At 64.1% G+C, this 57,671-nt stretch carries 50 protein-coding genes (1 of these 50 only partly in view); 36 read left to right on the top strand and 14 right to left on the bottom strand.

The annotated features are described in order from the left end of the window. Positions 1 to 89 precede the first annotated feature (89 nt). Together lepB and tldD are read right to left on the bottom strand one after the other, a co-directional pair. Positions 90 to 878 carry a signal peptidase I gene (gene lepB, locus QXZ85_RS24235; protein WP_315702805.1) on the bottom strand — a complete coding sequence of 263 codons (789 nt, stop codon included), beginning with the start codon at positions 876 to 878 and terminating at the stop codon, positions 90 to 92. Then, positions 875 to 2,302, bottom strand: a complete 1,428-nt coding sequence (gene tldD / locus QXZ85_RS24240) for a metalloprotease TldD (protein ID WP_315702806.1) — start codon at positions 2,300 to 2,302, stop codon at positions 875 to 877. Before tldD ends, lepB begins: the two co-directional genes overlap by 4 nt. An 84-nt stretch (positions 2,303 to 2,386) precedes the next feature. Between tldD and QXZ85_RS24245 the strand changes: the two genes are divergently transcribed. Further along, positions 2,387 to 2,902 carry a GNAT family N-acetyltransferase gene (locus QXZ85_RS24245; protein ID WP_315702807.1) on the top strand — a complete coding sequence of 172 codons (516 nt, stop codon included), beginning with the start codon at positions 2,387 to 2,389 and terminating at the stop codon, positions 2,900 to 2,902. Between the two features lie 33 nt (positions 2,903 to 2,935). On the opposite strand, the gene QXZ85_RS24250 is transcribed toward QXZ85_RS24245, so the two are convergent. Further along, positions 2,936 to 3,529 carry an invasion associated locus B family protein gene (locus QXZ85_RS24250; protein WP_315702808.1) on the bottom strand — a complete coding sequence of 198 codons (594 nt, stop codon included), beginning with the start codon at positions 3,527 to 3,529 and terminating at the stop codon, positions 2,936 to 2,938. 444 nt (positions 3,530 to 3,973) lie between these two features. Here QXZ85_RS24250 and coxB point away from each other — a divergent pair, with 444 nt between their 5' ends. The 8 genes from coxB (at position 3,974) to QXZ85_RS24290 (ending at position 10,736) form a co-directional block, all read left to right on the top strand. Further along, positions 3,974 to 4,804, top strand: coding sequence for a cytochrome c oxidase subunit II (gene coxB / locus QXZ85_RS24255; protein ID WP_315702809.1), 831 nt, complete (start codon positions 3,974 to 3,976; stop codon positions 4,802 to 4,804). A gap of 73 nt (positions 4,805 to 4,877) precedes the next feature. After that, entirely contained in the window at positions 4,878 to 6,491 is a 1,614-nt protein-coding gene (gene ctaD / locus QXZ85_RS24260) for a cytochrome c oxidase subunit I (RefSeq protein ID WP_315702810.1), read from the top strand. A gap of 112 nt (positions 6,492 to 6,603) precedes the next feature. Beyond that, positions 6,604 to 7,539: a heme o synthase gene (locus tag QXZ85_RS24265; protein ID WP_315768953.1), complete on the top strand. Its 936-nt coding sequence runs from the start codon at positions 6,604 to 6,606 to the stop codon at positions 7,537 to 7,539. 21 nt (positions 7,540 to 7,560) lie between these two features. Beyond that, the gene (locus QXZ85_RS24270) at positions 7,561 to 7,725 is read left to right on the top strand and encodes a CoxF protein (RefSeq protein WP_315702812.1); all 165 of its coding nucleotides are present in this window, start codon (positions 7,561 to 7,563) and stop codon (positions 7,723 to 7,725) included. Continuing rightward, a complete protein-coding gene (locus QXZ85_RS24275; protein ID WP_315702813.1) occupies positions 7,725 to 8,372 on the top strand; it encodes a cytochrome c oxidase assembly protein in 648 nt (215 codons plus the stop codon). Before QXZ85_RS24270 ends, QXZ85_RS24275 begins: the two co-directional genes overlap by 1 nt. Positions 8,373 to 8,458: 86 nt before the next feature. Next, on the top strand, positions 8,459 to 9,355 hold the full coding sequence (locus QXZ85_RS24280) for a cytochrome c oxidase subunit 3 (protein ID WP_315702814.1): 897 nt from the start codon (positions 8,459 to 8,461) through the stop codon (positions 9,353 to 9,355). A 127-nt stretch (positions 9,356 to 9,482) separates the two neighbouring features. Further along, complete coding sequence (locus tag QXZ85_RS24285; protein ID WP_315702815.1) at positions 9,483 to 9,869, top strand: DUF983 domain-containing protein; 387 nt, start codon at positions 9,483 to 9,485, stop codon at positions 9,867 to 9,869. A 165-nt stretch (positions 9,870 to 10,034) separates the two neighbouring features. After that, positions 10,035 to 10,736, top strand: a complete 702-nt coding sequence (locus tag QXZ85_RS24290; protein ID WP_315745214.1) for an SURF1 family protein — start codon at positions 10,035 to 10,037, stop codon at positions 10,734 to 10,736. A 23-nt stretch (positions 10,737 to 10,759) separates the two neighbouring features. Here the strand turns inward: QXZ85_RS24290 and QXZ85_RS24295 are convergent, their stop codons facing one another. Further along, positions 10,760 to 11,392 (bottom strand): MarR family transcriptional regulator, encoded by a 633-nt coding sequence (locus QXZ85_RS24295; RefSeq protein ID WP_315768955.1) that lies wholly within the window; start codon positions 11,390 to 11,392, stop codon positions 10,760 to 10,762. Between the two features lie 165 nt (positions 11,393 to 11,557). Here QXZ85_RS24295 and QXZ85_RS24300 point away from each other — a divergent pair, with 165 nt between their 5' ends. The 9 genes from QXZ85_RS24300 to QXZ85_RS24340 all read left to right on the top strand — a co-directional run bounded on the left by QXZ85_RS24300 (position 11,558) and on the right by QXZ85_RS24340 (position 21,111). Further along, complete coding sequence (locus tag QXZ85_RS24300) at positions 11,558 to 12,790, top strand: dienelactone hydrolase family protein (protein ID WP_315768956.1); 1,233 nt, start codon at positions 11,558 to 11,560, stop codon at positions 12,788 to 12,790. Positions 12,791 to 12,850: 60 nt separating this feature from the next. Further along, positions 12,851 to 14,392: an ABC transporter substrate-binding protein gene (locus QXZ85_RS24305; RefSeq protein WP_315768957.1), complete on the top strand. Its 1,542-nt coding sequence runs from the start codon at positions 12,851 to 12,853 to the stop codon at positions 14,390 to 14,392. Between the two features lie 19 nt (positions 14,393 to 14,411). Further along, positions 14,412 to 15,419, top strand: coding sequence for an ABC transporter permease (locus QXZ85_RS24310; protein WP_315702819.1), 1,008 nt, complete (start codon positions 14,412 to 14,414; stop codon positions 15,417 to 15,419). A gap of 5 nt (positions 15,420 to 15,424) precedes the next feature. After that, a complete protein-coding gene (locus tag QXZ85_RS24315; protein WP_315768958.1) occupies positions 15,425 to 16,315 on the top strand; it encodes an ABC transporter permease in 891 nt (296 codons plus the stop codon). Beyond that, positions 16,312 to 17,187, top strand: a complete 876-nt coding sequence (locus tag QXZ85_RS24320) for an ABC transporter ATP-binding protein (RefSeq protein WP_315702821.1) — start codon at positions 16,312 to 16,314, stop codon at positions 17,185 to 17,187. The genes QXZ85_RS24315 and QXZ85_RS24320 overlap by 4 nt, the downstream gene beginning before the upstream one ends. Then, on the top strand, positions 17,184 to 18,044 hold the full coding sequence (locus tag QXZ85_RS24325) for an ATP-binding cassette domain-containing protein (protein ID WP_315762559.1): 861 nt from the start codon (positions 17,184 to 17,186) through the stop codon (positions 18,042 to 18,044). Before QXZ85_RS24320 ends, QXZ85_RS24325 begins: the two co-directional genes overlap by 4 nt. Further along, positions 18,041 to 18,760, top strand: a complete 720-nt coding sequence (locus QXZ85_RS24330; protein ID WP_315768959.1) for an SDR family oxidoreductase — start codon at positions 18,041 to 18,043, stop codon at positions 18,758 to 18,760. Before QXZ85_RS24325 ends, QXZ85_RS24330 begins: the two co-directional genes overlap by 4 nt. A 38-nt stretch (positions 18,761 to 18,798) precedes the next feature. Continuing rightward, positions 18,799 to 19,398, top strand: coding sequence for a VOC family protein (locus QXZ85_RS24335; protein ID WP_315702824.1), 600 nt, complete (start codon positions 18,799 to 18,801; stop codon positions 19,396 to 19,398). Between the two features lie 456 nt (positions 19,399 to 19,854). Continuing rightward, a complete protein-coding gene (locus QXZ85_RS24340) occupies positions 19,855 to 21,111 on the top strand; it encodes an aminopeptidase (RefSeq protein WP_315702825.1) in 1,257 nt (418 codons plus the stop codon). Positions 21,112 to 21,197: 86 nt separating this feature from the next. On the opposite strand, the gene QXZ85_RS24345 is transcribed toward QXZ85_RS24340, so the two are convergent. Then, the gene (locus tag QXZ85_RS24345) at positions 21,198 to 21,674 is read right to left on the bottom strand and encodes a DUF4399 domain-containing protein (RefSeq protein ID WP_315702826.1); all 477 of its coding nucleotides are present in this window, start codon (positions 21,672 to 21,674) and stop codon (positions 21,198 to 21,200) included. A gap of 315 nt (positions 21,675 to 21,989) precedes the next feature. Here QXZ85_RS24345 and QXZ85_RS24350 point away from each other — a divergent pair, with 315 nt between their 5' ends. Next, a complete protein-coding gene (locus QXZ85_RS24350) occupies positions 21,990 to 22,439 on the top strand; it encodes a cupin domain-containing protein (protein ID WP_315702827.1) in 450 nt (149 codons plus the stop codon). Between the two features lie 28 nt (positions 22,440 to 22,467). On the opposite strand, the gene QXZ85_RS24355 is transcribed toward QXZ85_RS24350, so the two are convergent. Beyond that, positions 22,468 to 23,280, bottom strand: a complete 813-nt coding sequence (locus QXZ85_RS24355; RefSeq protein WP_315703183.1) for an MBL fold metallo-hydrolase — start codon at positions 23,278 to 23,280, stop codon at positions 22,468 to 22,470. 113 nt (positions 23,281 to 23,393) lie between these two features. Between QXZ85_RS24355 and QXZ85_RS24360 the strand changes: the two genes are divergently transcribed. Further along, complete coding sequence (locus tag QXZ85_RS24360) at positions 23,394 to 24,332, top strand: alpha/beta hydrolase (protein WP_316175029.1); 939 nt, start codon at positions 23,394 to 23,396, stop codon at positions 24,330 to 24,332. Positions 24,333 to 24,376: 44 nt separating this feature from the next. On the opposite strand, the gene QXZ85_RS24365 is transcribed toward QXZ85_RS24360, so the two are convergent. The 3 genes from QXZ85_RS24365 to QXZ85_RS24375 form a co-directional block, all read right to left on the bottom strand. Next, positions 24,377 to 25,903, bottom strand: coding sequence for a permease (locus tag QXZ85_RS24365; RefSeq protein WP_315745169.1), 1,527 nt, complete (start codon positions 25,901 to 25,903; stop codon positions 24,377 to 24,379). Next, the gene (locus tag QXZ85_RS24370) at positions 25,900 to 26,649 is read right to left on the bottom strand and encodes an ABC transporter ATP-binding protein (RefSeq protein ID WP_315745168.1); all 750 of its coding nucleotides are present in this window, start codon (positions 26,647 to 26,649) and stop codon (positions 25,900 to 25,902) included. The genes QXZ85_RS24365 and QXZ85_RS24370 overlap by 4 nt, the downstream gene beginning before the upstream one ends. Positions 26,650 to 26,776: 127 nt before the next feature. Next, a complete protein-coding gene (locus tag QXZ85_RS24375; protein ID WP_315745166.1) occupies positions 26,777 to 27,559 on the bottom strand; it encodes a transglutaminase-like cysteine peptidase in 783 nt (260 codons plus the stop codon). Positions 27,560 to 28,175: 616 nt separating this feature from the next. On the opposite strand from QXZ85_RS24375, the gene QXZ85_RS24380 reads away from it, so the two are divergent. The 3 genes from QXZ85_RS24380 to QXZ85_RS24390 all read left to right on the top strand — a co-directional run bounded on the left by QXZ85_RS24380 (position 28,176) and on the right by QXZ85_RS24390 (position 38,041). Next, positions 28,176 to 34,085, top strand: coding sequence for a VCBS domain-containing protein (locus QXZ85_RS24380; RefSeq protein WP_316175026.1), 5,910 nt, complete (start codon positions 28,176 to 28,178; stop codon positions 34,083 to 34,085). A 123-nt stretch (positions 34,086 to 34,208) separates the two neighbouring features. After that, a complete protein-coding gene (locus QXZ85_RS24385) occupies positions 34,209 to 36,443 on the top strand; it encodes an adenylate/guanylate cyclase domain-containing protein (protein ID WP_315768968.1) in 2,235 nt (744 codons plus the stop codon). A gap of 596 nt (positions 36,444 to 37,039) precedes the next feature. Then, on the top strand, positions 37,040 to 38,041 hold the full coding sequence (locus QXZ85_RS24390) for a hypothetical protein (protein ID WP_315702834.1): 1,002 nt from the start codon (positions 37,040 to 37,042) through the stop codon (positions 38,039 to 38,041). Between the two features lie 78 nt (positions 38,042 to 38,119). Here the strand turns inward: QXZ85_RS24390 and QXZ85_RS24395 are convergent, their stop codons facing one another. Further along, on the bottom strand, positions 38,120 to 39,715 hold the full coding sequence (locus QXZ85_RS24395; RefSeq protein WP_315702835.1) for an ABC transporter substrate-binding protein: 1,596 nt from the start codon (positions 39,713 to 39,715) through the stop codon (positions 38,120 to 38,122). A gap of 267 nt (positions 39,716 to 39,982) precedes the next feature. Between QXZ85_RS24395 and QXZ85_RS24400 the strand changes: the two genes are divergently transcribed. The 10 genes from QXZ85_RS24400 (at position 39,983) to QXZ85_RS24445 (ending at position 51,223) form a co-directional block, all read left to right on the top strand. Continuing rightward, positions 39,983 to 41,599: an ABC transporter substrate-binding protein gene (locus QXZ85_RS24400; protein ID WP_315768976.1), complete on the top strand. Its 1,617-nt coding sequence runs from the start codon at positions 39,983 to 39,985 to the stop codon at positions 41,597 to 41,599. Between the two features lie 186 nt (positions 41,600 to 41,785). Then, a complete protein-coding gene (locus QXZ85_RS24405) occupies positions 41,786 to 42,739 on the top strand; it encodes an ABC transporter permease (RefSeq protein ID WP_315702836.1) in 954 nt (317 codons plus the stop codon). Between the two features lie 2 nt (positions 42,740 to 42,741). Beyond that, positions 42,742 to 43,644: an ABC transporter permease gene (locus QXZ85_RS24410; protein WP_315702837.1), complete on the top strand. Its 903-nt coding sequence runs from the start codon at positions 42,742 to 42,744 to the stop codon at positions 43,642 to 43,644. A gap of 4 nt (positions 43,645 to 43,648) precedes the next feature. After that, positions 43,649 to 44,695, top strand: a complete 1,047-nt coding sequence (locus tag QXZ85_RS24415) for an oligopeptide/dipeptide ABC transporter ATP-binding protein (RefSeq protein ID WP_315702838.1) — start codon at positions 43,649 to 43,651, stop codon at positions 44,693 to 44,695. Positions 44,696 to 44,719: 24 nt separating this feature from the next. Continuing rightward, positions 44,720 to 44,917, top strand: coding sequence for a hypothetical protein (locus QXZ85_RS24420; protein WP_315702839.1), 198 nt, complete (start codon positions 44,720 to 44,722; stop codon positions 44,915 to 44,917). Beyond that, on the top strand, positions 44,914 to 46,326 hold the full coding sequence (locus QXZ85_RS24425) for an amidase (protein ID WP_315702840.1): 1,413 nt from the start codon (positions 44,914 to 44,916) through the stop codon (positions 46,324 to 46,326). The genes QXZ85_RS24420 and QXZ85_RS24425 overlap by 4 nt, the downstream gene beginning before the upstream one ends. Before the next feature lie 253 nt (positions 46,327 to 46,579). Then, positions 46,580 to 47,563 (top strand): ABC transporter ATP-binding protein, encoded by a 984-nt coding sequence (locus tag QXZ85_RS24430; protein WP_315747589.1) that lies wholly within the window; start codon positions 46,580 to 46,582, stop codon positions 47,561 to 47,563. A gap of 119 nt (positions 47,564 to 47,682) precedes the next feature. Further along, the gene (locus QXZ85_RS24435) at positions 47,683 to 47,952 is read left to right on the top strand and encodes a GlsB/YeaQ/YmgE family stress response membrane protein (protein WP_315702842.1); all 270 of its coding nucleotides are present in this window, start codon (positions 47,683 to 47,685) and stop codon (positions 47,950 to 47,952) included. 180 nt (positions 47,953 to 48,132) lie between these two features. After that, on the top strand, positions 48,133 to 49,863 hold the full coding sequence (locus tag QXZ85_RS24440; protein ID WP_316175023.1) for a type I secretion system permease/ATPase: 1,731 nt from the start codon (positions 48,133 to 48,135) through the stop codon (positions 49,861 to 49,863). Between the two features lie 22 nt (positions 49,864 to 49,885). Continuing rightward, the gene (locus QXZ85_RS24445; protein ID WP_315745332.1) at positions 49,886 to 51,223 is read left to right on the top strand and encodes an HlyD family type I secretion periplasmic adaptor subunit; all 1,338 of its coding nucleotides are present in this window, start codon (positions 49,886 to 49,888) and stop codon (positions 51,221 to 51,223) included. 19 nt (positions 51,224 to 51,242) lie between these two features. Here the strand turns inward: QXZ85_RS24445 and QXZ85_RS24450 are convergent, their stop codons facing one another. From QXZ85_RS24450 to QXZ85_RS24460, 3 genes are all read right to left on the bottom strand, one after another. Next, entirely contained in the window at positions 51,243 to 51,725 is a 483-nt protein-coding gene (locus tag QXZ85_RS24450) for a CinA family protein (RefSeq protein WP_315703186.1), read from the bottom strand. 70 nt (positions 51,726 to 51,795) lie between these two features. Next, complete coding sequence (locus QXZ85_RS24455; RefSeq protein ID WP_315702844.1) at positions 51,796 to 53,109, bottom strand: MFS transporter; 1,314 nt, start codon at positions 53,107 to 53,109, stop codon at positions 51,796 to 51,798. A 147-nt stretch (positions 53,110 to 53,256) separates the two neighbouring features. Then, entirely contained in the window at positions 53,257 to 54,168 is a 912-nt protein-coding gene (locus QXZ85_RS24460; RefSeq protein ID WP_315702845.1) for a transcriptional regulator GcvA, read from the bottom strand. 117 nt (positions 54,169 to 54,285) lie between these two features. On the opposite strand from QXZ85_RS24460, the gene QXZ85_RS24465 reads away from it, so the two are divergent. Together QXZ85_RS24465 and QXZ85_RS24470 are read left to right on the top strand one after the other, a co-directional pair. Next, positions 54,286 to 54,465, top strand: coding sequence for a DUF1127 domain-containing protein (locus QXZ85_RS24465; protein WP_409977457.1), 180 nt, complete (start codon positions 54,286 to 54,288; stop codon positions 54,463 to 54,465). Between the two features lie 25 nt (positions 54,466 to 54,490). Then, entirely contained in the window at positions 54,491 to 55,114 is a 624-nt protein-coding gene (locus QXZ85_RS24470) for a GNAT family N-acetyltransferase (RefSeq protein WP_315702847.1), read from the top strand. 99 nt (positions 55,115 to 55,213) lie between these two features. On the opposite strand, the gene QXZ85_RS24475 is transcribed toward QXZ85_RS24470, so the two are convergent. Continuing rightward, positions 55,214 to 55,915, bottom strand: coding sequence for an SDR family NAD(P)-dependent oxidoreductase (locus QXZ85_RS24475; RefSeq protein ID WP_315702848.1), 702 nt, complete (start codon positions 55,913 to 55,915; stop codon positions 55,214 to 55,216). Positions 55,916 to 56,151: 236 nt separating this feature from the next. Here QXZ85_RS24475 and QXZ85_RS24480 point away from each other — a divergent pair, with 236 nt between their 5' ends. Further along, positions 56,152 to 57,671, top strand: the 5' portion of a protein-coding gene (locus tag QXZ85_RS24480) for an acyl-CoA dehydrogenase family protein (protein WP_316175022.1). The gene runs 265 nt beyond the window's last position; the window shows 1,520 of its 1,785 coding nt (coding positions 1-1,520); it begins with the start codon at positions 56,152 to 56,154; its stop codon lies beyond the right edge, outside the window.

Below are 57,671 nucleotides of genomic sequence, written 5' to 3' on the forward strand. Positions count from 1 at the left end.
AGGGCGTCATTCCGGGTTCGCCCTGCGGACGCCCCGGAATGACCGCGGGGAGTTGATGGTTCTTGACGGCGACGATGAGCGCTTGTGGCTCACCGCACCGCGGTGAAGAAGCGGTCGAGCCGGAAGCCGGAGAGCCAAGCCCACACCGGCTGGCGACGGACGCCGAGATCCCAGGAGCCGACCACGGCGTCGGCACGGCCGACCAGATTGTCGATCGGCAGCAGGCCGACGCCGCCGTCGCGGAGCGATACGCGGCTGTCGGCGGAATTGTCCCTGTTGTCTCCGAGCACGAACAGCTTGCCAGGCGGCACGGTGACCTCCGGCGTATTGTCGAGCCGGCCGTTGTCGCGCAGCTTGAAGATCAGGTGCGAAACACCGTTCGGGAGCGTCTCGACATAACGGTAGGCCGACTCGGTGCGGCCGCTGTCGTCCTCGGCCTCGCCGATGCCGTCGGGTTTCAAGTTCGCCGGCTGGTCGTTGATGAAGAGCTGTCCTTGCCGCATCTGGATGCGGTCACCGGGCAGGCCGACGACGCGCTTGACCCAGGCCTGCGAGGTGTCGCCCGGCCAACGGAACACGACGACGTCGCCACGCTTCGGCGTCTCGCCGAACAGGCGGCCGGTTTCCGGCAGGGTGATCTGCATCGGCAGCGACGAGGTGCCATAGCCGTAGGGGAATTTCGAAGCGAGCAGCGCGTCGCCGATCATCAAGGTCGGCTCCATTGAGCCCGACGGCACGTAGAACGGCTCGGCGATCGCACCCTTGGCGACGAACACGGCCAGTACGACCGCGGCAAGCTGCGCCATCTGGCCGCGCCAGGTGGTGCCGCTCGCTTCCGCCTTGCCGTCCTTGACTGTTGAAACCTTCTCGACGCTCATCGACCCGTACCTCCGACCGTGATGCGGTCCATACGCAGGGTCGGCTGGCCGACGCCGACCGGTACGCCCTGCCCGTTCTTGCCACAGGTACCGATCCCGGTGTCGAGCGACAGATCGTTGCCGATCATGCTGATCCGGTTCAGATCGGTCGGGCCGTTGCCGATCAGCATCGCGCCCTTGACCGGTGCGCCGACTTTGCCGTTCTCGATCCTGTAGGCCTCGGTGCACTGGAACACATATTTGCCCGAGGTGATGTCGACCTGGCCGCCGCCGAAATTCACGGCATAGATGCCGTTCTTCACGGAGGCGATGATCTCGGCGGGGTCGTGCGCGCCCGCCAGCATGTAGGTATTGGTCATGCGCGGCATCGGCACGTGCGAATAGCTCTGCCGGCGGCCGTTGCCGGTCGGCTTCATGTTCATCAGCCGTGCGTTCTGCCGATCCTGCATATAGCCGACCAGGATGCCGTCCTCGATCAGCAAGGTGCGGCTGGTCGGCGTGCCCTCGTCGTCGATCGACAGCGAGCCGCGGCGCGAGGCCATCGTGCCGTCGTCGACCACAGTGACCCCCTTGGCTGCCACCTGCTGGCCCATCAGTCCGGCGAAGGCCGAGGTCTTCTTGCGGTTGAAATCACCTTCGAGCCCGTGGCCGACCGCCTCATGCAGCATCACGCCGGGCCAGCCAGCCCCGAGCACGACGTCCATCTCGCCAGCCGGCGCCGGTACCGATTCCAGATTGACCAGCGCTTCGCGCAGCGCGTCATCGGCGGCCTCGCGCCAGGCCTTGGTTTCGATGAAGCGCGAATAGGCCTCGCGCCCGCCATAGCCCTTGCTTCCGCTCTCCTGCCGGTCGCCTTGGCCCGCAACCACGGAGACGTTGACGCGCACCAGCGGGCGGATGTCGCGATAGCTTTCGCCGTCGGGCCGCAGGATTTCCACGACCTGCCAGGTCGCACCCAGGCTCACGGTGACTTGCCGTACACGCGGGTCCTTGTCGCGCAGATAGGCATCGATCTCGCCGAGCAGCTTCACCTTGCTTTCGAAGCCGGGGGCATCGAGCGGATTGTCGTCGCCGTAAAGCCGCACATTGGTGTGCGGCGGCGGGCTCGCGAAGTTGCCAGAATAACCGCCCCGCACGGCGCTCACCGTGTCGGCCGCGCGCATCAAGGCCGGCAGGGAGACGTCGGAGGAGTGAGCGTAGCCGACCGCATCGTCTTTCACGGCGCGCAGGCCGAAGCCCTGGCTCGTGTCATAGGTCGCTTGTTTGAGCCGGCCGTTGTCGAAGGTCAGCGCTTCGCTCTGGCTATATTCCAGAAACAATTCGCCGTCGTCCGCACCGGCAAGCCCGCGCGCGATCTCGTGACGGACGGCGTCACGGTCGAGCTGGGCGCGGTCGAGCAGGGAGGAGGTTGATGGATTTGTCATCGGCTGGTCCGTTGTCGGGAGATACGATCCAAGATAGTTCTTTCCGGGTCGGGGTGCGAGGGGCAGGATGATTACCGAACTGACATGGTTGAGATCGTTCCCATCGCCGCAGGGCACATCGAGAGCTTTCACCGCACGCTAGATCTGGTCGCGCGGGAGCGGCGCTATCTGTCCTTCGTGGCAGCGCCGCCGCTGGACTCCACCCGCGCCTTCATTCTGAACAGTATCGCCCAGGGCTATCCGCAGTTCGTGGCCCTTTCGGCCGGCGAGGTGGTCGGCTGGTGTGATGTAACCCCGAAATCGGGGCCGATCGATGCCCGAATCGGCGTGCTCGGCATGGGCCTTTTGCCGCAGTTCCGGCGCCAGGGCATCGGAACCCGGCTAATCGCGCGGGTGCTCGGCGCCGCGCGCGCTTACGGCTACTCCCGGGTGGAGCTGACCGTCTACCGCAGCAACACCAATGCGATCCGGCTGTACGAAAAGACGGGGTTCGTGATCAAGGCGGTCGAGCCGCCCGAGACCTGCACTGAGGAAATCGACAAGACACGCTTGGTCATGGCGCTCTCGTTGGAGGGGCCGGGCACCACTCCAGCAAACTGAGCGATCACGGCAATGTGTCTGATGATCGGGCCTTCACGGCAGCTTGTCGAACCCCTCGGCGAGCCCGTTGAGGCTCAACGGGAAGCCGATGCCTTCCTCCGGCGTTTCGAAGATGATGAAGGTTGCGGTCTTGGCGGTCTTGAGCTGGTTGAGCAGCTTGTCGTCCATCACCACCTCGGCGACGCAGCCGTTCGGCAGACAGCGCACGAAGCCGGCGCGGCCGACATCCTGGTTATCGAGCTTCAGTCCGAGACCGGAGGGCAATAGGACACCGAGCGGCGCCACCACCCGCATCAGCCGGCTCTTCTGGTCGGCGGTCTTGAGCACGATGACCGTGAGCCCGGCATTGGAGCGGTCCTCTGCCACCACGCTCTGAATCAGGGCGCATTGCTCGCTCTGGGCACCCGGCGGAGTGTCGCAGCGGATCTGCCAGTCGCCATGCACCGAACGCACCGCGCCCTGCGCGCGGAGTGCTGCCGGCATGCTGATCGCGGCCATCGCGGTCGCAAGCGCGAGCGCGGCGATGCCACCGCGCACGCGGCGGGATCGCCATCGCGACTCATTCGCATCTCGGAGAGGCTTGAGCGCTGTGCTCTCCGTTGAAGGCCCTATCCGGGTCGATCCCATGACACTTTCCTGTGGGTGGTCTGTCGGCACCACGGCATCAGCCGGCAATCATGGCGTCTTCACGGCGTGTCTCCGGCAAGACGACTGTGCGACCGATGCCGCCGAATCAGCTGCAAAATACGGCCTGCGATCGTTGCGTACATCGCACGGGACGCCTGTCAAGCGGCCGTGGCCCGCGAAACCTCGTCGCATGGCAATTTCCCGGGCAAATTCCGCCAAATTGGAACGATGCGACGGCAGTTCGGAGCCGGCTTAAGAGCTGCATTGCGATAGATCAAGAATTGTGGTTTGAGAAGAAAGATTTCGTCATTCCAGTGAACTGGCCCAGGTGCTTTCCTATGAGTCCGCCATGGCCGTTTGTCCGGGGAGCGGATCATAACAGCGCACCGTGAGACAAGCGGCGGTTCGCTGAGGGGGAAAAGTTCTGAAGGGAGCGCGAACGGCATGAAGATGTCGAAGGGCCAATTGGGCGCCTGCCTGCTGGGGATGGCGGTGGCGCTGGTGTCGGGTGGATCGGCGTTTGCGGAGCTCGGCCAGCCCGCGCCGTGGGAATACAAGCTGCAGGAATCCGGCTCGCCGGTGATGGACAACATCACCTGGTTTCATGGCCTCCTGCTTACCATTATCACTTGCATCACGCTGTTCGTGCTGGCGCTGCTCGTGACCGTTGTGGTCAAGTTCAACGCTCGCGCCAATCCGGTGCCCTCGCGCACCACCCACAACACTCTGCTCGAAGTGGCCTGGACGCTGATCCCGGTGCTGATCTTGGTCACCATCGCGGTGCCCTCGTTCCGGCTGCTCTTCCTCGAACTCGATGTGCCGAAGGCTGATCTTACCGTCAAGGCGACCGGTAAGCAGTGGTATTGGAGCTACGCCTATCCCGATAACGGCAAGTTCGAATTCGATTCGTTGCTCGCGCAGGACAAGCAGCCGCGTCTGCTCGGCGTCGACAATGAGATGGTGGTGCCGGTCAACAAGGTGATCCGGGTCCAGACCACCGGTGCCGACGTGATCCACTCGTGGGCGATCCCGTCGTTCGGCGTCAAGATCGACGCCATCCCCGGCCGTTTGAACGAAACCTGGTTCAAGGCCACCAAGGTCGGCATGTATTACGGCCAGTGCTCCGAGCTCTGCGGCAAGGACCACGCCTATATGCCGATCGCGGTGCGCGTCGTGAGCGAGCAGGATTTCGCAGCCTGGGTCGAGGACGCCAAGAAGAAATTCGCGAGCGCACCGGGCAACACCTACGCCTCCGCGGCGGGCGTGTCGCAGTAAGGCGCAAGCGACGACTTTTTCATGGACCCGTTCGCGGTCCTAAGGGGACATCTAGGGCACACGAGGATTGACAATGGCGACGAGCGCAACGGCCCACATCGGCCATGACGATCACGCCCACGACCATCCGACCGGATGGCGGCGCTGGGTCTATTCGACCAATCACAAAGACATCGGCACGATGTATCTGATCTTCGCGGTCTGCGCCGGCCTCATCGGTGCGGCGATGTCGATCGCGATCCGGATCGAGCTGATGTATCCGGGCGTGCAGCTCTTTCACGAGAACCACACCTACAATGTGTTCGTCACCTCTCACGGCCTGATCATGATCTTCTTCATGGTCATGCCGGCGATGATCGGCGGCTTCGGCAACTGGATGGTGCCGCTCATGATCGGCGCGCCCGACATGGCGTTCCCGCGCATGAACAACATCTCGTTCTGGCTGCTGCCGGCGTCCTTCGCGCTGCTGCTGCTCTCGACGTTCGTCGAGGGCGAGCCGGGCTCCAACGGCGTCGGTGCCGGCTGGACCATGTATGCGCCGCTCTCGACGTCGGGACATCCTGGTCCCGCGGTCGATTTCGCGATCCTGTCGCTCCATATCGCCGGCGCGTCGTCGATCCTCGGCTCGATCAACTTCATCACCACGATCTTCAACATGCGCGCACCGGGCATGACCCTGCACAAGATGCCGCTGTTCGTGTGGTCGATCCTGGTGACGGTGTTCCTGCTCTTGCTGTCGCTTCCGGTGCTTGCGGGCGCGATCACCATGTTGCTCACGGATCGCAATTTCGGCACGACCTTCTTCGCGGCCGAGGGCGGCGGTGACCCGGTGCTGTTCCAGCACCTGTTCTGGTTCTTCGGTCACCCGGAAGTGTACATTCTGATCCTGCCGGGCTTCGGTATGATCAGCCAGATCGTCTCGACCTTCTCGCGTAGGCCCGTGTTCGGTTATCTCGGGATGGCCTATGCGATGGTCGCGATCGGCGGCATCGGCTTCGTCGTGTGGGCCCACCACATGTACACGGTCGGCATGTCCTCGGCGACGCAGGCCTATTTCGTCGCCGCCACCATGGTGATCGCGGTGCCGACCGGCGTGAAGATCTTCTCCTGGATTGCCACGATGTGGGGCGGCTCGATCGAGTTCCGGGCGCCGATGCTGTGGGCCGTCGGCTTCATCTTCCTGTTCACGGTCGGTGGCGTCACCGGTGTGGTGCTGGCCAATGCCGGCGTCGACCGCGTGCTGCAGGACACCTATTACGTCGTGGCGCACTTCCACTACGTGCTGTCGCTCGGCGCCGTGTTCGCGATCTTCGCGGGCTGGTACTACTGGTTCCCGAAGATGTTCGGCTACATGTATTCGGAGACCATCGCGAAGGCCCACTTCTGGGTGATGTTCATCGGCGTGAACCTCGTGTTCTTCCCGCAGCATTTCCTGGGCCTGTCCGGCATGCCGCGCCGCTACATCGACTATCCGGATGCGTTTGCCGGTTGGAACCTCGTGTCCTCGATCGGTTCCTACATCTCCGGCGTCGGCGTCCTGATCTTCGTCTATGGCGTGGTGGACGCCTTCGTGCGCAAGCAGCAGGCCGCGGACAATCCGTGGGGGCCGGGTGCGACGACGCTGGAATGGACCTTGTCCTCGCCGCCGCCGTTCCATCAATTCGAAGTGCTGCCGCGGGTGCAGTAACTCTCGAACCAACGATGCGTGGCACCGCTTCAGGCGCCGCGCTGACGTCCAGCCGCATCGCCCGCCACCTGGCCGGCGATGCGGCAAATGAAGCGGAAGGCCTGGATCAGTCGTGTCGGTCATCGATCAGAACGCTCTTGCCGTCGGTCCCCGGATCTCCGAGGCCGACGTCGCCGATTATCTCGCGCTGCTGAAACCGCGGGTGATGTCGCTCGTGATCTTCACCGCGCTGGTCGGGCTTTTGATCGCGCCGGGACATTTCCACCCGGTGCTCGCGATCACCGCGCTGCTCTGCATCGCGGTCGGCGCCGGCGCCTCCGGTGCGCTCAACATGGCGCTGGAAGGCGACATCGACGCCAAGATGTCGCGCACCGCCAACCGTCCGATCCCGCGCGGCCGCGTCACCCGTGCCGAAGCGCTGGCCTTCGGCAGCACGCTTGCTTTCTTTGCAGTGCTGACGCTCGGCATCCTCGTCAACTGGTATGCTGGCGCGTTGCTGGCGTTCACGATCTTCTTCTATGTCGTGATCTACACGCTGTGGCTGAAGCGCTGGACCGCGCAGAATATCGTGATCGGCGGCGCCGCCGGCGCGCTGCCGCCGGTGGTGGCCTGGGTCGCGGCCACCGGCACCATCGCGCCGGAGCCGCTATGGCTGTTCCTGATCATCTTCTTCTGGACCCCGCCGCATTTCTGGGCGCTCGCCCTGTTCCGCAGCGACGATTACGCTCGCGCCGGCATTCCGATGCTGCCGGTCGTCGCCGGTCCCGATGCGACGCGGCTGCAGATCCTGCTCTACACGATCGTCCTGGTCGCTATCGCGGTCGTCCCCTGGGCGCTCGGCTATTTCGACGCCGTCTATGGCCTGATCTCGCTCGTGCTCGGCGCCGGCATGCTCTGGTTGGCGATCGAGATCTACCGCAAGCGTGAGCGCAGCGCGTCCTTGCGCGCCACCCGCAAAATGTTCGCCTTCTCGATCCTTTATCTGTTCGCGCTTTTTCTGACCTTGGGGGTCGAGGCGGTCGTGCGCATGATCGGATTGGGCACCTGACAGGGGGCGGATGACGCTGACATGGCCGAGCCGAACGAGCCAGAGGGGATCGTGCTGACCGAGGCGCAGCTGCGCGCGCGGCGCCGGCGCTCGATCGCCATTGCGCTGGCGCTCGGCGTGCTGGTGGTGCTGTTCTTCGCGGTCACCCTGGTCAAAGGGCCCGCAGTGTTGAGGCGGCCGATCTGATGGAAAGCTTCGATCATAGCGCTCCGCGCGAACCGGCCGTTCCGGCCGCAGCCGCCAAACGTCGAGGTCTTAGCCGCGACGCCTTGGTGGGGACCATTTGCGGCGCCGTAGTGGTGCTGATGGTCGGCGCGTCCTATGCGGCCGTGCCGTTCTACAACTGGTTCTGCCGGGCCACCGGTTTCAACGGCACCACGCAAGTGGCGACCGCAGGCCCCACGACCGGGCCGCTCGCCCGCAAGATCGCGGTCCGCTTCGATTCCAATGTGGCCGGCGGGCTGCCCTGGAAGTTCGAGCCTGAGAAGACGGAAATCGAGGTCGCGATCGGCCAGGTCGTCACCGTCTACTACACCGTCACGAACCAGTCCGCGCGGACCACCACCGGCCAGGCCGCCTACAATGTCGCGCCGCTGACGGTCGGGGCCTACTTCAACAAGATCAACTGCTTCTGCTTCACCGAGCAGACGATGGCGCCGGGCGAAAAGCGCGAGATGCCGGTGGTGTTCTATGTCGATCCGGCGCTCGTTGGCGATCACGACAACGACAGTCTCAACACGATCACCTTGTCCTACACCTTCTATCCCGTGCGCGATCCGGCTCCCAAGCCGGTGGCCGCGGGCGAGCCGGACAAACCGCGGGGCAATCTCTAATGGCGGACGTCCGACAATCCGGGGAAATGAACTTCTGAACGAACAGGTGCCGATCTGATCGGCATAGAGCTGGGGAGAGACTCGAAATGGCAACCGCCCACGCAAAGCATCACGACTACCACTTGGTCGATCCGAGTCCGTGGCCGTTCGTCGGCTCGGTGTCGGCCTTCATCATGGCGGTCGGCGCGGTCACCTGGATGCACCACCTGTTTTCGGCCGCGCCGATCATTTTCGGCGTCGGCGCCATCGGCGTGCTCTATACGATGGCGAGCTGGTGGGGCGATGTCATCCGTGAGGCCCAGTACCGGGGCGACCACACCCGCGTCGTGCAGATCAGCCACCGCTACGGCATGATCCTGTTCATCGCCTCCGAGGTGATGTTCTTCGTCGCCTGGTTCTGGGCGTATTTCAACGCGGCGCTGTTCCCGGCCGATGCCGTGCAGGCGACCCGCGATGCCGTGTTCGGCTGCGGCCCGGGCACCCAGATGGGCGCCTGTGCGGTCCCCGGCGTCTGGCCGCCCAAGGGCATCGAGACGTTCGATCCCTGGCACCTGCCGCTCCTCAACACGCTGATCCTCTTGACCTCCGGCACCACCGTGACCTGGGCGCACCATGCGTTGTTGGAGGGCAATCGCCAGGGTCTGAAGTATGGCCTGATCCTCACGGTTCTCCTGGGCGCGACCTTCACCTGCGTGCAGGGCTATGAGTACAGCCATGCCGCCTTCTCCTTCGGCGGCCACGTCTACGGCTCGACCTTCTTCATGGCGACCGGCTTCCACGGCTTCCACGTGCTGGTCGGCACTATCTTCCTGATCGTCTGCCTGATTCGCGCCTATGCAGGCCACTTCACGCCGAAACAGCACCTCGGCTTCGAATTCGCCGCCTGGTACTGGCACTTCGTCGACGTGGTCTGGTTGTTCCTGTTCGTCTGCATCTATGTCTGGGGTCACGGCGCCGAAGCCATGGCTCACGGCGCGCATTGAGGTGCATATTCACGCCCTGTCGCTCGTGCATTGATTGTACCGGTGCTAAAAAGGGCGGCCGCAGGGCCGCCCTTTTCCGTTTGACTGGTCCGCCCTGTGTCCCGGCAGCACGGGCAAGGAGGTTAGATTGAACGCTCAACCCGTCTCCCTCTCCCAAACCGTCCTGCGCGGGCTCGCTTGCCGGTGTCCGCGCTGCGGCCGGGGCAAGCTGTTTTCCGGTTTCCTCAACCTTCGCGGGCGCTGCGAAGTGTGCGAGCTCGATTACGCCTTCATCGACACCGGCGACGGGCCGGCGATCTTCATCATGATGATCGCCGGCGCGATCGTGGTCGGCGCCGCGTTGATCGTCGAGGTGAAATACCAGCCGCCGTTCTGGGTCCACGCGGCGCTGTGGCTGCCATTGATCCTGGTGGTGACGCTGTTGCCGCTGCGGGCGATGAAGTCGCTTCTGATCGCGCTGCAATTCCACCACAAGGCTGCGCCGGGCAAGCTGGTCGATCGCACGCCGCGATGATCGCTCCCGGCGGCCGTGAGTGGGTGTCGGAAGTTCCCACCATGCCGCAACGGCACCGGGACTTCCGCCTCCTGTCAGCGGAGGTGAAGACAAGCCGCATGAGCGTCGCCCGTGACCCATAGCTTTGACGCCCGCATCCGCGCCTTCGCGATCTTCACGATCGTGATGGTCGCGCTGTTCGCCGGCCTCGGTGTCTGGCAACTGCAGCGCAGGGCCGAGAAGCATGCGCTGATCGCGGCACTCACCGAGCGCGTCGCGGCGGCGCCGATCGCGTTGCCGCCATCTTCGGCGTGGCGTGCGCTCAGCGCCGCGAACGACGAATTCCGCCGGGTCACCTTCACTGCGACTTATGCGAAACTGCCGGATGCGATGGTCTATAGCGCGGGCTCGGCCGTGCGCGAGGATGTCTCCGGCTCCGGGACCTGGGCGCTCTTGCCGGCCCGCCTGCCCTCAGGCGAAACGGTGGTGATCGATGCCGGCTTCGTCGCCAACACCATGCAGGAGCGTGGCGTGGAGGATCGCGCGGTGGGGAAGCTCATCACCGGCGAGCCCGTCACCCTCACCGGATATCTGCGTTTCCCGGAAAGCGCCGGCTGGCTGACGCCGGCGGAGAATCGTGAGAAGCGATTGTGGTTCACCCGCGATCATCTGGCGATGGCAAGGACGCTCGGCTGGGGTGAGGTCGCGCCGTTCTATGTCGATCTGGAAGCGCCTGTCCCTGCGAACGGCATCCCCAAACCCGGGCCGCTCACGCCGCATCTGCGCGACGAGCACATGCAATATGCGATCACCTGGTTCGCGCTGGCTGCCGCGCTGGTGATCGCGTTCGTCGTGTGGGTGCGAGGACGACGCTCGCGCGCGAGCTGACGCGCGGCGGCGACACGACGCGGTTAGGATTGATGTCGCCGGGTGATCGCGACCCGCGTGGCCTGGGCGTAAAGCCCCGACATCTGGTCGAGCTGTGCCGTCACGGCAGCGCAGCTCTCGACCCAGCCGGCGAGACCCTCGAACATCGGCGGCAAGGTCTCGGCGCGCAGCTTCGCATAGTCTTCCGTCACTGCGCGGCCCTTCGCGGTGGCGCGGTAGCGCGTCTCCTTGCGCGACGAGCCACCCTCGGTCTCGATCAATCCGGCGCGCGTGAGCTTGCGCGTGGCATATTGCAGATTCGGCACGTCGACCCGGTTGAGCAGCTGTCCGACCTCGGCCAGACGCTTCGGCTCATCGCCCATCCGCACCACGTTGAGAACCGCGACGTCGTCTCCGGTCAGCGGCACTTCGCAGACCGCGGCAAGGCATGAGGCCTTCCAGCGGTAGTAGGACTGCGCCAGCCGCTCCAATGCGAACTCGAAATCCGAGACCCGCCGTTCGGCGTCGGTGCGCGCCAGATGCCAGGTGCCGGCTTCAGCAGCCGACCGCCCCTGCGCCTGCTCAGTCCTCGACTGTGCCGTGGAGCGCACTCCGCGCGATTTCGTCTTTGCCGCGGCTGCGGCGCGCTTGGCCGCCGAGTTCGTCGCCCGTTTCAAAACCTGTCTCCCGCATGCCGCTTCGCACAATGGATGTGCAGCGCATGCTCAATCTCTGCTGTTTACATCCGATATTTTTACATTAAAAATTCAATGAAGAAAATACGAAGCGCGACATCACTGTGGACGTCTGCGCTGGACACATTGCAGCAGGGGAGCAGGACCGTGGCCGGACAATGGATCGAGATCGCCGCGCAGGACGGCGGTACGTTCAAGGGTTATCTCGCCGTTCCGGCTTCCGGCTCGGGTCCGGGCATCGTGCTCCTGCAGGAGATCTTCGGCGTCAACGCCTCGATGCGCGCGGTCGCCGACTACTACGCCGAGGAAGGCTACGTGGTGCTGGCGCCCGATCTGTTCTGGCGCTTCGAGCCCGGCATCGAGCTCGGCTATGGCGAAGCGGATTTCGCCAAGGCGTTCGGCTACTATCAGCGCTTCGATGCCAATCTGGCGATCAAGGACACGGCCGACGCGTTGAAGGTGCTGCGCGCGCGTCCCGAGTGCAAAGGCAAGGTCGGTGCGCTCGGCTTCTGCCTCGGTGGCAAGCTCGCTTATCTCACGGCCGCGCGCACCGACATTGATTGTGCAGTCTCCTATTACGGCGTCGGCATCGATGCCGACATCGGCGAAGCCAAGGCCATCAAATGCCCGATGGTGTTTCACTTTGCCGAGCTCGACAAATTTGCCAATGCCGAGGCGCGCGAGATCATCAAGGTCGGATTCGCCGGGCGCAACGACGTCGAGTTCTATCTCTATCCCGGCTGCGACCACGCCTTCGCCGCGCCGGAGCGCCCCAGCTTCGACAAGCCGGCGACGCTGATGGCGCATTCGCGGTCGATCGCGCTGTTCCGCAAGGTGCTCGGGCCGCATTACGACTTGTCGTCGCTGTGGGATCGCCATACCGAGCTCGAGTTCGCGACCCGCTCGGCGGAGGAGACCATGAAGACGATGGTCGCCGAGCCCTATGTCAACCACATCCCGACCATGACCGGCGGCGTCGGCTACGCGAATCTCCTGCGCTTCTACGCCAACCATTTCATCCCGAAGACGCCCGTCGACACCAAGCTGGTGCCGATCTCGCGCACCATCGGCGCCGACCGTGTCGTCGACGAGATGCTGTTCTGTTTCACCCATGACATCGAGATCGACTGGATGCTGCCCGGCATCCCGCCCACCGGCAAATATGTCGAGATCCCGCTGGTGGCGATCGTGCGCTTCCGCGGCGACAAGCTCTATAACGAGCACATCTATTGGGATCAGGCCTCGGTGCTGGTGCAGATCGGGCTGCTCGACCCATCGAAGCTTCCCGTAGCCGGAATAGAGACGGCCAAGAAGCTGGTCGACGAAGCCCTGCCGTCGAACACCCTGATGGCGCGCTGGTCCGAAAGCGCACCGAAATAGTCGTCCTTCATCGGTGGCGCCCGCAAGGGGCGCCATTCTTTTATCTGGAGCTGCATCACCATGCGTGACACTTCGATCTCCCGTCGGACGTTGCTGCAGCTTGCGGGCGCAGCGGCTATGCCGCTCGCCTCCACGCTCTCGCTTCAATCGGCGCAAGCGGCCGCGAGCACGTTGACGATCGCCTATAATGTCAATCTGCCCTCCTTCGATCCGACCGTCGGAGCGTCGGCGGTCAATCCGACGATCCAGTCGATCTACCAGGCGATCTTCGATCCCTATATCGGCCAGGCGCCGGATCTTTCCTTCAAGCCCGGCCTGCTCACCAAATGGGGCTGGAACGAGGATCGCACCAAGGTCACGATGGAGCTGCGTCAGGGCGCGACCTGGCATGACGGCTCGCCGGTGACGCCGGAGGATGTCGTGTGGTCGCTCACCCGCGCGGCCGATCCGAAGGGCGGCAACCCGATCCAGTTCGTGTGGTCCAAGATCAACAATTTCAAGGTCGATGGTCACACCATCACGGCCGACGTCGTCGAGTTCGAGCCGGTGCTGTTCAAATGGATGGCGTTCCTGACCGGCTATGTCTTGCCGAAGGCCTACTATGAAAAGGTCGGCGCGGAAGGTTTCGAGAAGGCGCCGATCGGCTCGGGGCCGTACAAGGTCGATGCGTTCGAGCGCAACGCGTTCCTGCGGTTGAAGGCGCATCCCACCTATTGGGGACCGAAGCCGGCGTTCGAAACCGTGGTGTTCAAGTTCGTCACCGATCCGACCAGCCGTGTTGCCGAACTCGAATCCGGCGGCTCCGACATCACCTTCGAGATTCCGTATGAGGAGTTCGACCGGCTGAAGGGCAAGCCGAATCTGGTGGGTCTCACCCAGCCGGTCTCCGATATCGGCATGATCTTCCTGACCGACATCGATCCGATGCTCGACCGCAATGTGCGTCTCGCCGCCAATCACGCCATCGACAAGAAGGCGATCGTCGACAAGCTGCTGCGCGGCTATGGCGTGCCGATCGACACGCTGGAAGCCCCGGGCTATGCCGCCTTCGATCCCACGATCAAGACCGCCTACGATCCGGAGCTGGCCAAGAGCCTGCTCGCCAAGAGCGGCTACTCGCCGCAGAAACCGGTCAAGTTCACCATCCAGACCACGCGCGGCTTCAAGCCGAAAGACTACGAGATGGTCCAGGCGATCGCCGGCATGTGGCGCAAGGTTGGCATCGAAGCCAACATCGAGATCTATGAGATCGCCCAGCATTATGAGCTGCGCGCGCGTCACGCGCTGGCACCGGCGGCATTCTACAATTGGGGTAATGCGATCGGCGATCCCACCACCTCGACCGGCTTTGCCATGTTCGGCCCGTCGCCGCATTCGGCCTGGAAAGGCAAGGACCTGATCGAGCGTATCGGTCCGCTCTGGGGCGAGAAGGACGAGACCAAGCGCATCGCCGGCTGGAAGGCGGTCGACAAATATATTGCGGAGGAGGGCGAGGTGATTCCGCTGCTGCAATATGTGCAGCCGATCATCCACAAGAAGGGACTCAAGGTCGTGGCCCAGGCGAACGGCATGATCCTGCCGCAACTGGTCAGCCAGGGCTGACCGAGAATTGGGGGCGGCGATGCGTTGGAGCACTGTTCTCAAGCGTGCCGCCCTCGTTCCGCCGACGCTGCTCGGCGTCGGCATCATCGTCTTCGTGCTGTTGCGCGTGGTCCCGGGCGATCCCATCGCCATGATGATTCCGCCGGGCGCATCGAGTGCGGACATCGCGAGGCTCCGTGCGCTGTATGGGCTCGACCAGCCGATCGTGACGCAGTTCATCACCTGGTTCGGCCAGGTGCTGTCGGGCGATTTCGGCCGCTCGATCAGCCTGCATCAGCGCGTGTTCGAGCTGGTGATCGCGCGGTTGCCGGCGACGCTCGAACTGTGTTCGCTCGCCGTCGTCATGGCGCTGCTGCTCGGCGGCATCGTTGCGCTCCTCGGTGTAACTTTCCGCGGCCGCGCCGCCGAATGGCTGGTCGACAGCGGCATCGGATTCTTCCTTGCCATCCCGGATTTCCTCTGGGCCTTGATCCTGTTGCTCGTGTTCGGCGTGCTGGTGCCGCTGCTGCCGATCTCCGGTCGGCTCGATCCGCAGCGCGAAATCGATTTCTCCACCCATTTCTATCTGCTCGAAAGCCTTGCGACCTTTCGCTTCGATATCGCCGCCGATCTGCTGCGGCATATGCTGCTGCCGGCGCTCGCGCTCGCGCTGCCGTTCGCGGCTTTGGTGGCGCGGCTGTTGAAGGCGCAGCTTGCCGAGGCTGAGGACCAGGACTACGCACAGATCGCGCGAACCCGCGGCTTCTCGCGTGGCACGATCCTGCGCAGCGAGGTGCTGCCGAACGCGCTGATCCCGACCGTGGCGTTCTCGGGCGTGCAGGTCACCTTGCTGCTCGGCGGCACTGTGCTGGTCGAGCGGATCTTCTCGTACGAAGGGATCGGCAACATGGCGATCGACGCCGTTGTCAACCGCGACTTTCCGCTGATCCAGGGGCTGATCCTGACCTTCGCCGTGCTGTTCATCGCGCTCAATCTCGCGGTCGATCTTGTGGTCGCGCTGCTTGATCCGAGGCTGCGCCATGGATGATTGCAATGGCTGATTTCGCAATCGGCGGTCCAATGACGGCGCCAACCGCACGCTGGCGCGGTGCGTTCGTGCGAGGCGGGGCGCGGCTCCGGTGCGGCGGCGCGATCATTGCGTTGTTGGTGCTGATCGCATTGTTGGCGCCGCTGCTCGCGCCGCACGATCCGATCGAGCAGGACTTGTTGTCGGCCCAGCTGCCGCCTGCTTTCATGCACGGAGGCGACGCGTCCTATCCGCTCGGCACCGACAGTCTCGGTCGCTGCGTGTTGTCCCGGCTGATATTCTCAGCCCGCACGGCGCTCGTGGTGGCGCTCGTCGCGGCCCTGCTTGCGGCCATCATCGGCATCGTTCTGGGGCTTGTTGCCGGCGCCTTCGGTGGGGTGCTCGATCAGCTCGTCTCGCGGCTGGTCGATGTCTGGATGGCATTTCCGCCGGTGCTGCTGTCGATCGTGCTTGCCGCCGTGATCGGCGCCGGTCTCACCTCGGTGATTGCAGCCATCGTCGTGGTCGACTGGACGCGCTTTGCCCGGGTCGTTCGCGCCGAGACGATGGCACAGCTGCGGCGCGACTATGCCGCGGCCGCGCGGGTGCTCGGTCTTTCCCGCGGTCAACTGTTGCTGCTGGAGATCCTACCCAATCTCGTGCCGCTGATCGTGACCCTGCTGTCGGTGGAAATGGGGATCGCGATCCTGGTCGAAGTCATTCTTTCCTTCGTCGGCATCTCCGTCGCCGGTGATACCCCGAGCTGGGGTGGCATGATCACGGAGGGCCGGCAGATCATTTATCAGGCGCCTTGGATCATGATGTTTCCAATCGCCTGCGTCATCGCCAGCGTAATCGGCTTCAACCTCCTCGGGGACGGCCTGCGCGCTGCGCTCGATCCGGTGCAGCGCCGATGACCGCCATTCTCACCATCGACAATCTTCATGTCGCGATCGGCAGCAGCAATGTCCTGCGCGGCGTCAGTTTGAGCGTCGAAGCCGGCGAGGTGAGGGGACTGGTTGGCGAGTCCGGTGCCGGTAAATCGATGGTCGGCCGCAGCATCTTCGGTCTGTTGCCGGCGAAGGCCGCGGTTGCGGCGGGCGGCATCACCTTCGAAGGCCGTGATCTCCTTACCATGCCGGAGCGGGAGCGCCGCAGCCTGCTCGGTCGCCGCATCGCGCTGATCCCGCAGGATCCGATGACCTCGCTCAATCCGGTCAAGCGGATCGGTGCACAAATGGGCGCGATCCTGCAGCATCACCTCAATCTGTCCAAGCGCGCCGCGCACGATCGCGCCGCTGCGTTGCTGGCCGAAGTCGCGATCCGCGATCCCTCCCGGGTGCTCGAGCTCTATCCGCATGAGCTGTCGGGCGGCATGCGCCAGCGCGTCCTGATTGCGATGGCGTTCGCCTGCGATCCCGCGCTGGTGATTGCCGATGAGCCGACCACCGCACTCGACGTTACGGTGCAGCGCCAGGTGCTGCAGCTCGTCGAGAGGCTGCGGCTGCGCCATGGCGCTGCGATCCTGTTCGTGACCCATGATCTCGGCGTCGTCGCGAAGATCTGCCGCAGCATGACCGTGCTGCATGCGGGCCGCGTGCTCGAAGACGGCGCGACTGCCGATGTGCTGGCCAGGCCTCGCCATGCCTATACCCGGGCGCTGCTGGCAGCGACGCCGCGGGCCGACCGGCCCGCTGAGGCGTTGAAGCCGGTGCCGCCGTCCTTGATCGAGAGCCTGTGGGCCGAGGCTTATAGGCTCGACCAGCAGATGGCGGCGAGGCCGGCATGAGCGACGTCCTGCTCCGCACCGGCCAGCTCGGCTTCGCCTATCCGGAGCGGGGCGCGTCGCTGTTTCGCAAGGCGCCCATGCGTGAGGTGATCAGGCGCGTCGATCTGGCAGTGCCACGCGGCACGGTGCTCGGGCTCGTGGGCGAATCCGGCTCGGGCAAGACCACGCTAGGCCGGCTTTTGGTGCGGCTGCTGGAGCCGACCTCCGGCGGCATCCAGTTCGACGGCATCGAACTCAGCCATCTCACGGAAGCAGCGTTGCGGCCGCTGCGGATGCGGATCCAGATGATCTTTCAGGATCCTCAGTCCTCGCTCAATCCACGGCTGCCGCTCGCGGTGACCCTGACCCGGCAGCTCGAAATCTATGGCCGGCTGAAGCGACGGCGTGCCAGGCGTGATCGTGCTGCCGCGTTGCTCGATCTGGTGGGCTTGCCGACCTCCTTCGTCGACCGTTATCCGCACGAATTGTCCGGCGGCCAGCGCCAGCGCGCTGGTATCGCGCGGGCGCTGGCGCTCGAGCCCGATTTCATCGTCGCCGACGAGATCGTCTCCGGGCTCGACGTCTCGACCCAGGCCCATATCCTGCTGCTGTTGAAGGAGCTCCGTGCCAAGCTCGGGCTGACCGTCGTCTTCATCAGCCACGATCTCTCCGTCATCCGCGTGCTCTGCGACGATGTCGCGATCCTGCAGGCAGGCGAAGTGGTCGAGCAGGGACCTGTGGCGCGCATCTTCAGCCATCCGCAGCACGCCTACACGCGTCAGCTGCTCGCAGCCATTCCCTTGCCGGATGTCGAGCCCGGCTGGCTCGATGATCCGACCTCCACCGCGCTCCTCCAGCAGCAAGGATCAGCCGCATGACAGCGACCATCAAGGATTCTGTCGTCTTCATCACCGGCGCCACCGGCGCGATCGCGCAGGCCCTCATCGCCGGCTTGCTCGCGCGCGGCGCCGCCAAGGTCTACGCGGCCGCACGCGACGTCACGCGCGTTACGGCGTCCGAGCGGGTCGTGCCCGTTAAGCTCGACGTCGCCAGCGACACGGATGTCACTGCCGCCGCAGCGCTCGCGACCGACGTGACCTTGCTGATCAACAATGCCGGCGTCAACCACAACACGGCGTTGCTGCTCGCGCCGGATCTTGCGATTGCGCGCGAGGAGATCGAGATCAACTATCTCGCACCGCTGCGCCTTGCCCGCGCCTTTGCACCGGCACTGATCAAGAACAGCGGCGCCATGCTCAACATCCTCACCATCCTGGCGCGGGTCAATCTGCCCTTCATGGGCTCCTATTGCGCTTCGAAAGCGGCGGCGCTCAGCCTGACGCAGGGCTTGCGCGGCGAGCTTGCGCCCAAGGGCGTCCGCGTCGTCGCCGCGCTGCCCGGCGCGGTCGATACGCGCATGACCGCGGGCCTGCCCATTCCAAAGATGACGACCGAGGAAGCCGCGCGCGAGATCCTCGACGGTTTCGAAGCCGGTGAGGAGGACATCTATGTCGGCGAGATGGCGAAAGGCCTCGCCGCCGGCCTCGCGCAGGATCACAAAGCGGTCGAGCGGCAATTGGCATCTCCGGCTTAGGCAGCGAGTACCGGATCTCATTGGGGTAGGAGTCGATCATGAAGACATTCGGAATTGTACGAACCGCTCTCGTTGCTCTCGCGCTCTCATCCACCTCCGCCTTCGCTGACTCGATCCCCGGGCTCCGCGGCCATGACCACACCGGCATCACGGTGCCCGACGTGAAGGCAGCCACGGCCTTCTTCACCGACGTGATCGGCTGCAAGCACGCGATGTCCTTCGGGCCGTTCTCGGACGACAAGGGCACGTTCATGCAGGACGTCGTCAACGTGCATCCGCGCGCCAAGATCGACGAGATCAGCATGGTCCGCTGTGGCTATGGTTCGAACATCGAGCTGTTCCAGTACGAGGCACCCGACCAGGCCAAGGTGCTTCCCAAGAACAGCGACATCGGCGGCCATCACATCGCGCTCTATGTCGACGACATCGGCGCTGCTGCCACCTATCTGAAGTCCAAGGGCGTGAGGACGCTGCAGGGGCCGATTCCGATCAGCGAGGGACCGGCGGCCGGCCAATCGATCCTGTATTTCTTCACGCCGTGGGGCCTGCAGATGGAGCTGATCAGCTATCCCAAGGGCATGGCCTACGAGAAGAGCGCAACCACGCTGTTGTGGTCGACGACGGAGCCGCAAAAATAAGCCGCTCTCACCCGGTGAGAAATTTCGCCATTGTCCGAGGTCGGCGAACTAAGTTCAATCGTCATCCCCGCGCAAGCGGGGATCCATAAGCACAGGCCGTTGTTGTCACGCAAGCTGGTGCGACGGTATCGTCGATGATCGGCGTCTCTGGAATATGGGTCCCGGCTCAAGGGCCGGGACGACATTGATGCATGTGGCGAGCCTGACCGCTCGAACGAGCGGACGCGCTGATTGCCCTCGCGGGGGCCTGCCCGCAACTCGGCGATTATTTCCGCACAAGTGTGGATCCATAACTCAGGCGTTGCTGCGCGATTTGCGCGGCGGTTCGCCGGTGACCGGCGTCCTGGCATATGGGGTGCGGCAGGTAGGGGGCCATGCCGTCATGCCTTCGGCATTGACCGCCACCGCAATTGGCCTATCTCTGTGGCATCGCACCACCCACTGATCGGACCTCTCATGACCGCACACCAGCGCAACCTTGAAGCCGCCATCGATCCCGTCAAGCTCGACCGCCTCGCGGAGGTGGCGGTGAAGGTTGGCCTGCGGCTGCAGCCGGGGCAGGATCTGTTGCTGACGGCGCCCTCGGTCGCGCTGCCGCTGGTGCGCAAAGTCGCGGAACATGCCTACAAGGCCGGTGCCGGCATCGTGACCTCGTTTTTCTCCGACGAGGAGCTGACGTTGGCGCGCTATCGCTTCGGCCAGGACGCCAGTTTCGATCGTGCCGCCGACTGGCTCTATCAGGGCATGGCCAAAGCATTCTCGGAAAACACCGCGCGACTGGCGATCGTCGGCGACAATCCGATGCTGCTGTCCGGTCAGGATCCGGCCAAGGTGGCGCGCGCCAGCAAAGCCAATTCCAAGGCGTACCAGCCCGCGTTGGAGAAGATCACCAATTTCGAGACCAACTGGAACATCATCGCCTATCCGAGTGCCTCCTGGGCCAAGCTGGTGTTCCCTGATGTGCCGGAGGAGGTCGCGGTGGCAAAGCTTGCCGATGCGATCTTCTCAGCCTCCCGCGTCGATCACGACGGCGCGGTTGTCGCCTGGGAGCGGCACAATGCGGTGCTGCGCGAGCGCACCGACTGGCTGAACGGGCAGCGCTTCCACGCCTTGCATTATACCGGTCCCGGCATGGATCTGACGATCGGACTGGCCGACGGTCATGAATGGGAAGGCGGGGCCTCGACGGCGAAGAACGGCATTACCTGCAACGCCAACATTCCGACGGAAGAGGTGTTCACGACGCCGCATTGCCGCCGCGTCTCAGGCCATGTCGTCAGCTCCAAGCCGCTGTCCTATCAGGGCACGCTGATCGACAATATCCAGGTCAAGTTCGAGGACGGCCGCATCGTCGAAGCCAAGGCGTCGCGGGGCGAAGAGGTGCTGAACAAGGTGCTCGACACCGACGAGGGCGCGCGCCGGCTCGGCGAAGTGGCTCTGGTGCCGCATTCCTCGCCGATCTCGAAGAGCGGGCTTCTGTTCTACAACACGCTGTTCGACGAGAACGCTGCTTCGCACATTGCGCTTGGCCAGTGCTACTCGAAGTGTTTCATCGACGGCACTAAGCTCAGCCAACAGCAGATCGCAGCGCAAGGCGGCAATCAGAGCCTGATCCATATCGACTGGATGATCGGCTCGGCCGACACCGACATCGACGGCATCCGTGCCGATGGCAGTCGGGTGCCGGTGTTCCGTAAAGGCGAGTGGGCCTGACGGTGATCAGGGCCGGATTGAACCTCAGTCCGGCCCTGCACTGCGGCTGAAATGGTTCCGCACAAGCAGGATCGCGCGACGCGGCCTTATTGCTTGGTGCTCGCCGCTTCGGTCGGCTTGGCGCTGGCAGCCTCGGTGCCTTCGACCGTGACTGTGATCCGCTCGGACATCACCGGCGTCTTGTGCGCAATGTGGCTCCAGTCGCCGAGCACGAGCTGCAAAGTATGCTTGCCCGGTGACAGCTTGACCGAGGCTTCGGTCTGGCCTTTGCCGAAGTGCACATGATGCTCGTCCATCGGAATGGCTTCATTGAGCGCGTCGCCTTCGAGCGGCGGCGCATCGATGAAGAGGTGATGGTGGCCCGTATTCGGCGCCTCGGTGCCGGCCGGCGCGATGCCCATCGCCGACAGGCCGAACCGGATCAGGACCGGCGAGGTCACCGTGTCGCCGTCCTTCAGATTGATGAAATAAGCCTTGGCTCCCTCGGGCGCCGGCGTCTCACCGGCACTGGCAATCGTGGCGGTCGAGAGCACCATGGCGAGCGCGAGTGTCATTCGTCGCATTGCGCGAGTCCTTCATTGGCGAATGGAAAGCAAATCATTAAGCGAGATCCGTGACGCGGCCATGATCCCGTGCCGACCATCGCTCGCGCCGCAGCATGGAGTAGGACGGCTTGGTGCGGCGTAGTCACGGATAAATTGTGGCGGCTGCGCGGCCGTGTCGAAATTGAGATTGCGTGATGCGGCGGCTGGTCGCGGCCAATGCGCCGCATTTTAGCCGATGACGTAAGCCGGCCTTAATCGCATGTGCCTAATTGTTGCTGATCCGGCCGCATTCTCCGGCCGGTCATTTCATTCCCATTGTCCTTTGAGGTCTTGATGCGCCCTTTCATTGAAACCGCCAATCTGAATGTCGATCTGAAGCCTGCGCCGATCGAGCCCTCCTGGATCATCGAAGGCAACCCGCAGGCGACCTCCTGCACGGTGGCATACAGCTCTGATGGCATCGGCTGCGCCATCGTCTGGCACTGCACCGAGGGCAAGTTCAATTGGCATTATGATTTCGACGAGACCATCCTGATCCTGGAAGGCTCGATCGTGCTGGAGAGTGCGGATATGGCGCCGAAGCGCTATGGCCCGGGCGATGTGATCTTCTTCAGGGACGGCGCACATGCCAGATGGCATGTCGAAGGCCATGTCAAGAAGCTCGCCTACTGCCAGAAGACGCAGCCTTATCTGGTGGGCCTCGCCGGGCGCGCGATCAACAAGCTGAAGCGCATGCTCACCGCGCCGAACGGCCGCCGCGGCTCGAGCCTGGCCGAAGCCTAGGCCTGCAGGCAGCGGACGGCGCGCCGGTTCACACCCCGTCGAGGATGATCACGGTCGGCGTTGCGGGCAGCGACTCGCGGGAGATCTTCAACGTCCGCTCGCTGCGGCGGTCGATCTCGAACTCCTGGCCGATCCTGCGCATGAAGTCGTCGAGCGGTGTCGCGAACCGGTGCATCGGCAGCACGACGGAGGCGCGCAGCCGCTTGGTGATCTCCGAGATGCCGTCGAGCGACATCGTATAGGTGCCGTCGATCGGCACCATCACGATGTCGAGGCGGCCGATCGCAGCGAAATGCGTCTCGTCGAGCTTGACGTGGAGGTGGCCGAGATGGCCGATGCAGAGGCCGGCAACCTCGAAGATGAAGATCGAGTTGCCGTCCTTGATCATGTCGAGACCGCTCGTGTCGCCATAATAGCGGCGGATGTCCGTCGTGACGTTGCGGATCAGGACGTCACCGATGCGCTCGAAGATCTCCGCCTTCTTGCCGTCTTCGCCCCAGCCGTGCAGCACATGCGGGATGCGCGGATCCGGTGCTAGCGTATAGTGTGTGGAGTGCGCCCGATTCATCGTGACGACGTCGGGCAGGCGGCCGACCTGATAGGCACCGCTATAATCGGTCGCGATGCGGACGCCGCCGGGCGTGTCGATGAAATAGGTCGAGTGGCCGGCATAGGTGATCGTCACCTCGCCCGTGTCCGCCGCCGCGCGCCGCAGGCTGACGGGCACCGCGCGCGGTCCGCCCGCCATCGCCAGACACTCGCTGCTGCGCGGCGCCTGCTGGGCGAAGGCGGCAGCACCCATCATGAGCAGTGAAAGCAGGGCCGACAGCGCGCGCAGCATAGCGATCCTCTCGGACGAACGATGCACTGTAGCGCTCCTTGCAGGAACGCACTACGCTGATGACATCAAGAGCTTGTCAGAGGCGTAGGCAACGAAGGCAATAGGAGCATCGGATGAGCGGTCAGCCGGGGATGGGGCGGGCGTCGTCGTCTACGCGATTGGGGCCGATCCGGCAGATCGACGCCGGTGTGCTCAGCGTTGCGTATCATGAGGCTGGCCCTGCTGACGGTCCCGCCGTGCTGCTGCTGCACGGCTTCCCCTATGACATCCACGCCTATGTCGATGTCGCGCCCCTGTTGGCTGCTGAGGGATGCCGCGTCGTCGTGCCCTATCTCCGCGGCTACGGTCCGACCCGCTTCCGGGAGGCGGCTGCGCCCCGCTCCGGCGAACAGGCGGCCATCGGTGCCGACCTGATCGCGCTGATGGATGCGCTGGCGATTCCGCGCGCGGTGTTTGCGGGCTACGATTGGGGCGGCCGCGCGGCCTGCGTGGGCGCTGCGCTGTGGCCGGAGCGCTGCACCGGGCTGGTCTCGGTCAACGGCTATTTGATCCAGGATATCGCAAGAGCGATGCGCCCCGCGCCCGTCGCGCGCGAGGTCGGGTATTGGTACCAATGGTACTTCCAGATCGAACGCGGCCGCGCCGGGCTTGCGGCCAATCGGCGCGAGATCGCGCGCACCCTGTGGGCGCTGTGGTCGCCCAACTGGGCCTTCGACGACGAGACCTTCGATCGCACGGCGGCGGCGTTCGACAATCCCGACTACGTCGATATCGTGATCCACAGCTATCGCCATCGCTACGGCTTGGCTGCAGGCGATCCGCGTTATGCCGAGATCGAGCGCAGACTGGCGGCACAACCGGTCATCGAAGTACCGACGATCACGCTCGATCCCGCCGGCGACGGCGTGTCTCCGGCAACGGATGGAACGGCGCAGGCGGCGCGCTTTGCCGACCGCCGCGCCCATCGCGTGATCCCGCGCGCCGGTCATAATCTTCCGCAGGAGGAGCCTGAGGCGTTTGCGGCAGCCGTGCTCGAACTGGCCAAGGGATGATCTGGTCGCCTCGATCAATCTCGCCTTGATCAGTCTCGTTCTGGTCAGGTCGGCTTTGGGCTGAGCTTCCAGGTCGCTCCCAGCAACCCTGCGGTCATCGCGCCGCAAATCAGCCCGGCTCCGGGGAGAATCAGTATCAACGCTGCGGTAGCGGCCCAGCCGATCGAGGAAAAGGCTTCGGCGAAGGTGGCGAGACGCGACGAGGTCTGGCGGCGGCGGAATTGGCTGCGCCGTGCCTGCACCCTGAACCAGAGCTGGATTGCGGTCGAGGAGATGGTTGCAGCAAGCACGCCGCAGCCGGTCACGGTCGCCTGCCAGGGCGCGAGCCAGGCCAAGGCCGCCAGCAACGGGGCAAAGATGACGGCGATCGCGATCAGCACCACCTCGATCTTGGCGCGAACGACGCGCGCGGCTGCTAACGGGGCGGTGGCGACGAACTCCGGCGCGTCCTCGCCGGAGATGGTCAGCCAGGCAAGGCCGCCGGCGAGCTGGCCTGCCGCCATCACGATGACGGGCGTGATCAGAACGATCGCGGTGGAGCTGTCGGAATAGCTGCGCCACAATAGCAGTGCCGGCGGCACGAGATAGAGCAGCTGCATCAATGTCTGCGAGATCAGCCAGGGGTCGCGCTTGAGCAGCATGAATTCCTTGCGACGCAGCGCCTGCTGACGCGAGCCGCCGCGAAAGGTCCGGACCCGCGCGCCCGCCCGGCTCGCGACCCCTTGCGCAGCGGCGCTGATCGCAGTGTCGGCAAAGCGCGGCGAGAAGATCGCCATCACGATGCCGAGCAGAAGCAGGCTCGCCGCGAGCAGCCACAGAAGGGCGCCGACGTCGCCGGCCACCGCGCGCGCCGGCAGCCAGATGAAGCTGCCGGGATCCGGAGCGATCGCCGCTGCAGTGTCGGAGGTCAGGATGGCAAAGCGGGACAGTGTGCCATAGGAGACGATGGCGGCGATCTGCAGCAGGATGACGAAGCCCGCGCCGATCACGGCAGCCAGAATCTGCGCCACCAGGCGTGTGCGCGCCGGGCCGATCAGGCGGAACAGCAGGATCGTGATCGCGATCGCCAGTGCGGCGGCAGAGAGGCCGACCGCGGCCACGACGACGAAGGCAGAAAGCCAGCGCATGCCGCCCTCGAGCAGCAGCACATCGACGAACGGAGTCGCCAGCAACAGGGCCATGCTGGTGACTGATAGAGCGATCGCGGCGATCCGCACCGAAAATATCTCGGGCAGGCGAACCGGCGAGGACATGATGAGATCGAGGTCCGCGCGGGCGTAAAACACGCGGGTGACGGACTCGATCGCCTGCGAGAGCATCAAGGCCCAGGACAGCAGCACGGTGGCCGTGATCACGATCAGTGCGGTCTTGTCGAGCGGCGGCTTCAGATCCGCATAGCGGCCGACCACGGCCCAGGCCGGCAGGTGCAGGATGATGCCGAAGAACAGCAGGGCGATCAGGGCAACACGCGTCCGCCGCTGGCGGCCAGCTGTGATCATGGCGAGCCATTCGCGCCAGGCCAGCCGTAGCTCGTGGCGGGCGAACCAGGCGAGCGTTGTCGCCCGTGTCATGCAGCCGCCTCGACGTCGACCAGGGCGATGAACAGCTCTTCGAGGCTGGTATCGGTGCGGCCGTTCTGCTGACGCAACTCGGTCAGCGTCCCTTCGGCAACCAGGCGTCCGGCCGCGATCACCCCAATCCGGTCGGCCATCCGCTCGGCGACCTCGAGGATATGCGTGGTCATGATCACGGTCCCGCCCCGGCGCACGCGCTCGGCCAGCAGCCCCTTCACATGACGGGCGGACACGGCGTCCAGTCCGGTGAGCGGCTCGTCCAGAATAATCAGGCGGGGATCGTGGACCAGGGCGCCGGCAAGCGCCACCTTCTGGCGCATGCCCTTTGAAAAGCCTTCGCAACGCTCGTGCAGGTGCCGTTCCAGGCCCAGCGAGACCAGAAGCTCATGCGCCCTCGGGCCCGCGGTCGTGGGGTCGATGCCCCAGAGTCCGGCGACGAATTCGAGATATTCCAGCGGCGTCAGCTTGTCGTAGATCATCGGCTCGTCGGAGACCCACGCCATCACCTGCTTGGCCGCGATGGGATCGCGGAGCGCGTCGATGCCGAAGATCTCGACCGCGCCGGAATCGGGCCGCAGCAGCCCGGCCACCATGCGCAAGGTGGTGGTCTTGCCGGCGCCGTTCGGGCCGACGAGCGCATAGAACTCGCCACCTCGTACCGAAAGATCGAGCCCGTCCACTGCCGGGCGGTCAAAGCATTTGGTCAATCCTCGCACCGCGAGGGCTGCGGAGTCCGATGTCATGATGGCAGGCGATCCCATTGAGTTCGCATCGGTAGGCTCGGACCGAAGACGTTTCGGCGGATATCCTCGCGTCCAAGTCAGGCTGCGAGAAGGCCGGTACCCCGGCCTCCCGCGGAAACACGTCGGACTAATCCAGCACGGCCAGTCTGAGGGGTAGGGCGATCGATGCTGCGCCATCGGGCAATTCGGCCTGTGCGACCAGCGGCATGTCTGTGTATTTCGCAATGCCGCCATCGTCGATCACGAACAGCGGACGGACATTCCTGGCATCGGCGTCCTCGACCATCGCCATGCGCTGGTTGTCGAGCATCAGCCAGTGGCCGTCCAACCGTGCCGCGGCGATCGCATGATCTTCGCCGCTGAGGGTGTCCCGCATGATGACGATCCGGAGGTCATCCGACTCTATCCCAGCCAAGTGCAGAGCGGCATATTTGGCGATCGCATAGTCTTCGCAATCGCCGGCACCGTGAACGAAAGTCTCGATCGGAGGGCTCCAGACGTCCTCTTCGCCATATTCGGCCAAGTCGCTCGCCGGCTTGATCGCGAGATTGATAGCACGGTTGATTTCGCCGAAGCGGGCGCGCCCTTCGCGGATGCGGCCCTGGTCGACAATGGCAAGGAAGCGCAGGGCGGCAGGCGAGACGCAGCGATCGCGGTCGCCGTCGCAAAGTGCAAGCTGCACCTGTTCGTCGGCAAGCTGACGCATCAGTTTCAGCCATTTGTCCTGCAGCGGTCCGTCGAGGATTTCAGTCTTGTCGAGGCCGAAGGGCTCCAATGGAAAAGGAGCGACATCGGCGAGCCCACCCGGTCGTCCGATCGGGCCGGCGAACAGGTTCGCCGTTCCGCAGGCCCACAACACGACGCCCACAAGCACCGCGATCGGCGCGCGGACGCGAGCCAGAACAGTCATCCGACACCCCCATATCCGGCCGCGGTGCGCGCTCGGTTGCGCGGGACCTGACCGGTTCATTTCGGGGAGCGATGATGACGGGCGGCAATTTTGGCCCGCTTAAAGGCTGGCCTTTCGAAGACGGAAAGCTGCGATCAAGCTGAATCGCCGGTTGCCACAGTCCACAGAATGCGGTGGATCAGCAATGAGCCACCTCCTTATACCGACGCATGCGGGCTGCTGCTCGTCTGGTGGTTGTAACGGCGCGGCATTTTGCAGAAATAGCTAACTTGATCAGTTTTATTAACTGTAAGCCAGTTCACAGTTTTGCGGCGGAAAATCACGCATAAGAATGCAGAAAATTCGCAAGATGAAGTCGTTTCCAGTATTTTGATCGGTCAAAATATTGGCGAGTGCTGGTCGATTTCAAATCGTTACCTGAAAATATTCAGCGCCAACGTCGCGTAATTGGAAGAAATAGTGAGTTACTCTAGCGAAATACGGACAAAGTACGGCTATGGCAGCGTTGCTGGTCCGATGCGGCACAAGCTGAAGATGGTTCCGCGAGCCAAACGCTGGTGATATGCAGCTTTGAGCTTTGATTGTCATGTAATTATTAACCATTTCTGGTGGCCCCGTGAATTACGCCGGCACGTCCGACGCCACGCATTTTTCCAAAGGCCTTGGCGAACACACCAGGGAAAGCGTGCGTCTCGATGCACCGCCCGCGCACGCCCCGTCCGATGCGATCGTCGTTCCTGACGCCCACTTCCTGTTCAATGCTGATTTCAAGCGTTCGGGCGCCGACCTGATCCTTTCCGGCGACGGGCGGGAGCTGGTGCTGCATGACTATTTCAAGGGAGAAAAGCGCGCACCCCTGGCCTCGCCCGACGGTGCCCACCTCAGCGGTGATCTCGTCAGCACGTTGACCGGCTCGGTCCAGGTGAGTCAGGCCGGCGGCACGCCGGCAGCCGGCCAAGTGACCGGTCAAGTGATCGGTCATGTCACCAAATTGCAGGGCACTGCTACAGCCATCCGCAACGGCGTCTCCATCATCCTGCACCAGGGCGATAACGTCGAAAAAGGCGACGTCGTCCAATCGGGCTCGGATTCTACCCTCGGCATCACCTTCATCGATGGCACCGTGTTCGGCCTCGCGTCCAACGCGCGCATGGTGCTCAACGAGATGGTCTACGACCCAAACGGGTCGAACAATTCCTCGCTGATGAGTCTGGTCGCGGGGACGATTTCCTTCGTCGCGGGCGCCACTGCGAAGCACGGCGACATGAAGGTCGATACGCCCGTCGCCACCATGGGCATTCGCGGCACGGCCGTCCTGGTCCAGATCGATTTCACGGTGCCCGGTCAGAGCGGAACGCCGGACGCCAAGTTCCAGGTGCTTGTCGAGCCGGACGGCACGACCGGCTCGTACGTTCTGTTCGACAAGGTCACGCTGCAGCCGATTGCGGTGGTCAATCAGGCCGGACATCAAATCAATATCAGCAACGGTATCGTCACGCAGACAGATTCGGGGCTGCCGCCGGACGTCCAGAAGCTGATCACGGACGTCTTCTCGCTGAAGTTCTCCGATAACAGCAATCCGAAATCGACTACGCATTTCACTGACGTCGGCGTGTTGGAGAGCACGACCCCGCTGAAGTTGGCTGACGGATCAACGGCGGTCCCGACCTACTACGTTACGAATGCCGGCAGCAGCACGTCGCAATTCGAAACGTTCTCCAACTTTAACCCCCCGTCTCACATGCCGGGCAAGCCGAACGCGGTGGTGCTCGACGACGCGGGGAGGCCAGCCGCCACCTTCGCGCTGACCGAACGTCCGGGGAAGACGTCAGACGGCGCCGAATTCGACACCGTCAAGGGTGCGGTCAACTATGCCGACGTCAACGCGGGCGACCGGCCGTCCGTCTCGGTGAGCTTCAAGTCTTTCAGCTATCAGAATGCGCAGCACGCCAATCTCTCCCTGAATGCGTTGCAGCTTCGGGACATTGCCGCGACTGCGATCGACATCACCGTCGCGCAGGATCCCAATCACAAGAATTATGGGACCGCCACGTGGACTTACAGCGTTGCCGACAACGCGTTCGACTTCCTCGCGGCCGGAGAGACCCTGACGCTCACTTACATGGTGCGCGTCGACAACAATTTCGCGCCAAGCAACGAATATGCCGAGATCCCCATCACCATCACGGTGACCGGGACCAACGACAAGCCCGTCATTACCACCGGTGCGCAGAGCATTGCGTTTTCCGGCGGGACCAGCGTGCCCGGTGGTCCGCTGACCTCGAGCGATCCGACATCGGGAGTTCTCAGCTTCACGGATGTGGATCTCACCGATACCCACACCGTTTCCGTCGCGCTGACGTCTCCGCAACAGGGCAGTATTCCGCAAGCGCTCTGGGACCTGTTCAACAAAGCGCTCACGGCGTCGGTTGCGACCGACAGCACGGGGACCAGCAGCGGAACCGTGAACTGGAGTCTGGCGAATCTCCCTGCCTACGCCGCCGATTTCATCCCGGCCGGCCAGAAGGTGACGCTGACTTACACCGTGGCGATCACGGATTCGCAGGGTGCGACCACACAGCAGGCTGTGACGGTGACTATCACCGGCACCGACGAGCCGGCCGTGGTCTGGATCGCAACGACGAGCGGAGGCAACGGGGAGAGCAGAGCGGCGCCGCTTTTGTTGTGGCGCGACGGTGCAAACTGGGAGACCGGGCACGCGCCGACTGCCAACGATGACGTTGTTATCGTGACCGATCAGCTGCGTGGCCTCACTCCGGCCTTCCCGGTCACCATCGACACGGCAGCTTTTGCCAAGTCGGTGACGATGAACGATTACGGCGGCGGCAGCACGCCGGAGCTCGTTAATCTCAGCACGCTCACGATCGGCGGGACCCTCACCGTCAAGGCTGATGCACGCGTCACCAACTTCCTGGGCGCCACGATCAGCGTCGGCGGCCAAGCCGAATTTTCGGACCAGAGCGTGCTGAACAATGCAGGCATCTTACGGCTCGCCGACGGCGGTGCATTCGGCGCCGATGCCAGCATCGCCAATACCGGCACGATCGAACTGGTCTCCGGCGCTCTGACGGTTCTGGGCGATCTCGTGAACGCGAACGAGACTGGCGCCGGGCTGATCCAGGTCGATCTCGGCGGCATGCTTGCGCTCAACGGTGGAAGTATTGCGGGTGGCACCATCGCGATCGATGGCGTCGGCGCGGTCCGAAACTTCGGCGTTGCATCGTCAGATCCGCCCAGTGACGGCGTGCTGAAGTTGCAAGACGGCGCGGTCCTGTCTGATGGTGAGCTGGATAGCTCGGGCAGCATTGTGGTCTCCGGCTTCGGCAATATGCTCCATGGCGAAGTCGTCACGAGCAGCGGCAAGCTCGAGCTCTTGATCGGCGGTGGACTGATCCTCGATCAGGGCACGTCGATCGACAATCGCGGCGGAGCCATCGCGGTCGATCAATCGGCAAAGCTCGCGCTGAACCATGCCGGTATCACCGGCGGCCAACTTACGAACGCCGGGACCGTCGCTCTCACCGGCTACGCCGCCCTGATCGGCGGTACATTAGAAAATCATGGCGCGGTGACCGTCGCCGGTTGGGGCAATCTGTTGGCGGGTGAGACCGTCAGCAACGATGAAGCTGCGAGCCTCACCATCGCTGTTTTTGGCGCGCTGGCGCTTGCCGATACGGCGATCGCCGGAGGCATAGTGCACAATAACGGCGTCATTTCCGTCACTGGCGACAGCACGATCGATGGCGCTACACTCGACGGTGGCGACCTGCTGGTCGGTATGGCGGCCACGTCCTATGGCCAGTCTGGCCAGACCGAACTCGTCAGTCAGGCGCAACAAAGCTCGTCCGAGGGGCCGTGGTCGCCCGTCACCCTGACGCTTCAGGGCGGTGCGATCGTCGCCGGCACTGACATCGCGATCGGTCATGGCGACGTGCTCGATATTGCCGCTGCCGGCGCCACGCTCTCGCACGTCGGGGTCGACAATGCCGGCGCTGTAAGAGTCGAACATGCCGCACTGCTGGTGCTGGAGCACAGCACCGTTGCGGGTGGACACCTTGTCAATGCGGGCACGGTCCATATCGAGACCGATGCCGCCACGACCTTCGACAATGTCAGCCTCGACAACAGCCAAGGCACGATCATCGTCGACGACGAGGGTAATGCGCCGGTACCATCGACTCTCGTTCTTGATGGCAATACGACCATCACGGGCGGACTCGTTACCGTCGGCATCGTGGGCACGCTCGAGATCGCGGGAGCCGGAGCGACCCTCGCAGGCGTTCATGTGGGCAATTTCGGCGCTCTCACGGTCGACGAGGGAGCAACCTTCAAACTGATCGGCACAGACATCACCGGCGACGGCATCTTCCAGGTGTCGGGGACCGTGGATGTGAGCGGGCACAGCAGCTTCAGCGGCACGGTCGTCAACTATGGCACGATCGAGATCACGGGCGGCACGTTCGAGGTTACCGGCTCGATCTCGGGAACGGGTCACGTCATCGTCGACGCCGGAGCGACGCTCGCGCTCGACGGTTCGAGCACGCAGGCGATCACGTTCGGTGAGCCGGGCGGCATGCTCGTGCTCGGCGGCACCAGCTTCGACGGCAAGATCGAAAGTCTCGCCGTATCCGACAAGATCGATCTCACGGGCATCGAGTTCGATGACAATCCCACGGCGACCTATGATTCAAAGACCGGCATCCTCACCGTCAGTGACAGTGACGGCCATAAGGCAAGCCTGACGCTGAGCGGTGGAGACTATAGCGACGTCCACTTCGCGATCTCCAACGATGGTGATAATGGCACGCTGATCACGCTGGACCATGTGCCGGTGATCACCAGCGATGCACAGCTCGGCAGCATCACCGAACGCGCCTGTACAACCGGGTCTGATCTGCCGGATACGGCGAGCGGGGTCATCACCTTCACCGATGCCGATGTGAGCGATACGCATGTCGCGAAGGTGACTGGCATCAGCGTTTCCGGTGACAAGAGCGGACTGCCGGACCAGCTTGCTCTGACGAGCTGGCTGTCGCTCGGCACTCTGATCGATTCAAAGGACGGTGCGCCGGGATCGCAGGCCTGGAGCTTCTCGGCCCAGGACAAGGCGTTCGACTATCTGAGTGCCGGTCAATCGGTGACGCTGACCTATACCGTCGAGATCGCTGACGGGCATGGCGGTGTCGTCGACACGCCGGTGACGATCACGATCACCGGCTCCGAGGATGCGCCTCAGCTCGTCGGCGAAACCAATCCGCCGGTTCAGACCGTCGTTCTTACCAACTCGCCGGTCGTGCTTGCCACTGGTACGACGACCAATACAGATGGGTTGCGAACCGAGACGTTCGATCATGTTTGGGCCGGCTCGCCGAGCAACAACGGGCATGGTCATGGCAATTTCTACAGCGAGGCGCTGCATGCATGGTTCTCGGCCTATGGCGATGCCGGAGTGGTTCATGGCGGCTCGTCCGGCTCGGTGCCGCCTTATCTCGGCGATGGCCATCAGGACGGCACGAACTATCTGAGCGTTGGCGCTCACGCCGCCGAAACCATCACTTTCGACAGCCCGAAGAACACGTTCGGCCTGTATTGGGGCTCGGTCGATAGCTACAACAGCATTTCGTTCTATGACGGCAACAAGCTGGTCGCCTCCTATTCCGGCGACGACATCAGCCCGCTGCTTGCCAATGGCAACCAGGGTTCTTTGACGTCGAACGGCTATGTCGAGTTCCACGATCTTGCGACCTTCGACAAGGTGGTGCTGACCAGCAGCAGCGACGCGTTCGAGCTCGACAATGTATCGGCCGGTTATGTCCACGATGCACATGTCAAGCTCGCCGGCGCGATCACCGGGACGCTCACCGTGATCGACAAGGATGTCGGCGACACCTTGACGGCCTCCGTGATCGGAGATGCCGTCGTGAAGTATAATGGTTCGTGCCACCTGCCGGACGATTTCGATATCGACGCGCTGACCGATTCCCACGCTGTCAGCTTCGACAGTGCCGTGTCCGACGGCAAATCGGACGTGCTGCATTGGAGCTACCATCCGAGTGGCGCCAATCTCGACTTCCTGAAGCCAGGCGATACGCTGACGCTGACTTACCTCGCGAAAATCAGCGATGGGCACGGTACCTTCGGCTTGCAGCCGTTGACGGTGACCATCAGCGGCAATGGGTCGTCGACGGTCTACGGCACGGCGCAGAACGACACGTTCCAAGACGTCGGCGGCGGGGTCACGATCTTCGGCAAAGGCGGTAACGATAGTTTCGTGTTCAATTCACATTTCGGCAGCGCGACCATCGCCGACTTCGACATCCGGAACGACACCATCGAGTTCGATCACTCGGTATTCAACTCCGTTCAGGCCATTCTGAACGGCGCCCATTCCGCCAATTCCGGCCATGATACCGTCATCACCGATGCGGCCCATGATACGATCACGCTGAAGGGCGTGACGCTGGCGCAGCTACAGGCGCATCAGAACGATTTCCACATCGTCTAGCGGAGCTAGAGCGTTCCGCGGGCCTGCGTAGCCGGAGACGTTGCCAAGTGCGATCGGCTTCGGGATAAAGAGCCGGTCGTTTTGCGATCGCACGGCCGCCTCGCGGCGTAGCAGCGGAGTCCCATGAAGCGGTTGAAAGCAGTGCCACGCTGGTTCGCGCGCAGGTTCGGTTATGCGCGGCTGGTCTGCCTCGTGCTGCTGACGGGGTGTGCGGCCCTGCGGCTCGCCGATCCTGCGCCGGTCCAGGAAGTGCGCGTGCGCACCTTTGACAATTTCCAGGCGCTCCGGCCGCGTGTGAAGACGATAAGGCCGGTCACGATCGTCGATATCGATGAGGCCAGCCTTGCCAGCCCGAAGCTTGGGCAGTGGCCGTGGCCGCGAACGCGGCTTGCGGAGATCGTTACCGATCTGACGCGGCTGGGTGCCGTCGTGATCGCCTTCGACGCTGTATTCGCCGAGCCGGACCGGCTCAACCCCGATATCGCCGCCGATACCTTTCCGGATCTCGATGAAGCGACGCGCGACAAGCTGCGAGCCTTGCCGTCGAATGACCAGGTGTTCGCGGATGCCTTGCGCAAGTCGCTCGTCGTGCTCGGCGAATCCGGCGGTCCCATAGTGCAGAGCAATCTCGACAAGACCCTGCCGGTCACCGGTCTTGCGGTCCGCGGCGCGGAGCCGCAGTCGTTCATGTGGAATTTTCCCGGGCTGTTGCGCAACCTGCCGGTGATCGAGCACGCGGCTGCCGGCCGCGGCCTGTTTACCATCAAGCCGGAGCGCGACGGCATCATCCGCAGGGTGCCGATGATCATGGTGGCCCAAGGCGTGGTCATGCTGTCCTTGAGCTTCGAGATGCTGCGGGTCGCGGGCCGTTCCGATACGATCCTGACCAAGGCGGATGAGGGTGGCATTATCAGCCTGTCGTTCCCGGGCCTGGTGATCCCAACCGACGCCAATGGCCAGCTCTGGCTGCATTATGCGCCGCACGATCCCTCGATCTATGTGTCGGCGATCGATGTGCTGGAAGGCCGCGTCCCACCGGAGAAGATCCAGGGCAAGCTGGTCTTGATCGGCACCTCCGCCACCGGCCTCAACGACATCAAGACCACGCCGGTGTCGCCCGCCATGCCCGGAGTGGAGGTGCATGCGCAAGTCCTGGAAAGCGCATTGACCGGCGGCATCGTCCGGCAGCCGAACTGGGGCTTCGCGGCGGAGTTCTTCGTTGCGGTGACGTTGGGGCTGCTGGTCATCGGCTTCGCGCCGCAGCTCGGGGCGGTCACGCTGGTCGTCGCGGGCGGCGTGTTCGCGACATTGCTGATCGGCATCTCCTGGTACTGCTACACGCAGTATCGGCTCTTGATCGATTTCACCTATCCGATGTTCTCGACCACGGCGATCTACCTGACGCTGATCTTCGCGAGCTTCGTGCGCGAGCAGAGCCAGCGGCGGCAGATCCGTTCGGCGTTCGGGCAATATCTGTCGCCGGCATTGGTCGAGCAGCTCGCGCATTCGCCGGAGAAGCTCGTGCTCGGCGGGGAGGAGCGCGAGATGACCATCATGTTCTCCGACGTGCGTGGCTTCACCACGATCTCGGAGAGCTACAAGCACGATCCGCAAGGATTGACGCGGCTGATGAACCGCTTCCTGACACCGCTCACCAATGCGATCCTGCTCCGCAAGGGCACGATCGACAAATATATGGGCGATGCCATCATGGCGTTCTGGAACGCGCCGCTCGATGATCCCCAGCATCAGCTGAATGCCTGCGAAGCGGCGCTCGACATGCTGGAGCGGGTCGATGCGCTGAACAAGGAGCGTGAAAGCGAGGCCGAGCATGGCGGCCACGTCTACATCCCACTCAATGTCGGCGTCGGCCTGAATACCGGCACCTGCGTGGTCGGCAATCTCGGCTCCGACCTCCGCTTCGACTATTCAGTGCTGGGCGACAGCGTCAACCTGGCGTCGCGCCTCGAAGGCCAGTCGAAGGAATACGGCTTTCCGATCATCGTCGGCTCGAAGACCGCACTCGCGGTCAAGGACAGGCTCGCGATCCTCGAACTCGACTTCATCATGGTCAAGGGCAAGAAGGAGCCGGAGGTGATCTACGCCATCACCGGCCGCGAGGATGTGATGTATTCCGAACGTTTCCAGCAGCTGCGCAATCTCACCATCGAGACGCTGGCAGCCTATCGCAGCCGCGATTGGGAGGAGGCGCTGGCGGCGATCGCGCGCGGTCGCAAGACCAGCCATGGCGACGAACTGGCGAAGCTTTACGACCTTTACGAAGTGCGAATCCGCAACTACCAGATCAATCCGCCGCCGGAAGATTGGAACGGCGCCTACGCATTGCTGACGAAATAACAGGTGCTCCGATTCCGATGTCGCAGCGGTCGCGGCGGATCTCGTTGGCGATTTTCGGTATCAATGCGCAGCCGAACTTCGAAAGCCGGACCTAGCGGCGCTTGTTAGCTGCCGCGCGATGACAATCATTTGCAGACAACGTAAGCCGAGTAGGGTGGGCAGCGCGTGCTGCGCCCTTCTGCCGGGGCGTGGCGAGTGGAGTGCGGCGGCGGGAGGCTTCGCTTGGCGCGCGGCAGCTTGCCCGGATCGTGTTTCGATGACGATGGGGCGATCACACCTGCAGGTCCGTTGGATGATGTCTGGGCGTCCACGGCCACGAGCTTGCTGATGAGCGCGAGCACGACGACCGTGAGCTTGACGGCACGATAATGCGTGCTGCGCTGCAGGATCGGTACAGGGATAACGCGATCGAACAGATGTCTAGCACTTCGCGTTTGTTGCCTGGCTGCAACAGCGGGACAAGAAGCATCTTGCATCATGTGAGGTCGGGTTGTGCGAATCCGGGCGAATTCATAGCATAACTCTACTCATGATAGAAATTGCTGCAGATGGGGGCATCGATGCAGTGTTCCGAGGACAAGAGTGCGGCTGCTCTGATGCAAAGAAGGTCGGCATGGGGGTCGATCAAGCATTTCTCTCTACCGGTCACGAGCGGCCTCATCGCGGCTGCGGCCTCTGTGCTCGGGGTCGGCGCGGTCTCGGCCGCGGATCTTCCGGTCAAGGCGCCGCCTCCGCCGGTTTCGCTGTGGGAGTTCGAGGTCGGTGCTCGCTATTTCTACAGCTCGGGCCGCACCCGCTACACGCTGGGCGATCCTTTCGTCGCTGGTCAGATCAATTCCCAGCTGACCTACAAGAATCTCAACAGCCATGCCGGTGAGGGCTTCGCCAGGGTCGATCACAATATCGGCTTCTTCGCTAAGGGCTTTGCAGGCGGCGGAAACATCTTCAACGGTACGCTCAACGACGAAGACTATCCGCCGGCGGTCATTCCATACTCGAACACTGTCAGCGACGTGAACAGCGGCAGGCTTTGGTACGGCACGATCGACGCCGGTTATAACTTCTGGAGAGGGCCGGCGTTCAAGGTCGGCGGCTTCGTCGGCTACAACCATTTCTACGAAACTGTCAACGCATACGGATGCGTTCAGGTTGCGACCAATCCGTTCATCTGCGGTTTCGATCCTGTTGCCGGAGGCGTGCTGGTGCTCAGCAAGACCGAGCACTGGGACTCGCTTCGCGTGGGGTTGAACGGCGTCTTCAAGCTCGGCCAGAACTGGAACGTCACTCTCGATGGCGCTGTTCTGCCCTACGTCCGTCTGACCGGCTTCGATAATCACTGGCTGCGGCCCGACATCAACCCGCTTCCGCAGTCCGGAAATGGCTGGGGCTATCAGCTCGAGGGCATCGTGTCATACGACGTGACGCGAAATTTCAGCGTCGGCGTCGGTGGCCGCTATTGGTACGCCCGGACGACCAGCGGGACCACGCAATTCCCAGGAGTCCCGGGATCGCCCACGACATTCAGCTACGAGCGGTACGGCGGCTTTCTCCAAGCGTCGTACAAGTTCGACTCGGGCGCGTTGGTCGCCGGCAAATGAAATATTGGCTGTCGTGCTGAAGAAGCCCGGCAGATGGCCGGGCTTCTTTGCGCGTGCGACGGCCGTCGGCGCGGACAGTTACTCCACGCCGATCGTCGTCAGGTCCTGGAACCAGTGCTGCGCCTGCACGAACTTCTTGATCTTCGGCGACAGCGCATGCGGGTTGGTGTCGTGCACGACCCACACCAGAACGGCATCGTCCACGACCAGCGCATGCGCCTGGGCGATCAGCTCGTCCTGCTTGGTCGGATCGAAGGTCTGCTTGGCCTCGTTGATCAGCGCATCCACTTTGGGATTCTTGTAGCCGCCCCAGTTGACGCCGACCGGCGCGATCTGGTCCGAGGCGAAGAAGCGCACGATCGCGTAGAGCGGATCAGAGGTGACGTAGGCAATGTTGTTGGCAGTGATGCCGGCGTTCATCTCGTCGGCCGCACCCTTGCGCCAATGCGTATAGAGGGTTTCGAGCTCGACCACCTTGAAGTCGATGTCGATGCCGATCTCCTTGAAGCTCTGCTGCAGGAATTCGTTCATCGGCAGTGACAGCATCTGTCCGGTGCCGCCCTGTGCGATGATGAAAGTCGTCTTCAGCGGCTTGTTCTTGGAGTAGCCGGCTTCCTCGACCAGCTTCTTCGCTGCGGCAAGATCATATTTGAGGTCGAAGGTTGGCTTTCCGAACCACGGGCTCGACGGGTCGACCTGGCCCTTGGCGGGCTTGGCGAGGCCGTTCATCAGCCCGACCACCGCGTCGCGGTCGATCGCGAGATTGAGCGCCTTGCGCAGCCGGATGTCGGTCCAGGGCGAACCCGGCAGCACACTCAGGTGATAGTTCCAGACGTGCGGCGTGATGTTGTCGACGATCTTCATGCCGGCGGCCTTGAGCTGCGGCACGGCATCCGGTGCCGGCGTCTCGATCAGGTCGACCTGACCGGCGAGCAGCGCGTTGGTGCGGGTCAGCGCTTCCGGCATCGGCACCAGCACCAGCTTGTCGACTTTCGGAATCCTGTTCTTGTCCCAATAGTCGGGGTTTTTGCTGAGCTCGGCGAGCTCGCGCGGCACCAGCTTGGTCAGCTTGAACGGGCCGGTACCGGAGGGCTGGCTGGCGAACTTGTCCCAATCCTTGCCGAGTTTCTCGTATTGCGCCGGGCTCGAAATCAGGAACCAGAGCATCTGGTAGGGGAAGAAGGAGTCGACCGTCTTGGTCGTGATCTCCACCGTATAATCATCGACCTTGGCGTAGCTGGCGACTGAAGGCAGGCGGGTCTTCACCTGGGCGCTCTGCCGCTTGTCGAACTGCGGTGCCTTATCATTGAGCACCTTGTCCAGATTCCAGATTACGGCGTCGGCATTGAAGTCGCTCCCATCATGGAACTTGACGCCCTTGCGCAACGTGAAGCGCCATTTGGTCTTATCGGCATCGCTGACCTTCCACTCCGTGGCGAGTCCGGGAATCAGCTTGCCGGGCTTGTCGCCGGTGCTCATGTCCCACGCCACCAGCGGATCGTAGATCGTATAGCCGGTAAACTGATAGGCCCCGGCGCCACGGTCGGGCTGGCCGGTGGTCAGGGGAATGTCGGCCATCGACATGCCGTAGCGCACGACGGTCTCGGCGCTTGCTGAAAGCGGGGATAGGCTGATCGCCAATGCGGCGGCAAGCAGCGAGAGTCGGTGACGCATGCAGGAAACTCCGATCGGAATGGGGTGATATCAGCGAGAATCGCTCGAATTTGACCGGCCCAAAGCTGCAAGCCCGATGCCAAGCGGTGGCCGAATTCGTTTGAGTACAAACGAGTGTGATCAATCGCCGCAGCTGCCCCGAAAATGTCCTCCTTGGCACAGGCGTTGCATACAGTGCTCAACAATTAGCCAGCCAAATTGGAGATTGATATCGTGCTGTTGCGCTTAGTGAATTCCCCGAACGGTCGTGCAGCCTTTGCGGCCGCGATGCTGGCGACGGTTTCGCTTGCCATGTTGCCGGCGCGGGCTGGCGCGGAATCCGTTCTGCGCATCGGCATGACCGCGGCCGATATTCCGCGCACGCTTGGCCAGCCGGACCAGGGATTCGAAGGCAATCGCTTCACCGGCGTCACCATGTTCGACAGCCTGACGATGTGGGACCTGTCGTCGGCGGAGAAGCCCAGCGTGGTGATCCCGGGCCTCGCCACCGAGTGGAAGATCGATGATGCCGACAAGACCAAGTGGATCTTCAAGCTGCGTCCTGCCGTCACATTCCACGATGGCTCGCCGTTCAATGCCGATGCGGTGGTGTGGAACGTCGAGAAGGTCCTGAAGCAGGACGCGCCGCAATTCGATGCGAGCCAGGTCGGTGTCACGGCCTCGCGCATGCCGACGCTGGTCTCGGCGCGCAAGATCGACGATATGACCGTGGAGCTGACGACGAAGGAGCCGGACAGCTTCCTGCCGATCAATCTCACCAACCTCTTCATGGCGAGCCCTACGAAGTGGCGGAAGTTCTATGATGCCGCGAGTGGAGATGCGAAGGCCAAGTCGCAGGCAGCTTGGGATGCGTTCTCGAAGGATGCCTCGGGCACGGGGCCTTGGATGATGGCGAAATTCACGCCACGCGAGCGGCTCGAGTTGGTCAAGAACCCGAACTACTGGGACAAGGGGCGCATCCCGCGTGTCGACAAGATGGTGCTGCTGCCGATGCCGGAAGCCAATGCGCGCACGGCGGCGCTGCTGTCGGGGCAGGTGGATTGGATCGAGGCGCCGGCACCCGATGCCTTGCCCGAGATCAAGCAGCGCGGATTCAAGCTCTACGCCAATGAGCAGCCGCATGTCTGGCCCTGGCAGTTCTCCCGCGTCGAAGGTTCGCCCTGGAACGACATCCGCGTCCGCAAGGCGGCCAATCTCTGCATCGACCGCGAAGGCCTGAGGGACGGTTTGCTGGCCGGCCTCATGGTGCCGGCGACCGGCACGTTCGAGCCGGGGCATCCCTGGCGCGGCAACGTGACCTTCCAGATCAAGTACGACAAGGCCGCGGCGCAGAAGCTGATGCAGGAGGCCGGCTACGGCCCGAACAAGCATCTGGAGGTGAAGGTGCAGACCTCGGCCTCCGGCTCCGGCCAGATGCAGCCGCTGCCGATGAACGAGTATCTGCAGCAGGCGCTCGCCGAGTGCTATTTCGACGTCAAGCTCGACGTGATCGAGTGGAACACGCTGTTCACCAATTGGCGGCGCGGCGCCAAGGATCCGTCGGCGAACGGTGCTAATGCCACCAACGTGACCTATGCCGCGATGGATCCGTTCTTCGCGCTGGTGCGCTTCCTGCAGTCCTCGATGGCGCCGCCGGTCTCGAACAATTGGGGCTACATCAACAATCCGAAGTTCGACGAGCTCGTGAAGAAGGCGCGCCAGACCTTCGATCCGGCCGAGCGCGACAAGGCGCTGGCCGAGCTGCACGCGGCCTCGGTCGACGATGCGGCGTTCCTCTATGTCGCGCACGACGTCGGACCGCGCGCCATGAGTCCAAAGGTGAAGGGCGTGATCCAGCCGAAGAGCTGGTTCATCGACTTCTCGCCGATCTCCGTGGAGCCATAGGTCTCATGTGCTGCTAACCCGCTCCTCTTGCGCCGCTGCGCTCCCTCCTCCCTTGCGGGGGAGGGTTGGGGAGGGGGGGACTCCGGCGGCAGTCTTTTGTGGACCCCACCCCCGCCCCCTCCCCGCAAGGGGGAGGGGAGCTGAAGCAACGTCTCCCAAGGGAGATGAGAAGAACTCAGGTGATACGTGCTTACTTACGTTGCCAGGCGGAGCGTCTATGCGATCCCGATCGTTCTCGGAGTCGCGCTGGTCTGCTTCATGCTCGTCCACATCACGCCCGGTGACCCGCTGGTTGCGGTGCTGCCGGCCGACGCATCGCAGGAGCTCGCGCAGCAATTGCGTGCGGCTTATGGCTTCGATCGTCCGCTGCCGGTGCAGTTCGGGCTGTGGCTGTGGCGTGCCCTCCATGGCGATCTCGGCAATTCGATCGCGACCGGGCGTCCAGTGCTCGCGGAGGTGCTGCGCGCGGTCTCAAACACCGTGACGCTCGCGATCGCAGCTGCGATCATCGGCTTTTCGCTCGGCCTGTTCTTCGGCCTGGTCGCCGGCTACTTCCGTGACACCTGGATCGACAAGGTCGCGACCTCGATCGCGATCGCCGGCGTGTCGCTGCCGCATTATTGGCTCGGCATGGTGCTGGTCATCATCTTCTCGGTCGAGCTGAACTGGCTGCCTGCGGTCGGCGCCGGTCCGTCCGGCTCAGGCGCATGGTCATGGGACTGGGCGCATCTGCGCTATCTGGTGCTGCCGGCAATCACGACCTCCGTGATCCCGATGGGCATCATCACGCGCACGGTGCGCGCACTCACCGGCGACATCCTCAGCCAGGATTTCGTCGAGGCCTTGCGCGCCAAGGGCCTGCGCGAAACCCAGGTGTTCCGTCACGTGCTGAAGAATGCCGCGCCCACCGCGCTTGCGGTGATGGGGCTGCAGCTGGGATACATGCTCGGCGGTTCGATCCTGATCGAGACCGTGTTTTCCTGGCCGGGCTCGGGGCTGCTGCTCAATTCCGCGATCTTCCAGCGCGACCTGCCGCTGTTGCAGGGCACGATCCTGGTGCTCGCGATGTTCTTCGTGATCCTCAACCTGCTGGTCGATATCGCGCAAGCCGCGATCGATCCGCGCATCAAGCGGGGATAGCGATGAGCGTCACTCCGTCGAGCACAATGCCCGATGCGGTCGTCCAGGCCGCGCCCGTTGCCAAAGGGCGCGGCTATTGGGCCACGGTCGGCCGCCGTATCGTCCGGGACAAGGTCAGCATGATCTGCGTCGCGGTCCTGCTGCTGATCTTCGTCTCCGCGCTGGTCGCGCCATGGCTCGGGCTGGCCGATCCTTATCAGGGTTCGATGATCCGCCGCCTCCGCCACATCGGCACGCCGGGCTATCTGCTCGGAACCGATGAGTTGGGCCGCGATATGCTGGCACGGCTGATCTATGGCGGACGGCTGTCGCTGCTGATCGGCATTTCGCCGGTGATCTTCGCCTTCGGCATCGGCACCGGCCTCGGTCTCGTCGCCGGCTATGTCGGCGGCTGGGTCAACACCGCGATCATGCGCACGATCGACGTCTTCTATGCCTTCCCGTCTGTGCTGCTGGCGATCGCGATCTCCGGCGCGCTCGGCGCCGGCATCGTCAATTCGATCGTCTCGCTGACCATCGTGTTCGTGCCGCAGATCACGCGGGTGGCCGAAAGCGTCACCACCGGCGTTCGCAATCGCGATTTCGTCGAGGCGGCGCGCGCCTCCGGCGCCGGCCCCTTCACGATCATGCGCGCGCACATGCTGGGCAATGTGCTCGGGCCGATCTTCGTCTACGCGACCGGGCTGATCTCGGTGTCGATGATCCTGGCCGCGGGCCTGTCCTTCCTCGGCCTCGGCACCAAGCCGCCGGAGCCGGAATGGGGATTGATGCTGAACACGCTGCGCACTGCGATCTACGTCAACCCCTGGGTGGCGGCGCTGCCGGGCGTCATGATCTTTGCGGTCTCGATCTGCTTCAATCTGCTCAGCGATGGCCTGCGCAGCGCCATGGACATCCGGAGCTGATGAGATGAGCGAGAGTGCTTCCATCGCCCACAGGCTGGAGCCGATCGAGGATCGCGGCGGCGCGGCGCAGCCGCTGCTGCAGGTCAATGGCCTCACCAAGCATTTCCCGGTGCGCGGCGGTCTGTTCGGCGCGCGCAAGACGGTGCGCGCGGTCGACGATGTGTCCTTCGCGATCCGCAAGGGCGAGACGGTCGGCATCGTCGGCGAGTCCGGCTGCGGCAAGTCGACCACCGCGCGGCTTCTGATGCAGCTGATGGACCGCGATGCCGGCGAGATCATCTATGACGGCATGCAGGTCGGGCACGAGCTCTCGTTGCGCGAGCTGCGGCGCGGCATGCAGATGGTGTTCCAGGACTCCTATGCCTCGCTCAATCCCCGCCTGACCATCGAGGAATCGATCGCGTTCGGTCCGAAGGTGCATGGCATGGCGGACCGACCGGCGCGTGCACTGGCCCGCGAGTTGCTGGGCAAGGTCGGCTTGCGCCCGGAGACCTTTGCGAACCGTTATCCGCATGAGATTTCCGGCGGCCAGCGCCAGCGCGTCAACATCGCGCGGGCCTTGGCATTATCGCCCCGCCTGGTCATTCTCGATGAGGCGGTGTCCGCGCTGGACAAATCGGTCGAAGCGCAGGTGCTCAACCTGCTGATGGACCTGAAGCGCGAATTCGGTCTGACGTATCTCTTCATCAGCCACGATCTCAACGTCGTGCACTACATCTCGGATCGCGTGCTGGTGATGTATCTCGGCGAGGTGGTCGAGCTCGGTCCGGTCGAACAGGTGTGGGCACGGCCTGCGCATCCCTATACGCGCGCGCTGCTCGCGGCGATGCCGTCGTCCGATCCGGACAAGCGCACCGAGGTGCCGCCGATCTCAGGCGATCCACCGAACCCGATCGATCCGCCGCCCGGCTGCCGGTTTCACACCCGCTGCCCGTTCGCGGAGCCGCTCTGCGCAAATGCCGCACCAAAATTGACCGAGCTCGATAGAATGGGGCATCAGGCCGCCTGTCACATGGCGGTCCCGGGATCAGGCCATAGCCGTGCGCCCTGAGAGACGAAGAGAACGAGAGAGCGAATGACCAAACCCACCCCACAAGCTGTGAGCGCGATCGCGGAGGTCGTAGGCCTTCCTGTCGACAAGGACGTCGCGACGCGAATCGCCAATTCGGTCGGGCCGGCCTTCGAAGGCTTCGCTCCGATTGCCGGCACCTTGCCGATGGATCTGGAGCCCGAAAGCTTTGTCGTGGCGCAAGCGATCAAGGTGGCGCGATGAGCACCGAGCCGGCCTTGATGACGCTCACCGAGGTTGCGAAAGCGATCGCCGCCAAGCAGCTCTCGTCCTATGAGGCGACGCGCTCCTGTCTGCACCGCATCGCGCAGTGGCAGCCGCATCTCAACGCCTTCATGGCGATCGAGTCGGAGCCCGCGCTGAAGGCGGCGGCCGAGGCCGATGCGGAGCTGGCCAAAGGTCATATCAAGGGCCCGCTGCATGGCGTGCCGCTCGCGCATAAGGACATGTACTACGACGCCGGTCACATCGCGACCTGCGGCTCCTTGATCCGGCGCGATTTCGTCGCCACCACGACCTCGACCGCGCTGCAGCGGCTGAAGGATGCCGGCGCCATCAGGCTCGGCACCCTGCAGATGGCGGAGTTTGCCTATGGCCCGACCGGCCATAACGCGCATTACGGAGCGGTGCAGAACCCCTGGAAGCTCGGCCACGTCACCGGTGGCTCGTCCTCCGGCTCCGGCTCCGCGGTGGCCGCACGCCTGACCTTCGCGGCGCTCGGCTCCGACACCGGCGGCTCGATCCGCATGCCCGCGCATTTCTGCGGCGTCACCGGGCTCAAGGTCACCTGGGGCCGCGTCAGCCGCGCCGGTGCGATGCCGCTGTCGCAATCGCTCGACACGGTCGGCCCGCTGGCGCAGACGGCGGAGGATTGCGCGCTGCTGCTCGGCTTGATGGCGGGGCCTGATCCGGAGGATCCGACTGCGAGCGCGGCTCCGGTCCAGGATTACGTCGCGGCCACGGCGGCCTCGATCAAGGGTCTCAGGATCGGCGTGCCGAAATCGTTCTATGTCGATGACCTCGATGCCGAGGTGGCGCGGGCGCTCGATGCGACGATTGCGCTGCTGAAGACCGAAGGCGCCGACGTCGTGCAGGTCGAACTGCCGGACCAGCGGCAGCTGTCTTCCGCGTGCCAGCTGGTGCTGGCGGTCGAGGCGGCCGCCTTCCACAAGCGCTGGATGATCGAACGTCCGCAGGATTACAGCGCGCAGGTGCTGATGCGGTTGCAGAACGCGCTCGCGATCCCGGGCGTCACCTATCTGGAGGCGCTGCGCTGGCGCGGCGCCGCCCTTGCCGCGCATGTCGCGGCGACGGCAAGCCTCGATGCCGTGATCGCACCGGTGGCGCCGGTCATCGCGCCTTCGATCGTCGAGAGCGACGTCGGCGGCGCGCCCGGCGCGGAAGCGGTGATCCAGCGGCTGACGCGCTTCACCCGTCCGGTCAACTATCTCGGCCTGCCGTCGCTGGCGATCCCGACGGGCTTCACGCCGTCGGGCCTGCCGGTCGGCATGCAGCTGATCGGACGTTCCTTCGACGAAGCGACGTTGCTCACGATCGGCGCCGCGTTCCAACGCGCCACCGACTTCCACGCCAGGGTGCCGAGCCTGCCATGAGTAGGACTGGTATATGCTGCCGCGTCGCTTCACCCTCCCCTGGAGGGGGAGGGTCGATTGCGAATGTAATGAGCAATCGGGGTGGGGTGACGGCCTCTCCTCTAGCTCGCAAGTCAATGGGGGCCTCACCCCACCCCGTCTCGCATTCCGCTGCGCTTCATGCGAGCCGACCCTCCCCCTCCAGGGGGAGGGTGGCAGTTCGCCTGAGCAACGTTGCCAAGCCGCTCCGATCACCAGTTGACATAGCCCTCTCATGACCCCTCTCGTCGAGATCAAGAACCTCAGCATCCGCTTCACCGGCGAGCGCACGGTTCACGCCGTGAACGATGTCAGCCTCACGCTCGGGGATGGCGAGGTGCTTGGGCTGCTCGGCGAATCCGGTTCCGGCAAGAGCGTGACCTTGCGGGCGCTGATGCGGCTCTTGCCGAAGAAGCGCACCCAGATCACGGGCAGCGTCAACGTCATGGGACGCGACGTGCTCGCGCTCGACGACGAGGAGCTGTCGCAGTTCCGTGGCCGTACGGTCTCGATGATCTTTCAGGAGCCGGGGCTTGCGCTCGATCCGGTCTATCCCATCGGCCGGCAGATCGCCGAAACAGTGATGCGCCATGAGGGCAAGAGCTATGCGGACGGGCGCGCCCGTGCGCTGGAAATGCTCGATGTGGTCCGCATTCCCTCCGCCAAGCGACGGCTCGATTCCTATCCGCACGAGATGTCCGGCGGCATGCGCCAGCGGGCGATGATCGCGCTGGCGCTGGCGTGCCGCCCGAAGGTGCTGCTGGCGGACGAGCCGACCACGGCGCTCGATGCCACCGTCCAGATCCAGATCCTGCTCCTGTTGCGGGAACTGCAGCGCGAGTTCGGCATGTCCGTCATCTTCGTCACCCACGATATCGGGGTGGCGATCGAGATCTGCGATCGCGTCGCAGTCATGTATGCCGGCCAGATCGTGGAACAGGGCGGCCTGCGCGACATCGTCCGTACGCCCGTGCATCCTTACGCCCGTGGGCTGCTCGCCTCCACGATCCACGGTGCGAAGCGCGGGGAGCGGCTGCAGACCATCCCGGGCACACCGCCCTCGCTGGACCAGGCGCCGCGCAGCTGTTCCTTCGCCCCGCGCTGCAGCCTGGCCGAGGCGCGCTGCACCGAGGCGCTGCCGCCGAACGTTCCGATCGCATCGGATCATCTGGCGCGCTGCGTTCTGGCGGCGCAGGCGCCGACTGTTGCTGCGACGTAACGGTCGGCAACAAAGCCGTGCTGTAACACGTTACAAGCATTCACCGGAGTCGTCGGTTGGCCCGCGCCAGTTTATGGTCGCGCAGCCGAGCAGTCTGCGATGCGATGTGAGGACGTGCCATGTACGTGTCCAATGAAGGTATTTTGGTCATTCTGTTCGTCGGCCTGGTGGCAGGCTGGCTGGCCGGCAAGATCGTGCGCGGGACCGGCTTCGGTATTATCGGTGACATCGTCGTCGGTATTTGCGGCGCGCTGATCGCGAGCCTCCTGTTCCCCCGCCTTGGCATTCGTCTCGGGGTCGGTCTGGTCTCGGAAATCGTCTATTCGGCGCTTGGCGCCGTCATCCTGCTGCTGGTCGTTCGCCTGGTCCGGACCGGCGGCCGGCTCTAATTATGCGTATCTTTGCATGGTGCTGAACATTTCATCCGATCGCGCGACAGAGTGCTAACGCACGTTTACGTTAATCGCCGCGGCGTTGGACGCCTGTGACGGAAATCAGTATGAATCGCGGAGCGTACCGCTGAGCTCGTTCGCCGGCGGTGCTGCTGCCCAGTTGAAGAGATGGGATTGATGGCGGCCGCACCTGGTGTGAGGCATTCCGAACTCAGCGACGCATTGCGCAGCTGCCGTAGCGCCTTCCTCGGCGTCGGTGTGATGAGCTGCATCATCAATCTTCTCTACCTCACCGGCTCGATCTTCATGCTCGAGGTCTATGACCGCGTGCTGCCGAGCCGCAGCGTGCCGACCTTGATCGGTCTCGTACTGCTCGCCGCAGGCCTCTATCTGGCGCAAGGCGTGCTCGATCTGATCCGCGGCCGGGTTCTCGGCCGGATCGGAACCGCGCTGGACGAGAGCTTGAACGCGCGCGTGTTCGACACCATCGTCCGGCTGCCGCTCACGGTCGGCCGGCGCAATGAGGGACTGCAGCCGCTTCGCGATCTCGACAATGTCAGGGCGTTTCTCGGCAGCCAGGGCCCGAGCGCGTTTTTCGATCTGCCATGGCTGCCGCTCTATCTGGCGATCTGCTTCGCCTTCCACGTGCTGATCGGCGTCACCGCTCTGGCCGGGGCGATCGTCCTGGTGATCCTCACGCTGGTCACCGAATATCTGACCCGAGAGCCGGCCAAGCAGGCGATGGGGCTGGCGGCCCAGCGCAACGATCTCGCCACTGCGAGCCGCCGCAACGCCGAGGTCCTGGTCGCGATGGGCATGGCCGGCCGGCTGCTGCAGCGCTGGAGCGAGACCAACGAGAAATATCTCGCCGGCAATCAGCGCGCCAGCGACGTCGCCGGCGGGCTTGGCGCGATCGCGAAGGTGCTCCGCATGATGCTGCAATCATCGGTGCTGGCCGTCGGCGCCTATCTCGTCATCCATCAGGAAGCGACCGCCGGCATCATCATCGCGAGCTCGATTCTCAGCGGGCGGGCGCTGGCGCCGGTGGACCTCGCGATTGCGCATTGGAAGAGCTTTGTCACGGCGCGGCAGAGCTGGCGGCGGCTCAACCAGCTTCTGCAGGCGATGCCGGCCCGGCCGGCGCCGACCCTGCTGCAGCCGCCCGCGAGCCGGTTGTCGGTCGAGGGCATCTCGATCGCGGCGCCCGGGGACCAGAAGGTCGTGGTACAGGACGTCACCTTCGCGCTGTCGGCCGGCCAAGGGCTCGGCATCATCGGGCCAAGCGCGTCCGGCAAATCCTCGCTGGTGCGGGCGCTGGTCGGGGTCTGGCGGCCGGGGCGCGGCCATGTCCGGCTCGATGGCGCCGCGCTCGATCAATGGAGCTCCGACGAGCTCGGCCGCCACATCGGGTATCTGCCGCAGGATGTGGAGCTGTTTGCCGGCACGGTCGCGCAAAACATCTGCCGCTTCGATCCGCAGGCCTCGGCAGACAGCATTATTGCCGCAGCCAAGGATGCCGGCGTCCATGACATGATCATCAAGATGCGCGACGGCTACGATACGCAGGTCGGCGAGCAGGGCGCCGCGCTTTCCGCCGGTCAGGCGCAGCGGGTCGCGCTGGCGCGTGCGCTCTACGGCAATCCGTTCCTGATCGTGCTCGACGAGCCCAATTCCAATCTCGATACCGAGGGCGACGAGGCTTTGACGCGCGCGGTCCGCGCAGCGCGGGGACGCGGTGCGATCGTGGTGGTGGTGGCGCACCGTCCGATCGGGATCGAAGCGGTCGATCAGATCCTGGTCATGAAGGACGGCCGCATGCAGGCGTTCGGGCCGAAGGAGACGGTGCTGGCGCAGGTGCTGCAGCCACGGCCCACGGCGCCGATCAAGATCGTCTCCGAGGCCGGGTAGCGACGTCGTGAGCAGCCAAATCCTGAACAGCCAATTCGTCGCCGGGCCCGCCATCGGCAGTCGGACGCACAGCGTGCGCCGCTCGATCCGGCTGCACCTGATTGTGGGGCTCGCTGTCGTCGTCGTGCTGGCCGGCGGCCTCGGCGGTTGGGCTGCGACGCAGCAGATCTCCGGCGCGCTGATCGCGCCGGGCCAGATCGTCGTCGAGTCCAATGTGAAGAAGGTGCAGCACCCGACCGGCGGTGTGGTCGGCGAACTGCGCGCGCGCGACGGCGACGTGGTCAAGGCCGGCGACATCCTGGTCCGGCTGGACGACACCGTGACCAAGGCGAGCCTTGCTATCGTCACCAAGAATCTGGATGCGCTGTGGGCCCGTGCCGCCCGGCTGGAAGCCGAGCAGCGCGGTCTCGACCGGATCACCTTCCCGCCGCAGCTTCTCATGCGCGCTGGCGATCCCGACGTCAAAAGCCTGATGGCGAGCGAGAGCAAGCTGTTCGAGGTACGGGTCACCGGCCGCACCGGTCAGAAGGCGCAACTGCGCGAGCGCGTCACCCAGCTCAACGAGGAGGTCGAGGGCCTCACCGCGCAGGTGCAGTCGAAGGACCAGGAGATCTCGCTGGTCATGAAGGAGCTGGAAGGCGTCCGCCAGCTCTATGATCAGCATTTGGTGCAGATCTCGCGCCTGACCGCCTTGGAGCGCGATGCCGCGCGGCTGAACGGCGAGCGCGCGCAATACATCGCATCGCGTGCCCAAACCAAGGGCAAGATCACCGAGACCGAACTGCAGATCATTCAGGTCGACAAGGACATGGTGAGCGAGGTCTCCAAGGACCTGCGCGAGACCAACGACAAGATCGGCGAGTTCGTCGAGCGCAAGGTCACGGCCGAGGACCAGCTCCGCCGCGTCGACATCCGCGCACCGCAGGATGGCATGGTGCTGCAGTCGACCGTGCATACGGTGGGCGGCGTCGTCACCGCAGGCGACGCCATCATGCTGATCGTGCCGCAGAGCGACGATCTGCAGGTCGAGGCCAAGGTCAACCCGCAGGACATCGACAAGCTGCAGGTCGGGCAGAAGACGCTGCTGCGGCTGTCGGCGTTCAACCAGCGCACCACGCCGGAATTGAACGGCATCGTCAGCCGGGTGTCGCCCGACGTGACAACCGAACAGCGCACCGGCCAGAGCTACTACACGATCCGCGTCTCGATGCCGCCGGAAGAGGTCGCGCGGCTCGGCGACGTCAAGCTGATTCCGGGCATGCCGGTCGAGGCCTTCGTCCAGACCGGCGACCGCACCGTGCTGTCCTACCTGATGAAGCCGCTCAGCGATCAGCTCATGCGCGCGTTCCGGGAGAAGTAGTCAGCCGCACGACGGCGAGCTACTGATCCAGCCGCTTCAACAGCAGCTCGAGGGCGCTCTTCGCAAACGCCTGCATGTTGGCCTGCCGATCGCTGCTCGCGGTCTCCAGCGTGACCGCAGTGGTCTCGTTGCCCGCCACCGCAAAACAGCTATGTCCGGCGGCGTCGCTATAGCGGTTGCCGGTCGGTCCGGCTGCGCCGGTCTCGGACAGACCCCAATCGGCAGAGAACCGCTCGCGGATGCGCTCGGCCAAGAGCTTCGCGTAGATCTCCGAGGCCGAGCGGATGCCGCGCATCGCGTCGTCCGGAATGTCCATCAGGATGCGCCTTGCCTCGCGCGTGTAGACGACCGCGGAACCGAGAAAATATGCGGACGCGCCGGGGACGGCGAGCAGCGCTGCTGAGATCAGCCCGCCGGTCGAGGATTCCGCGACCGCTATCGTCTGCTTGCGCGCGACAAGCCGGCGCGCAACCTCTTCTGCAACGGTGACGAGATCATGCATCACGACATCATGCATCACGATTGCCTCGACGTGTCCGCGGACGGAGCACGGCGGCTCCGTCCGCGAAGGCTCATGCAGTCACCGCATCGCGGACTTCCACAGTCCGGCCGCCGCTGCGATAGACCGTCAATGCGGCGATGATGCCGAGCACGGCCGCAAACATCAGCCAGAAGCCGGGCGAGGCCTTGTCGCCGGTCTTTTCGATCAGCCAGGTCGAGGCGAACGGCGTGAAGGTGCCAAACAGCGCAGCCGCAAGCGCGAAGGCCAGCGAAAAGCAGGTGGTGCGCACATGGGCCGGAACGATCTCGACCAGGGCTCCGAGCATGGTGCCGCTATAGGTGCCGAAATAGAATGAGAACATCATCTCGACTGCCAGCATCTTGCCGAAGGTGGGCGCCGATACCAGCCAGTGCAGCGCCGGATAGGCTGTCAGCAGCGACAGGGTTGCGATCGCGAGCAGCACAGGCTTGCGGCCGTAACGGTCGGACAGGGCGCCGCCGACCGGATTCCAGATGAAATTCGTGACCGCGACCAGAAGCGTGACCAGCAGCGCGTCACCCGTCGACAGCTTCAGCACGTTCTTGCCGAAGGTCGGCGTGTAGACGGTGACGAAATAGAACGTCGTCGTGGTCAGGATCGCGATCATCATGCCGAGCAGCACGATGCGCCAGTTGGCGAGCGCAGAGGCGAACACTTCGTGTGCCGTCGGGTGCTTCTTCATCGCGAGGAACGCCGGAGTTTCCTCCAGCGTCCGCCGCAGGAAGAAGATCAGCGGGATGATCAGACAGCCGATGAAGAACGGGATGCGCCAGCCCCAGGCTGCCACGGTCGCTGCCGGCATGGATTCGCTGAGCAGATAGCCGAGGATCGCAGCGACGAAGATCGCAACCTGCTGGCTCGACGACTGGAAGGACGTGTAGAAGCCGCGATGGCCGGGCGTGGCGATTTCCGACAGATAGACCGACACACCGCCGAGCTCGACGCCCGCGGAAAAGCCCTGCAGCAGGCGACCGAGCAGGACGATGATCGGCGCGGCGACGCCGATGCTGGCATAGCTCGGGCAGAAGGCGATCACGACGGTGCCGATCGCCATGATCGACAGCGTCACGATCAGGCCCTGGCGACGGCCGATACGGTCGATATAGGCGCCGAGCACGATCGCCCCCACGGGCCGCATCAAGGCGCCCAGCCAGAACACGCCGAACGTATTGAGAAGCGAGGCGGTCTCATCGTGAGAAGGGAAGAATGCCTTGCCGATTGCGCTCGCATAGAAGCCGAACAGGAAGAAGTCGAACTGCTCGAGGAAATTGCCGCTGGTCGCGCGCATGATCGCGCCGATACGTGATTTGATCGTAGCCGGCTGAGTTGTCGTGGTCTGCGACATCTGGACTCGCTCCTCCCGTCGAATGGCCCGTGCGGAAGAAGATCTTCGCCAGCCGTGATGATGACCTGAGGCTATTTGCCACGCCCTCGTGGCTGGGCCAACCGGAAAACAATGCGGCGGCGCAGCATAGGCAAAGCAGTGCGATGCTCAGGCCTTGTTTTGAGCCGCCGCTTTCAGCCAGGCACGGAACGCCCGCAGCTTCGGCGGATCGGTCCGGCCTTCCGGCGCGACGAGATAATAGCCGGCGTCCACCGGCAACGCGATCTTGAACGGCACGACGAGGCGGCCTTTGGTGATGTCGTCCTGGACATAGGATGTGCGGCCGATTGCAACGCCGAGTCCGTCGATCGCGGCCTGGATCGTCATGAAGATCAGGTCGAAGCTGACGCCTCGCTGCTTCGAGATCGATGCGGGCAGTCCGGCAGCGGTCAGCCACAGCCGCCAGTCATCATCATAGCTGCTGTGCAGCAGAGTGTGATGGGCAAGGTCCTCAGGAGAGCGCAGCGGTTTGCTGCCGTTCAGGAGCGCCGGGCTGCAGACCGGAAACAGCTCATCCCCCATCAGCCATTCGGAGCGCACACCCGGCCAGTGCCCCCTGCCGTAACGGATAGCGGCGTCGACATCCTCGGTTGCGAAATCGACCAGGCTGCTGGAGGTGGTGATGCGCACGTCGATCTCGGGATGGATCTCCTGGAAAGTTGAGAGTCGGGGCAGCAACCATTTTGCCGCGAGTGAGGCCATGGTGGAGACGGTCAGCACCTTGCCACCGTCTCTGCGCACCAGCCGCTCGGTCGCGAGGCGGAGGTCATCGAATGCGGCCCGCACCAGCGGCAGGTAGTCGCGCGCTTCGGGGGTCAACGCCAGGCTGCGGTTCTGCCGCACGAACAAGCGGACCCCGAGCTCATCCTCCAATCGCTTGATCTGATGGCTGACCGCGGTCTGGGTCACGTTCAGCTCGGAGGCGGCGCGGGTGAAGCTCAGGTGGCGCGCCGCGGCCTCGAACGCGCGCAGGCCATTGAGCGAGGGCAGGCGGGCGAGCCTTTGCGTCAGCTTTTGCATGAATTTATTTCATCCGAACCGGTACAAAGTGTCGTTTGTAGCCGACGGAAGCGCGGCAGATATTGCACGGGAAGTTAATTGCAGGAGGCTCTCATGTCTACTTGCGTCCCTCACACAATGACAAATCATCATGCGCTCGGGGCACTGGCCGGATTTGCCGCCCTGCTTCAGCTCTGGCGCGATCGCTCCCGGACCCGGCACGAGCTGGCCGGTTGGTCCGAACGCGAATTGCATGATCTCGGTCTGTCGCGCAGCGATATCGCCGCCGAGATCGACAAGCCGTTCTGGCGGGCGTGATCAAGCCGCCGCGCCGGAGAGCGTCATGTTTCAGCCGAAGCTCGCCGAAGCCACCGGGCATCCCGACGTCATCCATACGCGCCGTGGTGAGAGAGTCGCGTTGCGCTTTGTCGCGCCTGCCGATGCCGACGATCTGCAGGCCTATGTGCGCTCGCTGAGCTCACGCTCGCGCAACAATCGCTTTCTCGGCGCGATGAGCGAGTTGCCGAAGGCCGTGCTCGACGATTTCGTCGATACCGGGAGGGATGACCGCTTCACCTTGATCGCGACGATGGATGGCGTTGGCGGCGAGGGGATCGTCGGCGAGGCGCGCTATGCGTTGCATGCCGAGACTCGCGGTCTCGAGTTCGGGCTCTCGGTCCACGATCGCTGGCAGGGCCACGGCATTGGCCCGGCGCTGCTCAAGAACCTGGAAAGCCGTGCCGCGGCGCTCGGCGCCGTCAGCCTGTTCGGCGATACGCTGCGTACCAACGAGGTCATGATCGCGGTGGCGAAGGCGGCTGGTTTCGTCCTGCATCAGCATCCGCAGGACTGGACCCTGGTGCGGTTCGAGAAGCCGGTGGCGCTTGATCCGGCCGCGGGCTGCACCAGTTTGCGCCTCGTTGCGAGCCCAACCCGTGGGGTAGAGGCGTCATTGCGAGGAGCGTAAGCGACGACGCAATCCAGAATTGTCGATCAATGCCGGGCTGCCTTGCGAAGGCTGCCATCCGGCTCGCCTTGCGTGGACCGGATGGTGCGCAATGACGACTCAGAAATTCTCCACCCAGGGCCGCAGTTCCATTTCCCAGGTCCAGGCGCTGCGCGGCTGCTGCAGCACGCTCCAATAGCTCGCCGCGATCGCGTCCGGATCGAGCATGGAGTCGGGGCGGTCCTGGGCCTCTTGCCTGGCCGCACTCCTGATGCCGCCGTCGATCACGAAATGCGCCACATGGATACCCTGCGGCGCCAGCTCGCGCGCCATGCTCTGGGCCAATCCGCGCAGCGCGAACTTGCCCATCGCGAACGGGGCTGACTGCGCGTAGCCTTTCACGCTGGCCGAGGCGCCGGTGAAGAGGATGGCGCCATGCTTGTTCGGCAGCATCCGTTGTGCCGCCTGTTGTGCCACCAGGAAGCCGCCGAACGCGCTGACCGCAATCGACTGCTGCACGTCGGCGGGGACGAGATCGACCAGCGGGCCGCGCGCGCGGGCGCTCGCATTGTAGACCACGAGGTCGGGCGTCCCAAGCTCGCGCTCGACCAGCCCGAACAGCCGCTCGACCTCTTCCGCATTGGCGGCGTCGCAGGCGAAGGCGCGCGCGCCGGTCTCGTTGCACAGTGCGCCGAGCTTTTCGGTCTTGCGGGCCGCCAGCGCGACGCGAATCTTCTCGCGGGCAAACAGCCGCGCCAACGAGGCGCTCAGGCCTTCACCGGCGCCGACGATCAGGGCGATCTTGTAGGTCGGGATGTCCATCGGGCTCGTCCTTCTCGAAAGCGGCAGAGGCTGAAAGCTAATGCACCCGCGGCCGGCTGCCTATGGCGCTTCGGCGAAATATTTCCGTGCGGCGGAGCCGGCGTTGACGAAAGTTCGAACGCCGCTTCCACCAGCCGTTCTGGCGTCGCGGCGTCGAACATGGTCTATTTCGGCGAAAGGACTGTCGAAAAGTCCCGCAAAAATCCATAGGTGGAAACGAACGAGGACGTTGCCGGATGCATCAATATCTGCGGCGCGATGACGTGATGACGGGCGGCAGCCGGCCCGGCCTGCTAGCACCTGACACCACCGGCCTGAACTTCTATCGCGCCGATCCGTCATTGCCGGATCTGCTGCGCATCCATCTGCCCGATGCTCTGTTTCGCCACCTCCAGCCGCACCTCCACCGGCTGGGCGAACTGGCCGGTGGTTATCTCGACGAGTGCGCGCGACTGGCCGACCGCCATCCGCCCGTCTTGCATCAACGCGACCGCTTCGGGCGCGACGTGCAGTGGCTCGAATATCATCCCGCCTACCGCGAGCTCGAGCGCGCCGCCTTCGGCGAGTTCGGCATTCACGCGATGTCGCTCCGCAAAGGCATTCTGGGCTGGCCCGACAAATACCCCGTGGTCGCCAAGCACGCTTTCACCTTCCTGTTCAACCAGGCCGAGTTCGGGCTCGGCTGCCCGATCAACGTGACCGACGGCTGCGCCAAGTTGCTGGCGAGCTTCGGCAGCCAGGCGCTCAAGGACAAATATCTGGGCGGCCTGACCCAGACCGACATGGCTAAGCTGACCCAGGGCGGCCAGTTCATGACCGAGAAGGAAGGGGGCTCTGACGTCGGCACGCTGACCACGGTGGCGGTGCCGGAGGGTGACCATTGGCGCCTGCATGGCGAGAAATGGTTCTGCTCCAATGCCGATGCGAAGGTCGTGATGCTGTTGGCGCGACCGCAAGGCGCTGAAGCTGGCACGCGCGGCGTCGGCCTGTTCCTGATGCCGCGCTTTCTCGACGACGGCTCGCAGAACCACTATCGCATCGTCAGGCTGAAGGACAAGCTCGGCACCCGCTCGATGGCCTCCGGCGAGATCAAGCTCGAAGGCGCGATCGCCTATGCGGTCGGCCGGCTCGATCGTGGCTTCGTGCAGATGGCCGAGATGGTCAATTCCTCCCGGCTCTCGAACGGCGTCAAATCCACCGCCTTGATGCGCCGCGCCTATCATGATGCGATGACCGTCGCGACCAACCGCGTGGTGTTCGGCAGCCGCATCGTCGACCTGCCGCTTGGACGGCGGCAACTGATGAAGATCATGCTCGCGACCGAGCAGGCGCTGTCGATGAGCTTCCTCACGGCAGACGCGCTCGACCGTGCCGAGGCCGGCAGCCAGGATGCCGCGGCGCTGCTCCGCATCCTGACGCCGACCTTGAAATTCCGCGCCACCCGCGACGCCCGCAAAGTCTGCGGCGACGCCTTGGAGATGCGCGGCGGCATCGGCTATGTCGAGGAGTTCGCCACTGCCCGCCTGTTGCGCGATGCGCATCTCGGCTCGATCTGGGAGGGGACCGGCAATATCGTCGCGCTCGATGCACTGAAGCGCGCGGTCGGCCGCCATGGTGCGGAAGCGGCGCTGGCGGCCGATCTGCACGCGCGATTGGATGAGAGCGGCCGGGTGCCGACGGCGTGGCGCGATCAGCTGCGCGGGCTGGTCGATCGCGCCATCGGCTTTGCGAGGACTGTTGCCGCCGATCCCAACAA

The organism is Bradyrhizobium sp. SZCCHNGR1005 (genome assembly GCF_032489995.1).
Lineage (GTDB): Bacteria > Pseudomonadota > Alphaproteobacteria > Rhizobiales > Xanthobacteraceae > Bradyrhizobium.

Bases quoted from the DNA above. Each gene is read 5' to 3' on its own strand.
- lepB (WP_315702805.1), bottom strand. From the start codon at position 878: ATGAGCGTCGAGAAGGTTTCAACAGTCAAGGACGGCAAGGCGGAAGCG.
- QXZ85_RS24430 (WP_315747589.1), top strand. From the start codon at position 46,580: ATGACCCCTCTCGTCGAGATCAAGAACCTCAGCATCCGCTTCACCGGC.
- ctaD (WP_315702810.1), top strand. From the start codon at position 4,878: ATGGCGACGAGCGCAACGGCCCACATCGGCCATGACGATCACGCCCAC.
- QXZ85_RS24415 (WP_315702838.1), top strand. From the start codon at position 43,649: ATGAGCGAGAGTGCTTCCATCGCCCACAGGCTGGAGCCGATCGAGGAT.
- QXZ85_RS24410 (WP_315702837.1), top strand. From the start codon at position 42,742: ATGAGCGTCACTCCGTCGAGCACAATGCCCGATGCGGTCGTCCAGGCC.
- tldD (WP_315702806.1), bottom strand. From the start codon at position 2,302: ATGACAAATCCATCAACCTCCTCCCTGCTCGACCGCGCCCAGCTCGAC.
- QXZ85_RS24325 (WP_315762559.1), top strand. From the start codon at position 17,184: ATGAGCGACGTCCTGCTCCGCACCGGCCAGCTCGGCTTCGCCTATCCG.
- QXZ85_RS24275 (WP_315702813.1), top strand. From the start codon at position 7,725: ATGGAAAGCTTCGATCATAGCGCTCCGCGCGAACCGGCCGTTCCGGCC.
- QXZ85_RS24395 (WP_315702835.1), bottom strand. From the start codon at position 39,715: ATGCGTCACCGACTCTCGCTGCTTGCCGCCGCATTGGCGATCAGCCTA.
- QXZ85_RS24385 (WP_315768968.1), top strand. From the start codon at position 34,209: ATGAAGCGGTTGAAAGCAGTGCCACGCTGGTTCGCGCGCAGGTTCGGT.
- QXZ85_RS24365 (WP_315745169.1), bottom strand. From the start codon at position 25,903: ATGACACGGGCGACAACGCTCGCCTGGTTCGCCCGCCACGAGCTACGG.
- QXZ85_RS24340 (WP_315702825.1), top strand. From the start codon at position 19,855: ATGACCGCACACCAGCGCAACCTTGAAGCCGCCATCGATCCCGTCAAG.
- coxB (WP_315702809.1), top strand. From the start codon at position 3,974: ATGAAGATGTCGAAGGGCCAATTGGGCGCCTGCCTGCTGGGGATGGCG.
- QXZ85_RS24270 (WP_315702812.1), top strand. From the start codon at position 7,561: ATGGCCGAGCCGAACGAGCCAGAGGGGATCGTGCTGACCGAGGCGCAG.
- QXZ85_RS24440 (WP_316175023.1), top strand. From the start codon at position 48,133: ATGGCGGCCGCACCTGGTGTGAGGCATTCCGAACTCAGCGACGCATTG.
- QXZ85_RS24320 (WP_315702821.1), top strand. From the start codon at position 16,312: ATGACCGCCATTCTCACCATCGACAATCTTCATGTCGCGATCGGCAGC.
- QXZ85_RS24400 (WP_315768976.1), top strand. From the start codon at position 39,983: ATGCTGGCGACGGTTTCGCTTGCCATGTTGCCGGCGCGGGCTGGCGCG.
- QXZ85_RS24280 (WP_315702814.1), top strand. From the start codon at position 8,459: ATGGCAACCGCCCACGCAAAGCATCACGACTACCACTTGGTCGATCCG.
- QXZ85_RS24425 (WP_315702840.1), top strand. From the start codon at position 44,914: ATGAGCACCGAGCCGGCCTTGATGACGCTCACCGAGGTTGCGAAAGCG.
- QXZ85_RS24375 (WP_315745166.1), bottom strand. From the start codon at position 27,559: ATGACTGTTCTGGCTCGCGTCCGCGCGCCGATCGCGGTGCTTGTGGGC.
- QXZ85_RS24450 (WP_315703186.1), bottom strand. From the start codon at position 51,725: ATGCATGATCTCGTCACCGTTGCAGAAGAGGTTGCGCGCCGGCTTGTC.
- QXZ85_RS24470 (WP_315702847.1), top strand. From the start codon at position 54,491: ATGTTTCAGCCGAAGCTCGCCGAAGCCACCGGGCATCCCGACGTCATC.
- QXZ85_RS24360 (WP_316175029.1), top strand. From the start codon at position 23,394: ATGAGCGGTCAGCCGGGGATGGGGCGGGCGTCGTCGTCTACGCGATTG.
- QXZ85_RS24335 (WP_315702824.1), top strand. From the start codon at position 18,799: ATGAAGACATTCGGAATTGTACGAACCGCTCTCGTTGCTCTCGCGCTC.
- QXZ85_RS24465 (WP_409977457.1), top strand. From the start codon at position 54,286: ATGACAAATCATCATGCGCTCGGGGCACTGGCCGGATTTGCCGCCCTG.
- QXZ85_RS24435 (WP_315702842.1), top strand. From the start codon at position 47,683: ATGTACGTGTCCAATGAAGGTATTTTGGTCATTCTGTTCGTCGGCCTG.
- QXZ85_RS24370 (WP_315745168.1), bottom strand. From the start codon at position 26,649: ATGACATCGGACTCCGCAGCCCTCGCGGTGCGAGGATTGACCAAATGC.
- QXZ85_RS24420 (WP_315702839.1), top strand. From the start codon at position 44,720: ATGACCAAACCCACCCCACAAGCTGTGAGCGCGATCGCGGAGGTCGTA.
- QXZ85_RS24350 (WP_315702827.1), top strand. From the start codon at position 21,990: ATGCGCCCTTTCATTGAAACCGCCAATCTGAATGTCGATCTGAAGCCT.
- QXZ85_RS24310 (WP_315702819.1), top strand. From the start codon at position 14,412: ATGCGTTGGAGCACTGTTCTCAAGCGTGCCGCCCTCGTTCCGCCGACG.
- QXZ85_RS24250 (WP_315702808.1), bottom strand. From the start codon at position 3,529: ATGGGATCGACCCGGATAGGGCCTTCAACGGAGAGCACAGCGCTCAAG.
- QXZ85_RS24290 (WP_315745214.1), top strand. From the start codon at position 10,035: ATGGTCGCGCTGTTCGCCGGCCTCGGTGTCTGGCAACTGCAGCGCAGG.
- QXZ85_RS24460 (WP_315702845.1), bottom strand. From the start codon at position 54,168: ATGCAAAAGCTGACGCAAAGGCTCGCCCGCCTGCCCTCGCTCAATGGC.
- QXZ85_RS24330 (WP_315768959.1), top strand. From the start codon at position 18,041: ATGACAGCGACCATCAAGGATTCTGTCGTCTTCATCACCGGCGCCACC.
- QXZ85_RS24315 (WP_315768958.1), top strand. From the start codon at position 15,425: ATGGCTGATTTCGCAATCGGCGGTCCAATGACGGCGCCAACCGCACGC.
- QXZ85_RS24355 (WP_315703183.1), bottom strand. From the start codon at position 23,280: ATGCTGCGCGCGCTGTCGGCCCTGCTTTCACTGCTCATGATGGGTGCT.
- QXZ85_RS24245 (WP_315702807.1), top strand. From the start codon at position 2,387: ATGGTTGAGATCGTTCCCATCGCCGCAGGGCACATCGAGAGCTTTCAC.
- QXZ85_RS24305 (WP_315768957.1), top strand. From the start codon at position 12,851: ATGCGTGACACTTCGATCTCCCGTCGGACGTTGCTGCAGCTTGCGGGC.
- QXZ85_RS24390 (WP_315702834.1), top strand. From the start codon at position 37,040: ATGCAAAGAAGGTCGGCATGGGGGTCGATCAAGCATTTCTCTCTACCG.
- QXZ85_RS24345 (WP_315702826.1), bottom strand. From the start codon at position 21,674: ATGCGACGAATGACACTCGCGCTCGCCATGGTGCTCTCGACCGCCACG.
- QXZ85_RS24455 (WP_315702844.1), bottom strand. From the start codon at position 53,109: ATGTCGCAGACCACGACAACTCAGCCGGCTACGATCAAATCACGTATC.
- QXZ85_RS24475 (WP_315702848.1), bottom strand. From the start codon at position 55,915: ATGGACATCCCGACCTACAAGATCGCCCTGATCGTCGGCGCCGGTGAA.